The organism is Siccirubricoccus sp. G192 (assembly GCF_019084075.1).
Taxonomy (GTDB): Bacteria; Pseudomonadota; Alphaproteobacteria; order Acetobacterales; family Acetobacteraceae; genus G192.
On record NZ_JAHREN010000003.1, the window covers coordinates 115,343 to 173,013 of the forward strand.

Below are 57,671 nucleotides of genomic sequence, written 5' to 3' on the forward strand. Positions count from 1 at the left end.
CTGCCGCATCAGGTCGGCCAGCCCGGCGCCCGCCTCTCCCGCCGCGGTGGCCAGCCCGGCTCTGAGCGAATGCCCCGAGAAGCGCTCCGGCGCCGGCAGGCCGGCGTCCACAGCCGCCTGCTTGACCAGCCGCCACACCGCCTTGTCGGAGAGCCCCTGCCCTGTGGGCCGGCCGGCCTTGGTCACGGCGCAGAACAGCGGCCGCTCGGCGTCGGAGGCCCCGCCGGTGAGGTCCGCCGCCCGCCGCCGGAAGCCCAACCAGGCCTCCAGCGCGGCCATCGCACAAAACCCCGGCTCGGCCGGGTTGGCCCAGACCGCCACCTGCTGGCCGGCGGCGCGCGGATCGGTTTTGGAGCGCCGCACCAGCACGGTCACCCCCCGCCCCGACTCGCAGACCACCTCGCCGAGGCGGAGCGCGGCCAGTTCGGCCCGGCGCAGCGCCGCGCCAAAGCCCAGCAGCAGCATCGCCCGGTCGCGGGCGCCGAGTGCCGTGTCGGCCCCGGGCCGGGCCGCCAGCATCCGCCGCAGCGCGTCGGGCGTGGCGGCGGCCGCCCGCTTGCCCGGCCGGGTGCCCTTGGTCCGGGCGACGCCCTCCAGCACCATGGCCAGGCGGGGATCTTTCAGGTCGAGGGCGATGCCAGCGAGGCGGTGCGCCGCCTGGATGGCGGCCAGGTGCACCCGCAGGCTGGCCAGGCGGAGCCCGGCATCGGCGCGCTTGACCACGTACATCGCCAGGATGTCGGGATCGCCGGCCAGCGGCTCGCGGCCGAGGCTGTGGCACCAGGCCGCATAACCGCGCCAGGCCGAGCGATAGGCCCGCAGGGTGCCCTCCCCTCGGGCCTTGGTGGCATAGACCGCGGCGCGGGCTGCGAGGGCCCGCAGCTCCTCCGCCCGGGCGCCGCCGCCGGGGACCACCAGGTCACCAAACAGCCTGGTGTCGAGGACCAGCGCCGCGGCACCAGCGCGCCCCTCCCCTCCCCCGTCCCCGCTATCGGCGGTCATGCCGGCCGGAAAGGATTGCGCAGGGTCAGGCGGCCGTCGATTACCTGCCCGTCCTGCAGATCTTCCGAGAGCAGCGTGGCGCAGCCCGCCTCGAGGGCGGCGGCGAGGATCAGCGCGTCGTAGATCTGGTAGCCGGTGCGCGCGGCGATCTCGAGGGCAGCGTCATGCGTGCCGAGGCTGAGGGCGAGCGGCGGCGGGCAGAGGGTCCGGATGGCCACCAGCGCCTGGGTGATCTCCGGCCAGGGCCGGCGCAGCTTGCGGCGGGCGACGGCGACGAACTCGTTCAGCACCTGGACGCTGACGATGCCACCCTGCGCCAGCAGCGCCCGGGCGGCGTCCGAACGGGGGTCTGGCTGCAGCGCGGCGTAGAGCAGCACATTAGTGTCCAGGAAGGGGACACCGCTCATCCGCCGCGCTCATTGGCCTCGTCGCGGGAGAAGCGGAAGCCCGGCGGCAGGGTCCAGCCGAGGGTGCGCAGGGCCTCCAGGGCCTCGTCGCGGCGGCGGTCGCGGCCGATGCGGAAGGTGCGGGGGTCCGCCACCTCGATGGCGATCTCGTCGCCCTCCTGCAGGCCGAGCGCCTCGACCACCGCGGCGGGCAGGCGCACTGCCAAGCTATTGCCCCATTTGCCGACCTGCATGCCGCCCTCCATCTGGATAGACATCTGACAAAAGTCTATCCGACAGGGGGGCCGCCGGGCAAGCGATTCCGTCCGCAAAGTCCTGTTAGCGGACGGAATGCGGAAGCGCGGTGGCGGCGAGGAGTCGGGGGCCAAGGGGGCGGACCGCAAAGCCCCCCGAGCAACGCAACGGAATGCGTGTTTGTCTTTCACATTCCGCTACACTGCCCTGTGTTGGTGCGGAGATGCTGCGTGTCGGACAGCCTGTATCCCGAAGAGCCGGAGGATGCGGCCGATGAGGCTCCCTGGCGCCCGGTCTGGGAGGACGAGGAGGCCGGGCCGGAGATGGCGGTGCCGCCCTGGATCTCTCCCAGCCGGGCGCGGAGCCTGCGGCGTCGGGAGCCCGACTGGTCCGCCCTGCTGGTGCCGCTGGCTGCCGCCGAGGATGCCCTCTCCCGGCTCGATGCCGCGGCCGAAGCCGCCTGCCCTGCCCTGCGCGAGGGTCTGGTCGCCCGCCTTGCCTTCGCCGAGGCCGCCGGCTGGCTCGCCGCCGCCGCCGACCGCGCCTGGATCCATCCCCGTGACCTGGCCCTCGCCGAGGCCGGGCTGCTCGGCGACTTCTCGGCCGCGGCACTCGGCGGCCGCGGCGCCGCCGCGCTGCCGGCCACCAGCGGGGTCCTCGGCACCCCAGGCCGCGCCAGGGCGCTGCTCGCCGAGGCCACCGACCGGCTGCCGGATGGTACCACCCTGGCCCAGGGGCTGGCCCTCGCCCGAGCGCTGCGCCGGCTGGCCAGCACGGGCTGGGACCCCCTCGCCTCCCCTGAGGTCGCGGCTGCGGCCCTGGCGCCGCTCACCCCAGAGGGTGCTGACGTTACAGCCCTGCGCCTGTGGCCGGAGCGGTTTGCCGCCTGGCGCAGTGCCGCCCTGGCGGTGCCCCGCGCCGGTCAGCCGCCCGGGCCGCCGCCGCTGCTCGCTGCCGCTGAGGCGGCATCAGCCTGGCTGACCGCCGAGGTGCTGCAGGACAGCCGGCCCACCCCGGCGCAAGCACTGCTGCTCGCTGCCGCGGCGGCGCGGCGACGGGGCCGGCTGCGGGTCATCCCCCTGCCCTTCTGGAGCCTCGGCCCCACCGAGCGACCGACCATCCTGCCGCTCGGCGATCACGCCGCTTGGCCCGCAGTGTTCCTGAACCGGGTCGCCGCCGCTGCCCAGCGCGGCCTCGCCGAGCTCACCCGGTTGCGCGAGGCCGAGGCGGCCGCCGCACGCCTGGTGGCCGCCAGTCGGCAGAGCCTGCTGCCCGCTGCCGCCGAGGCGGCGCTGCGTGCCCCTGCCCTAACCGCCCGCGGCCTCGCCCGCCAGCTCGGCGTCACCCCGCAGGGCGCCCTGCTGCTGCTCCAGCGGCTGCAGGGCGCCGGCGTTCTCAGGGAGGGCACCGGGCGACGGAGCTTCCGGGCCTACGTGGTGCAATAGGCCACAGAGGCGTTAGGAGTGATCTCGGCACGTTCCACGTCCGGTCTTTGGTGTCACGCTCTGCACCGCCCTTTGCGCCACCTAGAAGCTACTAGTTAGCTTCCCGTTGACGCCCAGATAGCCTCCAGGCGACTATCAAACGGTGATCCGCTAGCAGGAGGGGAGCTAACGGTATGCCCACCATCGTCTTCGCGTCGCCAAAGGGTGGCGCGGGCAAGTCAACATCCGCCGTAGTCCTAGCAACGGAATTGGCCCTGCGGGGCGCGCAGGTCGTGGTCATTGATGCCGACCCGAACAGACCTGTCAGCCATTGGGCCAAGCGGCCGGGTAAGCCCGAGACGCTAGCCGTTCTGTCGGAGGTGACGGAGGCGACGATCATCGATGAGATCGAGGCCGCCGCGGCCCGCGTGCCATTCGTCATTGTCGACCTGGAGGGCACGGCTAGCATGACCGTTGCCTATGCGATCAGTCGGGCCGACCTAGTCATAGTGCCAACCCAGGGCAGCCAACTGGACGCCGCGGAGGCGGCCAAGGCAATCCGCCTAATCCGGCAGCAGGAGAAGGCGTTTGGGCGGAGGATTCCCTACGCTGTGCTCTTCACCCGAACTTCGGCGGCAATCCGGCCCCGCACTCTCCAGCACATCCGCGAGGAGATGGCACAAAACAATGTCCCAGCCTTCGAAACCCAGATGCATGAGCGCGAGGCGTTCCGCGCCATCTTCAGCTTCGGCGGCGCACTTCCAGGCCTGAACGCAGGCCAGGTCAGCGGCCTGGATGCTGCGGTAAAGAACGCGCGGGCCTTCGCAGCCGAAGTAGTGGGGCTCCTGAAGGCGACTGCGGCGCGGCCAAAGGCGGAGGTAGTAGCGTGAACGGCGACCGAGCATCCATGTTCGAGCAGGATGGTGATCTCGATCTAGGCGAGTTCAAGCCCAAACCACCGGCGCGGCCGGAGCAGGTGAGGGGGGTAGCCGAGCAGGTGGGCTTCCACAGCCGCGAGCCAAAGGCGGCACCGGCCGTACCAATACCAGTCGTGTCCGAGCGACGGGAGCCCCGGCGCTACCGGACTGGCCGAAACGTTCAGCTGAATCTCAAGGTCCGGCAGGAGGCAGTGGACGCCTTCTACAAGCTCGCCGACGAGCAGGGCTGGGTTTTGGGCGAGGCATTCGAACGGGCCGTGGCGGCTCTGGACAAAGAACTTCAGGAAGCGAGCCAATAGATTTCCGGTCGCTATCTGGCAGCTACCAGGGAGCTACCAGATAGGCGTTCACCCAAGTAAATCAAACTGTTGGGCAAGGAAGTTGAGAACTCCAAGGGCTATCCAACCACCGCCAGCGTCACGAAGCCGGTAAGAACGCGGCTCGGCACAACTCAATGCCCGATTCGCTCACAATTGGCCTAGGTTTATCCTGTGGGGTTTGGTGACGCGAATGCTGGAACCCACACCTCACCACGGTTTTCCCGTGGGGTGAACCGACGCAGGTGTGGGGTTAGGTGCCGCGAATCCGGCTTATCCCGTGGGATGAACCGACGACTCAACTAGTAAAGAACAACTATCTTTCTACTAGCTCCGTCGGTTAACCCCACACTTGACGACGCTGATTACAGACCGCCATTCTCGCTAAGAACGCTGGTGGTGAATGCTGTGGGGGACATACACCGTCTGGTCGTCCAGCACGGACGCGAGAGAGCTCGGGAGATGGTCCCGACGAAGCAACGCCATCTTGTTGATGTCGCGGCAGAGGTCTTGGCTGACGAGGCCCAGAACCTAGGCATTACCTACAGCGGCTTCTGCCTGACCGGTTTTCCACACAAACGCCTCCCTGATGGCGAGGTTTGGGAGAAACGGGGCCACAACGTCACCCTGCTCGTCGAGCCGGGACGCTTGAAGACTGGCCCAGGACCAACTGTCCTGTTCGGCGTTCCCTACGGCGCCCGGGCCCGCATGATCCTAATCTACCTCCAAACACAAGCGGTTCGGACAGGGAGCCGAGAGGTTCACCTTGGGCGGTCCATGCGCAACTGGATGGGCCGGATGGGGATGGCGGTCGGCGGCGAAACCGCCCGAGCATTGCGCGACCAAGCCCGACGGATCTCGGCCTGCAGCATTAAGTTTTTCTGGACTGTCACCGACGAGGCTGGCCGCGCAAGCGATGGCTTCGAGCGTGGAGCTATCGTCCGCAATGGACTCTTCTTCCGTGATGACGGTGAACAGGGGAACCTCTTTGAGGACATCGTCACCCTCGATGAGACCTTCTACAAGGCACTGAGTGATCACCCGGTACCACTGCTCGAGAGCGCGATTCGGCAACTGAAGGAGCGCTCAATGGCGCTCGACATTTACATTTGGCTTGCCTACCGACTCCACGCCCTCGCGCAGCCGGCGCCGATCAGCTGGACCTCACTGCATACGCAGTTCGGCACCGGCTTTAAACTTGTCCGCCAATTCAAGCCGCATTTCCTGGACGCCCTTGCAGCCGCGACAGCCGCCTACCCAGACGCAAGGGTAAATGTGACCGAGACAAGCGTGACGCTCCATCCATCGCGGCCCCCAGTGGCTCGTATCGGCTAGAGCGTCGGTAGACCCCACACCCTTTTCTCTCGGGGATCTACCAGCAATATCAAGCTCCTGCATTGCCGCCACGAATGGCTTCGTGGACAGATTTGTCCTCACGGCCAACCACACTGGAGACAGCGACAACATAGCGGCGGTCGCCGGAAATCTGCTTGCTACCGTGGCATCCACTGCCACGTCTGGATTAGAGCAGCTTGGTTCCCACCTGCCGGGACGAGCTGCTTGGCGCCTTGGGACGCGGTAGCGCCGGGCGCAGGGCAGGGGAGAACGATGTGTTCTGTGCCGGGCCTTCGTAGCCGTCATCGACAATGAGGCGTAACTGCACCGCACCACCCTGGGCTCCGGCCACCTCGGCCGGCAGCAGGGTCAGCGGCACCGGCCAGAAACACTCGACCCGGTCCTCGCCACGCAGCGCCAGGAACACTACCCGCTCCACCTGGCCACCCTCGCCGGTCTCGACCGCAAAGCGGAAGACCAGCCCCTCGGCCGCCTCGGTGCCCAGCGCCAGCGAGAGCTGCTGCGCCTCGCCCTCCTGCCGGCGCAGTGTGCGCTCGGTCGGCTCGTCGGCGGCGCCGCGGTAGAAGCGGACCGGCACGCCCTGGCCATTCGAGCCGATGACGAAGACGAAATGGGCGCTGTCGTCCAGCACCTCGAGCCAGGGATAGTCGCCGGACGCGGCGGCCCGCTTCAGGCGATGGCGGCCAAAGGCGAAGGCGCGGCAGCCGACCGACCAGGGATCGTCGCCGAGCTCGTAGCTGGCCATGGCCAGGGCATCACGGCGGGCATTGGCCAGCAGCCTGGCGCAGAGCCGCAGGCGATCCTCGCTCAGCGCTGGGTGGAAGTCCCAGGGGAGACAAGGTGGCGCAGGGGAGGGCGGCTCCATATCGGAACCATATCACGACAAGACTCGGTAAACGGAAATGGGGCGATGCAAGCCTCCCCTAAGTTCGCTCGGGATTGTGGATGCCACCTCTAGGGGAGCCCCCTCAATTCGTCTGCCAAGTTCGCAAAGTCAGGAAAGATCTCCCCCCTCGTGATGCTGCAAGCTTGAATCTCCAGCGCCATGCGCTGGACGCACTTGGCTGGGATACAAAATTTGAATAAGTACTTCTCATGACCAAGTCGAGTATTGAGAGGCTTACGGTCTGAGTGCACAGTAAATGCGCCCTGCTGTACCACCATCCGCGCATCATGCTCAACAGACATTACCGCGAGTACCTTGCCGTTCTCCTTTCTGGTTCGGAAGGCCGGCTCGATCATCTTCTCGCTGATGTAGCCATCTATAGGTGGTGTCACTCCTTCGAAGCCCTCTGATTCATTGAGCGTATGAGGTGCAAGCATCCAGATGACGGCATCTGCTGGGGCGTAGTTCTTGTCAGAATACTTTGAGACAGCGAAGTACGCGGCGATAAGTGGCGAACGTGACCAGTCAAGCAGCCGAGTAGGGAGGCCATAGTGCTGCATCAAGCTGAGCCACGCTGGGAAATCGTCGCGTTCAGGTACAGCTGAGCGTCGGAGTGCTGCGCGAGTGCGAAACCTATTCGTGAAGTTACGCTCATGATCACTATTGTAATCTCGCCAGATAAACGGCTGGATGTCCCAGTCCACTGACCTATGACCTCGGAACCAGCGAACCACGCCATCAGACTGCAACATTTTACAAACTTGGTCGATGAGTTCGCCAGTGCTGTGAATCAGCACTGTATTGTCCTTTGCAGAAGCTGCCATGGGTTTTCTACCCCCACTGCTATCCCTCAGGCCAGTTCCGCGGTCGGGTCCGGCCGAACCCCATAGGACCGCAGCTAAGCCGCGCTCGGCTAGACCTTTTTGGCGAGAGCAATCGGCTGCTGCGGCCGGACCATAGTGGGCCGTGTGAGATAAATGCTGTGCCCGTAGCGTGGCCGTGCGCAACGGCAAAATCTACTGCTGGGGAGGGGAAGATTTCCAGAGAGGCGTTTTCATAACTAACCTACGTTGAGTTAGAGTCTGTACGCGAAATAACCGGGCTTTTTGTGTTGACTTCGATACGGGAGGCGGCGTCGGCCCAGTCCTCCCATGTCGGGCCTATGTCTTGCGCGGGCATTTCCAGCGTCGCTGACCTGCCGCACATATTTTGGAACGCAATGATTAAGCGGCGACCGATCGCTAAATCCCTGACGCACAAAGAGGTTTATTTGCGTACAGCCTCTTAGCATGAACAGCAGATCTGCGCTGCAGGATCCTACACTGCGGTCGCAGGCGGGCCGTCTACATACTTATAATTGCAGTCTGGCTCGCTCGGGATGTGGAAACCGCTTCTTACGCAGTAGCTGGCGTCATACTGACGGGAAGAGGCGGAGGCCGCGACGCCGGGCGCTTGTTCCGGCCCTGCCTCACCCGCGGTAAGCGGGGGATCGCGGTGGAAGGCAAAAGGGCAGACCCGGACAAGCGTCCGAGTTTCGGTCGCCATTGGGTGACGAGCTGCTCACGCGCCAACTCGACATTGCCAACGTCTGCGTCCTTGGGATCCGCCTCCTCGCCGCGCTCCTGAGCGCCGCTACGGCCCGAGGGCGCGAGCGGATATGCACATCAACCCTTTGGTCGAACCGGCCTAGTCGATGGCTGAGCCAGATGGACCGCGTTGCCGATCTGCGAGCTAGGCCAGAAATCAATCTCCGAGAACCATGGCTAGGAGGTTGCGGATATGAGTTGATCGGTGCGTAACAGACCGGGCGGGGCTGATGCATGCCGCCGAGCGAGACATTCATTCTTGTTGTGCATGCGCGGAGCGCCCGACTTGACGGTGAGGCGCTCGTCAAGGCGATCCGTAGCCGGGCGCGCGATTTGCACCTGACGGTGCAAGCCCCGTACGATCCCGAAGCGATTCGTAAGGCGCTGACCGAGACAGGGGCCCCGCGCGCATTCCTGCTCATCGCGGGCCCGGCTGATATCGACGCGCAAATCCGCGCTCTGGCAGAAGCGCACCCCGGTGTGTGCCTTGTCGCGGTTGAACCGCGGGCGGACAGGATCCGCCTGGAAGTGCCGCAGCTCGGGCTCGATGGCCTTGTCTCCCTACTGCGCAGCATGCCGGCCACTTCTCTCGGCGGTAAAGGGATGGCCGAGCGGATCGCGCATGTCGCGATCGCCCTCGCCGAGGGAAACCAGGAGAATCAGGCCGACACGCGCGACGGCATCATTACCGACTGGCTTGATGCCACGCTCCGTCTGCACATTGCGCGTTCGCGCGTGGCGGATGACGAGAAGCTGCCGGGCCTGACACTATCTGCTGCCACGGCAGACCGCCTTCTGGCACAGCGGCGTGGGCGCAGCGCGGAGATTGCACCGGACTTGCTGCTCGACATGCATGCCCAGGCGGAAGCGAGACTCACCAAGAGCCTGGACGCGGAGGAGGAGGAGGTCACCCGCCTGACCCGACTTGCGCGCCGGATAAGGCTGGATTCGATCGAGGTGAAAGCGCTGCTGCTCTGCCTGGCTCCGGAACTTGATCCCACCTACCAGCGCGTCTATGGCCTGCTGAACGATGATCTCAGCCGGCGTAGTGCAACACTCGGTCTCGTCGCGTCCGTGCTCGGCGAGCCGGCCACCATGCGGCACAGGCTCGCGACGCTTGGCGGCCTCGCGCGCTGGCGGCTAGTCGAGCCGCACCACGATGCGGCGCTTGCGGCAGACCACACGCTGCGCGTGGATGCCGCCATTGCTGCCTGGCTGATCGAGGATCGTCCGCTCGCGGCCGCCGATCCGCGGTTCTCCGGCTGGCTGCATGCCGGAAGCTGGGGTGGTTCCGAATTGGTGGATGGCTGGCCGGAGACGGAGCGCTTGGCAGGACTGCTGGGCGACGCGGCGCCGGGCTTCATCGTGCTGGGCGGCAGCACCCCTGCAGCAGATGAATGGTGCGCCATTGCCGAAGCCGCGGCGCAGCGTCAAGACCGCGAGCTGCTGCGCGTCGTGCCGCCTTCATCGACGCCATCCGGTTCGGCGGACCCCAGCGAAGCGGCGGCGCGCATTGCACGCGCCGCGCGGCTGCTCGATCTCGTACCGGCGATCGTGCCGGACGGCCATGGAGCGGACCCCGGCACAGCGATCGCTCTGCTGGAGGGCCTAGCGAGGCAACCCGGCTTTGCCGAGAGCGGGCCCGTGCTGCTCCTGGCGGACCCCGGTCCCTTCGCCGCGGCCCTGGCGCCCGGACGCTACATCGTCCTGGCGCGCGCGCCGACCGCCATGCCGGCGCGCGTAGACATGCTGCGGAACGCCGCGTCACGGCACGGGGTAGGGCTCGCTAAGGCGGGGGCTGAGAGACTCGCTGCGGTGTTCCCGCTGGCTTCCGCTGCGATCAGCAATGCTGCGGAGCTGGCAACGGCGTTGGCTGCCGCCGAGGACGCCAATACGCGAGCAGAGGAGCCGCATCTCGCGCGCGCGCTGCGCAGTATCGCTATGCCGCGGCTGCCACAGTTCGCACGCCCTATCGAGCCCGCCTTCAGCCTCAAGCAGATCAAGCTGCCCGAGGAGCAGTCGGCGCAGCTGCGGGAGATCGTGGAGCAGTGCCGGCATGCTGGCACGGTGCTGGACCGCTGGGGCTTCGGTGCGCAGCTCCCCTACGGCCGCGGCGTCGCCGCGCTGTTCTCCGGTCCCAGCGGCACTGGCAAAACGATGGCGGCGCAGGCCATCGCGCGGGCGCTCGGGACCGAGCTGTTCCAAGTGGACCTCGCCCGGGTGGTCAGCAAGTATATCGGCGAAACCGAGAAGAACCTGGACGTAGTCTTCGACGAGGCAGAGCGTGCCGGCGTCGTGCTGCTCTGCGACGAGGCTGATGCGCTGTTTGGTAAGCGAGGTGAGGTCAGGGACGCGCACGACCGTTACGCGAATCTGGAGACAGCCTACCTTCTGCAGCGCCTCGAGGCCTTCGCGGGCCTTGCCGTGCTCACCTCCAACCTCCGACAGAATATCGATTCCGCCTTCCTCCGGCGGTTGCGCTTCGTCGTGGAGTTCCCGCGCCCGGACGCGGCGGCGCGCGAGTACATCTGGCACCAATGCCTGCACGGTGCGCCGCGGTCGGATGACGTCAACGAGCTTGCGATCCGGGTGCTGGCGCGCCGGCTCGAGCTCACAGGGGGGAACATCCGACAGATCACGCTGCGGGCAGCCTTCGCCGCCGCGGCCGAAGGCAAGGGCGACAAGGCTGCGATCACGCTGGACCATCTCGTCGAGGCGGCGCGAGCGGAACTCGTGAAACTCGGCATGCCGGGCGTTGAAACGGCGCTCGCCGCCTTGTCGCGTGCGGCGTGAGGCGACGATGAGTGATCGTGCCATCGAGCAGGTATTGGAAGCGCTCAGGGCCCGCCTGCAGGCCGCCCTCGGCCGCTCCCGGGCGACTGCCACGGTGCATGTCGGGCCACCGGACGACAGCGAAGCGCAGTCCAGCGATCTCAGCATCCTCCTCGTGCGCGCGGCCGCCACGCCCACGCTGCGCAATGACAAACGGCACCTTCCGCCCACGCAGGAGGGCCAGCCGCCGCGCGTGCTGCCGGGTGCGGTGCCGCTCGACCTCACGGTGCTGCTGACCACGGCGAGCAAGGAGACGGGCGGTGAGCGGGATGCACTCGGCCGGCTCGGGCGGGTGATCCAGACGCTCGCACTTACGCCGATGATCGGTCCGCCGGAGGTGCCGGACCAAGAGGCCCGCATCACCCTCGAGCCCGCAACGACGGAGGAACTTACCCGGATCTGGGCGATGTTCCCCCAATCCTCCTATCGCCCCTCCCTGATTTACCTCGTCACCCCGGTCTGGATCGATCCGCCCGACCAATCAGAGCCGCCGATGCCGGTGCTCAGCGACAGGCGGCTTGTCGGGCAGTTCGCGTCATGAGCGGCGCGTGGGAAGGGGCGCGGCGCACGGTCCACTTCGACGCGGCTGCGGAGCGGCGCGTGCTGTTCGCTGTGGAACTGCTGGATCCGCTCACCGGAGGCACTATCAGCGCCGGTGTGCGGGTTTCCGTGCGCGGGCTGGCGGACAAGCCGCTGCACAATCTCAGCGGGCGCTTCGTCTTCCTGGAGGAGCCGGGGGCGGTGCCGGGCAAGGTGCGGGTCGAGATCCTCGGTGCTCCTTTCGAGCCGCCCGAGGAGGTGGATGCACCCACCCCGCCGCTGGCCGATGATCCGCCGGACGTTGTCGCCAGGAAGCGGCTGCTGCGCATCCTGCTGCACCCCTCCCCTGCATACGTGTTCCCGCCCGACGCAACGGTGCTCCGCGGCTGGGTGACGGACGGTGAGGCGCGGCTGCCGCGGGTGCTGGTGAGGGCGAGCTTCACCGACCGTGTGGCCGGCCACCTCGCGGCTAGTCCGGCAATGACGAATGCGCAAGGCGACTTCGCCCTGCCGCTACGGCTCTCCCTGCGCGAGCGCAGCCGGGGCGATCGCGTGGAGTTGCAGCTCAGCTTCACGCGCGGCACCGGTACCGACGCAAGGAGCCGCATGTCTGGCGCGCTGACCGTCTCCGAGACCGGAGATGTCTCCACCGGCAATCCTCCAAAGCCCGTCGAAGGCTTCGACTGGCGCCAGCTAGATGCGGCCTGATCCGAAGGAGGGATTCCGCCCACATGTCAACGACCACATCGCCAAAAACTCACCCGGCGCCCGAGGCCTCCCCGCCCAAAACCTTGGAGGAGGCGGCCAGGCAGCTTGCTCTGTCCGCCGCCAAGGGCAAGTTCCTCGATACGGTCAAGGGCGAGAGCCAGCAGGCGATCGCCGGCTTCGCCGTGCAGCAGAAGAGCTATGAGCTCAAACATGAAACTCTGCGCACTAGGTGGGAGCAGAACGAGCGCGCCGTGAAGGATCTGCGCGGAAAGCTGATCCACCAGTTTGGTGATTGGAAGGAATTGCTTTGCAAAACAGTGTGCCAGACGAAGGACGAGATTGAGGCCGCCGAGATCGCGCTCGGTAAGAAGTCGGAAGCGGTGGAACTTCCTCTGCAACGTCAGATCCAAGAAGCCGACGGGGAGCGGCAGGCGGCAAAGGAAAGATTCACATCCTGGTCAAAGGCCGCCGACACGCTCGAAAAGGCCCTCACGGAGACGGCGGCTGAGATCCAGCAGGTCGTGCAGCTGCTTGGCAAGCCGGAGAAGGTCTTCGCGCTCTACCGCTTCTGGGTGCGGCTGCAGCCCGCGCACTACGCCGTCGCCGCCTCGAAAGAGTGGGCGCTGTTCCAGAACGGGGAAGTTTCCACGGGCAAGGCGCCTTGGGAGGCAATCTGCGCTAACTGCCGCGAGGAAGGAGGTTCCGGCACCGGGCAGGACCGCGGCAACATGCCGGCCGAAAAGGCGAATAGCGGTGCCGGCGTGTCCAGCCGCAACAAGGATACCGCAGCGACGCCCGCCTTCCACAACTTCGGCGACCTCCACGTCGAGGCGAAAGACCCATGCGCCGGGGGGCGGCGCATTTGGGTGAAGATTGAGGATAGCACGACGAAGGTTCCCGACCCGGCGAGTCCCGGGACCTCCATCCCGGTCGGCGTGCGGGTGAAGGTGGCTTACTGGAGCGAGGAGCCCCAGAACGGTGTGTTCGATCCCTTTGCCGAACCGTGCCGCGAACCACGCCCGACTCAGAAACCCGAGGATTTCGACAATGTAGTGATCGCGGATGAGACATCGCCCGATCACTTCGCGAAGCGTGTCAACGAGAACTCGGCCCTGGTCAAGCTTTCCATCCTGGACGGTGCGAACTCACCTCCTCAGGTGGTACGGGAGGAGAGATGGCTGGACCAGGGCGGCAACGCCAATGGCGGCGCGACGCCGGCACGCGCTGCGCACCTAATACCCAAGGACCAGCTCGACGCGACCCTCATGCAGGCGCTCGAGACCTACCGCGAGGCAGGTCTAAAGCATGCAGAGAAGCTCGCACAATCGAGATCGCCAAGGCCGATTTTGCTGTTGCAAAGAAGAAGCTAGATGACCTTCGAAAGGGTGAGGAGGAGGACGCAAAGACACGCCTGCAGAATTCGCCGCGGCCAGCCGACACCAAGACCGGTGCGGAGACGGACAGTCAGAACACGTCGGCGTCGAGCAAAGCCAGGCAGGTGACCGCGTGACGAGGAGCTGAGCGATGCCCGAGTATCTAACGCCCGGTGTCTACATAGAAGAAATCGAACGTGGGCCCCGCCCGATCGAGGGCGTCGCCACCAGCACGGCAGCCTTCATCGGTGAGACGGAACGGGGTCCGACCAGGCCGCGCCTCGTTACCGGCTTCAACGACTACCTCCGCTGGTTCGGGACCGTCTTCGATCCAGCGAAGTTCATGCCGCACACTGCCAGCGGCTTCTTCGAGAACGGTGGGAAGCGCCTCTATGTGTGCCGCATCGTGGGTGACGCGGCGACGACCGCCTCCCGCGACTTCGGCGACCTCCATGTCGAGGCGACCGGGCCCGGCGCCTGGGGCCGCCGCATCTGGGTAAAGATCGAGGACAGCACGACGAAGGTTCCCGACCCAGCGAGTCCCGGGACCTCCAAACCTGTCGGCGTGCGGGTGAAGGTGGCCTACTGGAGTGAGGAGCCCCCGGACGGCGTGTTCGACCCCTTTGACGAGCCGCGTCGCACGCCGCGCCCAGCCTTGCCGCCCGAGGATTTCGACGACGTGGTGATCGAGGACGAGGCATCGCCCGATCACTTCATGAAGCGCGTAAACGACAACTCGCCCCTGGTCAAACTCTCGATTCTGGACAGCGCAGCATCGCCTCCGCAGGTGTCTCGAGAGGAGGCGCGGTTGGACCAGGACGGTGTCGACGACCCGAATCCGATCGGCACCGATGACTACGAGGGCGCTAATGTCGAAGCCGACAAGCGGCGCGGCCTGGAGGCGCTGAAGCTAGATGAGTTCCGCGAGGTGTCGCTGGTCTACGCGCCCAACGCGCCCACGGATGTTGTGAAAAAGCTGATCTCCCACTGCGAGAACCAGAAGTTCCGCTTCGCCGTCGTGGACAGCGCACCGAATGTCGGCAACTCCGCGAGCCTTGACCCTCGCACGATGATCCAGGAGACGCAGTACGCAGCCTTCTACTATCCCTGGATCTATGTGCCGGATCCCAGGACGGGTGTGAAACGGAAGATCCCGCCAGGCGGCCATGTCCTCGGCGTTTACGCCCGCACGGACATCGACCGCGGTGTGTATAAAGCTCCGGCAAACGAGACGCTCGGTGGCGTGATCGAGTTGGAATACAACATCGATGACAGCACTCAAGGGCAGCTCAATCCACGTGGGGTGAACGCGTTGCGCCGTTTTCCAGGTCGAGGTCTGCGGATCTGGGGTGCGCGTACCCTCTCTGCCAATGCATTGTGGAAGTACGTTCCCGTCCGGCGGCTCTTCATTTTCATCGAGCGCTCGATTTACGAAGGCACGCAATGGGTCGTCTTTGAGCCGAACGACGAGCGGCTCTGGGCGCGGGTCACGGACACGATCCGTCTCTTCCTCCGTGGCCAGTGGCGCGGCGGCGCACTGATGGGCCGCACCGAGGAAGAGGCGTTCTTCATCACCTGCGACCGTACCACGATGACACAGGATGACATTCTAAACGGGCGTCTGGTCTGCGAGATCGGAATCCGTCCTGTTTACCCTGCGGAGTTCGTCATCTTCCGCATATTTCAGCACACCGCAGAGCCGCAGCGCTGAGACGGAGAGATCGAGATGGCACGCAAAGACCCCCTCCGCAATTTTTCGCTTCCGCCTCGAGATCGACGGCATCACTCAGGCGGGGTTCAGCGAGGTGGCAATCGGTGAGACGACGACCGACGCCGTTGACTACCGCGAAGGCAACGAGCCTGCGCATGTGCGCAAGCTCTCCGGGCTGACGAAATACGGCAACATTACACTCAAGGCCGGTTATACCGATTCGCTGGAGATCGCAAACTGGCACAAGCGGATTGTGGCCGGCGAAATCAGCAGCCAACGCAAGACTGTCACCATTGTCGTGCAGGATGAACTTGGCGCTGACAAGGCCCGCTTTGTGATCAGCGAGGCCTGGCCGTTGAAGTACGACCCGAGCGACCTCAATGCCAAGGGCAACGAGGTCCTGATCGAGACACTCGAATTGGCCAATGAGGGCCTCGAGCGCACGCGCTAGCGCGCGATCCGAAGGAGCAAGCCGATGAGTAACAGGGCCGCACCGGCTTTTAGGACCGAGGTGGAATTCATCTTGCCGAAGGGCTACCTCGACGAACACGGTGTGCTGCACCGCGAGGGCGTGATGCGGCTTGCCACAGCGGCGGACGAGATCCTGCCGCTCCGCGACCCGCGCGTGCAGGCCAACCCCGCCTATCTCGCCGTCATTGTCATGGCACGCGTAGTGGTACGGCTGGGCTCGCTTCCTGAGGTGGATACGCGCGTCGTGGAGGGGCTCTTTGCCTCCGACCTCGACTATCTCCAACGGCTATACGAGCGGCTGAACGGCGCGGAGGAGAGCGAGCCAGCGCCGGGGATCGCCCTGCAGGGCGGCGCCCCGAGCAATCTGCGCGCGGGGATGACAGTCCTGGGGGAAGCCTAACGGCCTATCCTCGACGTCTGCTCTACGAGGAGATGGCCTTTCTCGCCTTCCACTTCCACTGGAGCCGTGAGGAGCTGATGAGCCTAGAGCATGCGGAGCGGCGGCGCTGGTGCCGCGAAATCTCGGCAGTGAATCGCCGGTCGATCGGCGCACCGCCGAACCCCTTCGACCTGGCTTGAGGCGAGCGCCATGACGCGCCAGCAGGATCCCTACCGAGGCTTCCGCTTCCTCATCGAATTCGAGCGCCTGCAGCAGGGCGGCTTCAGCCGAGTAAAGGGCCTGGCGAGCGAGACGAAAGTGGAGTCTTACCGTGAGGGCGGCGTGAACGACTTCGAGCACCGTCACGTCACTCAGACCTCATTCCCGAATATCGTGCTGGAGCACGGCCTAACCAATGAGAGGCTCTGGGAATGGCACCGCCGGACGGTGGAGGGGCGCGTGGAACGCAAGACGCTATCTGTCATTCTGCGCGACGCAAATGGTGACGAGGTCTGGCGGCTGCACGCGCATGGGGCGTATCCCGTGAAGTGGTCGCTGGCCGACCTCGATGCATCGAGCAGCGCGGTGTTGGTCGAGAGCGTCGAGTTCGCGCATCACGGACTCCGCCGGGGATGAGCGCTCTGAGGGACATGGCGCACCGACCCGGCGTCGCGGCGCGGCAGGCCTGGCCGGTCCGGGCGGCGCGGCGTATGGGCGCGGGGCAGCCGGCTGCACGGCGTGGCTGGACGCCGCTGGCGCTGGCCTGGCGGCGGGCGCGCCTGGCTGCACCGCGGTTGGAACTGCGGCTGGCGCAGCGATTCGAGCTGCTGCTGCGGCGCGGAGAGTCCTGCGGGCTGCTGGTGCATGGCCCGCTTGCCTCAGGTACTGCGCCGCGCGGCGCGGCGGCGTCGCACCCGGACCGCCCGAACACGTCGCACTGCGCGGCCCTCGCTTGGCGGAATGGCCGGCCGGATAGGACGCCGCGCAGCGCGCTTGCGGCGGCGCGGTTGCGGCCGCTACTGCAGGATCCGCGTGCCGCCGCCGCGCAGGCGCCCGCCCGCCCGGGTATCCTGATGCTGCGGCCCCTACTTCGGTTGCCGCGCGCCAATGCGGAGGTCACTACCCTGTCCTCGCGGCGCTACCCGGACGACGCTATAATCGCCCCCGCATCCATTGCCGTGCAGTGGCCCGACCGGCGTGTGCCCGGCTTCATGGGACCCTTGCCGGCAGGACCTGCTGGCGTGTGGCCCGCATTGCGGCTGCGAGCGGCTGGGCCGGCGCTGGGGCACCTCGACGCGTCCGCCTCGGCCGGGCTGGTCCGGCAGATGGCACCGATCGAGGCGCAGAACCGCGCTCCGCTCGCCCTAGTGCTACATGGTGAACGCGGCCGGGCTCGCCCGGAGGTGGCTCGGCTGACGGAGGCCGCCAGGCGGTTGGACCTTGTTTGGCGCTTGTCCGAAGCTGCGGCAGCGGACGGTGTGGGCGCGGGTGGCAGCACGACGCATGCCGCGCCTTCACAGGCCGTGTCCATCCATACCGCGCTTGCTCAGGCCACGCTCCGCGAGGCTGCCGATGCACCGCTCACCGCCGCGGCGCCTGCCGCGATGCCCCGCACGGCGGTACCCGCGCGGGCCGAGTCGGCGCCGAGCGAGCGTTTCGTGGACGATGTCGTCCGACGCATCGAGCGGCGGTTGCGCATCGACCGTGAGAGGCGCGGGCTGTGAGCGGGTCGCAGCCCATGAACAAGCTTGAGAAAGCCGTGATTGAGATCATGGCCGGGGAGCGCCGGGGCACGCGCATCGGGGTGCTATTCAATCCCACCGAGTACACCATCGAGCGGTCGAACACCTATAAGGCGACCGCGCTGCTCGGCCTCGGCAGTCCGCTGCTGCAGTTCGTCAACGGCGATGCAGACCAGCTCTCTATGGAGCTGTTCCTGGAGGATTTCACTGACCCGCCGCGCGCCGGCCCAAGTGGACCGCCGCGGAGTGTGTCAGAGCGGATCACCGAATTGTCCCGCCTCCTGCTGATCGACAGCTCCCTGCATGCGCCGCCGCCGGTGAAGTTTGCCTGGGGGCGGCTGAGCTTCGATGCAGTCATCGAAAAGTTGAGCCAGAAGCACACGCTGTTCCGACCGGACGGCACGCCGGCACGTGCGACGCTCTCCGTCTCCTTTAAGGAGTATCGCTCGCTTGGCCGGCAGCTCCGGGAGCCGCGGCGCGAATCCGCCGATAAGACGAAGCGGCGGCAGCTCGACGCCTCCGACTCTATCTGGGCGTTGGCGGCGCGCGAATACGGCGACGCCGCTTTCTGGCGCCTCATCGCCGAGGCGAGCGACCTGGACAACCCACGGGAGCTCGCTGCCGGTACATGGCTCTTGCTACCGCCGTTGGAGGAGAATGGCGTTGCGCCTACAGGAACTCGCTGAGCGCCACGGCGACTTCTACGTCCCGGCCTTCGCGGTGCGGCTTGGTCGCGCCGACCTAGTGCGGCAGATGGCGGTTGCCGTCTCCCAGGCCGAGGCGGATCTCAGCCTATCGGGCATGGGCCGCTTCAGCTTTACGGTCGTCAACGCCTTCGACGTGGCGAAGCAGGACTTCCTGACAGGCGATGGGACGCCACTGCTGGAGAAGCTGACTTTCGGCGCCTCGGTCGAGGTTGCTATGGGCTACGGCGATGTGCGCGCGCTGCCCGTGCTGGTTTCCGGCGTGGTGACGGAGATCGGCACGAACTTCGCGGAGGGCGGGTCGCCGGAACTCACCGTCTCCGGCTACGACCACAGCTACCCGCTCTCGGTCGGCAAGAACAGCCAGAACTGGGCGAAGGCGAAGGATAGCGACGTAGTCGCAATGATCTCTCGTGCCCACAACCTCGACACGGATATCGTGCCCACGCGGGAAGAGCACGCCCAGATCGAGCAGAACCAGGAGAGCGACCTGGAGTTCGTCCGCAAAATTGCCGAGCGCAACCGCCGCTACAAGGTCTACATCTCGGGCGGGCGGACGCTGCGCTTCGGACCGGCGCGCGACGGCTCAGGCCCAGTCGCGACGCTCGCCTTCGGCGCGGGGCTGCTGAGTTTCAAGCCCGAGGCGAACCTGGCCGGCCAAGTCGGCGCGGTGGAGATCCATGGCTGGGATCCGAAGCGCGGGGGAGCCCATTGTCGGGCGTGCTCGGCGCGGTGACGAACCCGGCCGCGACGCCCGCCGCGAGAGTGCGGGCGACAAGCTCCAGCGCGTCGTCCGCGGTCAGTCGGTGCTGCGGCTGCGCCAGCCCGTGCTAAGCCAGGCGGAAGCGGAGGCTCGGGCGCGCGCCGCACTCGCGGAACGCGCCGAGCAGTTCCTGAGTGGGGAGGGCGAGAGCCTCGGCCTACCGGAGATCCGGCCGGACACGAACGTCGCGCTGGAGAGGATCGGGACACGATTTTCTAAGACGTACTACGTCGAGCAAGCGACGCATCGAGCGGACAGCAACGGCTATCGGACCCGCTTCAAGGTGAAGGAGACGACGCTGTGAACGCCATGCTGGAGCACGCGCCCCGCGAGACGGCACTTGAGGCCGGCGGCTATGCCAAGGGCGTGGCCGTCGCGCTGGTGACGCAGAACAGCGACCCGGAAGGCCTGGGCCGGGTCAAGGTGCGCTTTCCCTGGCACACCCGGCCGAGCGAGAGCCACTGGGCGCGAATCGCCGTCCCGATGGCAGGCAAGGAACGCGGCACCTTCTTCCTGCCGGAGCCCGGCGACGAGGTGCTCGTCGCCTTCGAGCGGGAGGACATCCGATTTCCCTACGTCGTCGGCGCGTTGTGGAATGGCAAGGACAAGCCACCCGCGACGAATGCGGACGGCAGGAACGACCTGCGCTTCGTGCGCTCCCGCAAGGGGCACGAGCTGACCTTCGATGATGGCGCGCGAGGGCGTGTCGAGCTGAAGCTGAACGATGGGAAGCGGCGGCTCTCTATAGAGGACGACACGGTCCGGTTGGAGGACGGCCAGGGCAATAGCCTCGAATTCTCCTCGACGGGCGGCAGTGTGACGCTGCGCGCCTCCCGCAAGCTGGCGCTCAGCGCGCCGGCCATCTCGATCGAGGCCAGCGGGACGCTAGAGCTAAAGGCCGGGCCGACACTGACCATCAAGGGCGGCCTCGTGCAGATCAACTGAGGGAAGCACATGCATGGGACAGCCCGCTGCACGTCTCGGCGACCCGACGAGCCACGGCACGCCACTGGGCCCCGGGCCTGGGCTGCCGAGCGTGCTGATCGGCGGACAGCCCGCCTGGCGCGCGGTCGGAGACACGCATCTCTGCCCCCTCTCGGACGGGCCGAAGCCGCATTTCGGCGGCACGGTGCTGCGCGGCAGCGCGACCGTGCTGATCGGCGGTTTCCCGGCCGCGCGGCAGGGTGACACCGTGCTGGAGGCCGCGCCGCCGAACGCCATCCTCGGTGGTTTCCCTTCCGTGCTGATCGGGGGCTGAGACGCCGTGGAGGATCGCAAGGAATTCCTTGGTCGCGGCTGGGCTTTCCCGGTAGCGGTGGATCCCGAGACCGGCCGGACCGCTATGGCGGAGCACGAGGCCGATATTCGCCAAGCCATTCGTATCATCCTCGGCACCAGCCCGGGCGAGCGGGTGATGCGCCCAGATTTCGGCTGCGGCGTGCACGACCTCGTCTTCGAATCGCTTGACACCGCCGCACTCGCCCGCGTCGAGGACAGCGTGCGCGATGCGCTGGTGCGGTTCGAGCCGCGGATCGAGTTGCTGCAGGTGGCGGCCGACGCGCTGCGTGCGCCCGAGGGTGAGCTCACCGTGAGCATAGACTACCGCGTACGGCGTACGAACCAGAGCGGCAATCTCGTCTATCCCTTCTACTTCCGCGAAGGTGCTGCGTCATGAACGCGCAGCCGCCCGTCTTTCCCCGCCTCGACCGACGGCGCCGGCGCGAGCTGCTGGAGGAGATGTGGCGGCTGGTGCCGACCTTCCTGCAGGATTGGCAGCCCGGGCGTGATGAGGAGGATGTTGGCCAAGCGCTGATCTCCATCGCGGCCGCCCTGCAGGCGGAGGTAACGAGCCGCCTAGATCGCGTGCCTGAGAAGGCGTTCCGGAACTTCCTCCTGTGGGCCGGGATCAGGCCGGAGCCCGCCCGCGCGGCACGGCTTCCGGTGGTGCTGCGTATGGCAGAGGCGGCGACCGCTACCGTGCTCGCACCGGCGCGGCTGCGGCTGCAGGCGCAGACCGAGCCCGAGCCCACAGTCTTCGAGACCGAGCAGGCACTGCGGGTCGTGCCGGGCCGGCTCACACATTTGGTTGCGGCGGATGGCAGCGGGGACAGCATCTTCCTGCCGCCTCCGGGTCTGCTGGCCCCCGAGGCGCCGGCGGGCGGGCTGACGGTGCGGCGGCATCCTACCAGCCCCGCAGGCGCCGGCGCGGTGCGCCTGCAGGTCACGCCGGCCCTTGGCCTGGAGGCTGGGCAGATCCTCTGCATCGGCACGCGGCAGCACGTCATCGAGGCCGCGGAGCAGGACATCGTGACCGTCGCCCCGCCGCTCACGCAGGGGGTGGACGAACGGACGCCGCTGGAGGTGGAGACGGGCTTCACCCCATTCCGCCGTTCCGCCGCGGCCAGCGGCATGCCCGGCTGCTTCTCCGAGGACCGGCAGGTGCATGCGCTCTACCTCGGCGATGCCGATCTGCTGAAGGTCGAGGGCGCAGCGACGATCGCCCTGCTCCGCGGCGCTGCGCTCGCGGACGCGCAGTGGTCCTACTGGGGCAGGGAGGACAAGGGCGAGGCCGGCTGGCGGGGCATGACGGTGAAGACCGATGGGGACCGCCTGCTCCTCGCCAAGCGTGACGGCGCCATCGAGCCGCGCGAGGTGGAGGGCCGCGCCGGGCGCTGGATCCGCGCCGAACGGGCCGCGCGCGAGAGGGCCCTGACCCTGCGCGAGCTCCGGATCGCGACCGCCTTCGACGCCGAGGAGGCCAGCAAGGCGGGGCGCCCGCCGCTGCGCTTCGAAGCCTTCGCTAACACGGTGCCGCTGGTGACGAACACCGAGTTCTATCCGCTGGGGCGGGAGCCGCGCCTGTTCGACACCTTCTATCTTAGCTGCCCGGAGGCCTTCTCGAAGCCCGGCGCGAAGGTCACTCTACAGTTCGTCCTCGCCGACGCGACGCTGGGGCCGTTGGTCGCCACCTCCGGTGCATCCTCCGCCTTCGCGGTTGCGCAGGACGGATCGCTTTACCGCCTGGACCTCGCGGGTGCCGGCGGGCAGCTGCGCATCGTGCCGCTCGATGCGCCGGCCGTGCGGCCGCCTGGCGCGGCGCTTCCCTCGCCAGACGATCGGCGTGTGGCGCTGACGCCACAGCAGCGCCCGGCCGTGGCGCGCGACGCTTTGCTTGCTGCGGCGCGTGCGGGCGCGGATGTCTGGCTCTGGGCGTTGATGGCAGAGCCCAATGCTTGGCCTGCGGGCTGGAGCGCTCTTGGTGCGCCGGCTGAAGCTGCCGAACCTGTCGCACTGGTCCTTTCCTCCACTCAGGGCGCGCCTACGGTGTTCGCGGCGGTGGGTGGGAGCATCTTGGCCCGCCGCCTCGCTCCGGGTCACGCAGGGCAGGGCTGGCAGCAAGCCGGCACCCTCGACAGGGACATCACCAGACTAGTGGGCGTGCAGGAACCGCTCGGGATCCCGCTTTCGAAACCGCCAGTGCTGCTGGCGGTGACGGACGGTGCGCTTCACTTGATCCAGCAGGGCAATGCGCCAAAGCGCGTGCCGGGTGTGAAGCTCAGCGGAGAGGTCGAACCGGTCGCGCTGCGCCGGCCGGATGGCCGCATTCTAGTGATGGCGGCCGATCAGGAACGCCATCCTGTCGGCCACCTGGTAAAGGCTAATGGCACCTCGGCGCAGAAGATCTGGACGGCGGGCACGGTCCTTCCGAAAGGTGGGGGCTTCGCGCTCATCCCCGTCGCCGGATCGCCCTTCCCCGTGGCAGTGTTCCGCTCGGACAAGGGGCAGGAGCTCAAGGCTTGGCTGGTTGGCGCGGATGAACCGCTGCCCGACCAGCAGGAGCTGCCGGCCGATGCCCTTCCCGGTGTGCAGCCGGCTTGGATTGCCGGGCACCTCCTTGTGGCGGGACCGGAGCGCGACGTTTTCGTGCGCCGCTGGGAGGGCGGCCCGACGGTGGTGCCACGCCTAGCGGCAGACCTGCTCTCCGGCGTGCGGCTGGAGACCGCCGTGGATGCCGAAGCCGTTGAGCGGATCGGGCCTGGTACCGGTTGGCAGGTCAGTCGTGTCCGCGAGGTGATCGAGGAGACAGGCGTCGCCGCGACCGCCATCTACGTGCCAGAGGCGCCGTTCAGCGAGAAGGGGAATACCGGAGAGCCCAAGTATCGGCTGCTCGGGGCCGACGCTGACCATAAATTCGAAGGCGGCGAGGCGAGCGGGGAGGGGAAGCTTACGCTCAACGAAAACGACAAGGAGGCAGCAGTCGGCCGCACGATCCGCGTGGAGGATGCTGGCGCCCGGACCTTCCACCGGATCACGGAACTGCCTCCGCCCTCCGGGACCTTGCCGCGCAAGGTCGCCGGTCTGCTCCCACCGCTCGCCGCCCAGCCTGGCGCCACGATCGCCTATGACTACCCGAAGGTCCTGGCGGAGGACCTGGAGGGAGCAGCGCGTCCGGTCTTGAACCTGCACGGCATTGCCGAGGAGGTCCGCAAGCGGATCGAGGAGGCCGGCCTCGTCCTAGATGCCGTTCCTACCTTCCAGCGGATCCGGGGCTTCGGGAAGACGAACACCGACCTGGCGGCGCTTGGCGCGGCGTGGACCACCCCGCCCAAGCCGAATGCCCAACTGGCGCTCGTCGTCCCCGCGCCGACCGGTGCTACCAGCTGGGATCACCAGCAGGACCCCACCGATCCCAATCCTGAACTCTCCTGGGAGTACTGGAATGGCTTCGGATGGTGGCGCATCGAGCGGCTGCTGGACAACACGCGCCACCTGCTCGACAGCCGCGACCTCACCTTCGACGTTCCGGCGGACATCGCCGAAACGGACATCGCCGGCCGCACTAGCCACTGGATCCGTTCCCGGCTCATCGGCGGCGAGTACGGGCGCGAGGTCTACAAGGTTGAGAGCACGGGGCCGGACGGCAACAAGACCACCGTCCAGACCGCCGTGCGCGACACCAGCCAGATCCGCCCGCCGCGCGTCCTGGGGCTTGCGATCTCCTACGAGGTGCCGGATGCAGAGGCCCGCCCACCCGAACACATGCTCAGCCTCGACAGTGGCGGCTGGCGCGATCAGGCCGAGGCGAACCGTGCCCGCGACGCCGTCGTCACCGCCTTCGAGCCGCTCGGGGAAGTTCTCGGCCGCCTCGGGCCCGACCGGGCTGCCGCATCCGGGCACGGCCTCTACATCGGCTGCGATGCGCCACTCCGGGGCGGCTCGATCCGCCTGCTCGCCCTCGTGGCCGAGCAGGCGGGGGAGACCCGGCTGATGGCCGAGGCACTCCGCGACGGACGCTTCGCGCCCGTGCCGCTGAAGGACGAGACGGGCGGGCTGCATCAGCCCGGGATGCTCACCCTCTCGCTCGACGCAGCCCCGAGCCTGGCCGCGCTGTTCGGGGTGGAGGCCTATTGGCTGCGCCTGCGTCCCACACAGGACGCGCCCTGGCAGCCCGAGCTGCACGGCCTGTTCCTGAACGCCGTCATGGCGGAGGCGGCGGAGACCCAGGAATTCGAGATCCTCGGCTCCTCCGACGGCGCGCCGCGCCAGCGCGTCTTCCTCGCCCGCCCGCCGGTACTGCCGGACAGCCTGGAACTCCGCGTGCGCGAGCCGCTGGGCGAGGAGGAGATCGCGGAGCTGCGGCGCGACGACCCGGGCCGCGTGCTGATCGATGTCGAAGGCCAGCCCGGCGCCTGGGTACGCTGGCGGGAGGTGGGCGATCCGGACGACGCCGCGCCGCGCGAGCGCGGCTATGCGCTCGACCATGCAAGCGGCGAGGTCCGCTTCGGCGATGGCCTCGCCGGGATGATCCCGCCGCCCGGCCTCGACGCGGTCGCCGCTTTCTCTTATCGCCGCGGCGGCGGTGCGGCGGCGAATGCGGTGCAGGCTTGGGATGCGCTGCAGCTCGTCACGCCGGTGGAGGGGGTAGAGGCGGTGGTTGCGCCCCGGCCTGCCGCGGGTGGCGCCGATCCGGCCGGAGCGGAACGCACCATCGCCTTCGCGCCCGGACGCATCCGCCATCGCGACCGCGCCGTGACGGCGGCCGACCTGGAGGCGCTGGCGCTGGCCGGCTCGCCCGAGATCGCGCAGGCGCGCTGCATCCCGCAGGCGCGCCCGCCGCGCCTCGTCGTTGTGCTGCGCGGCGCCGATCCGCGCCCGGGCAAGGAGTTCCGCGACGCGCTGCGGCGACGCCTGGTGGAGCATGCCGCACCGGGACTCGGCGCCGCGGGGGGCTGCGCGTGGATGCGCCGCTCTTACGCCGGCTGCGTCTCCGGCTCGGCTTCGTGGTCGAAGAGCTGGCCCTCTCCGGACCCCTGGAGGAAGCAGCGCGGATAGCGCTGCAGCGCTTGCTAGATCCCGCGGAGGGCGGCGTGGGTGGCGGTGGCTGGCCGCTTGGTGCCGTGCCGCGGGACGGCGAGGTGATGGCCGTGCTCGCAGGGTTGAAAGGGCTGCTGCGCGTGGAGTCCATCGCGCTCGAGGAGGTGCACGAGGCGACGGCAGGGTCCTTCCCCGAGCGGATCGCCGCGGGGGGAGCTCGTGATTCTCGCGCCCGATGGCATCGTCATCGGTTTCCGGCAGGAGATCCCGTGATGAGCGGCTCCGCTCTCGCACTGCGCGTGGACGACACGGATTTCGCGGCGCTGGTAGAGCGTGCGCGGGCGCAGATCCCCTCGCTCGCACCGCACTGGACCGACCACAACCTCCACGATCCCGGCATCACGCTCCTCGAGTTGCTGGCCTGGACGGCGGAAGCGCAGATCTACGGCCTCGGCCGGATGCGCCGGGACGAGCGGCAGGCCTATGCCGCTCTGCTCGGCGTCATACCGCACGGGCCGCGTCCGGCCGAGGGGATGATCTGGCCGGACAGGCCGCTCCCGCAGGCCGAGGGGGTCTGGCTGCCGCCCGGCACGGCCGTCCTGACGGAGCGGCAGGAGGCGCCGCCCTTTCGCGTCCGCCGCGGGCTGTGGCTCACCGGAGCACGGCTCGCCGGGCTCCGCACGGAACCGGCGGAGGGCGGCACGCCGGTGGACCACACGGCGGGGAACGAGCGCGAGCGTGCGAGCTTCGCGCCTTTCGGCGATGCCCCGCGCTCTGGCACGCGCCTCGTCCTGGCGCTCGCCGGTCCGCCGCCGCTGGCCGGCTACGACGCGGCACGGGGACACCGGCCGCTGGTAGCGATCGGCGTCGAGGTGGAGCCCTTCGCGTCGGGCGAGGCCGCGCCTTCCGCCGGCGCATGGCGGCGCGGCGGGGCGCGGCTGCGTGCCTGGGTCACTGTCGGCGGCGCCAGGTTGCCTGCCGTGATCGTTACGGATGGCAGCGCAGCCCTGTCACGCAGCGGCGTGCTACTGCTCCGACTGCCCGATGCGCTAGCCGGGGCCGTGGGACCGGCAGAACTCACGATCGAGCTGGCGGGCGGCGCCTTCGCCCTGACCCCGCGGCTGCTGCGCCTGGCGCTCAACGTGCTGCCCGTGCAGCAGATCGAGCGCGCGACCTGGGACCATTCGGGCAACGGGCTGCCGGACCAGGAGGTGGTGCTGCCGCGTCCCCGGCGCGCTACTAGGCCAGATGCGCCGGCCGGGCGTCCCTGGCTGCGCCATGGACCGGGCGCGACCGCGCCGCGGGTGCGGCTCTTGCCGGACGAGCCCTGGCTGCGGGTCGCGGACCTCGCCCTCGCCGGTCCGGATGACCACGTCTTTATGCTCGACCCAGAAGCGGCGATCCTTCGCTTCGGCAATGGCGTGAACGGATGCGTGCCACCCTCCGGCGCCACGCTGCAGATCACCTATGAGGTCTGCGACGGACGGGATGGCTCGGTGCCTGCGGGGCTCGGCTGGCGCGTGCCGGGCCTCCCCGGCGTGTTCGGCCGCAATGCGGCGGCGATGGAGGGCGGCGCCGACGCCGACGGCCTGCCCGAGCTGCGGCGGGAGGCGCGCCGCCGGCTTCGCGAAGCGCGGCCGCTTGTCACCCATGCCGACCTGCGTGACGCTGCCCTCGCCGCGGGGCTGCATGTCGCCCGGGCGGAGGTGGTGCCGGACTTCGACGCCGGCACCCCAGCGCGCGAGACGGTGCCAGGCGGGGTCCGTACCCTGGTCGCGCTGCGCCGCCGCCGCCGGAGCGAAGCGGCGAACGAGGCGGAAGCGCCGGCCTGGCTCGCAGCGCTCGAGCGACGGTTGCGTCCCATGCTGCTGGTCGGCGAGCAGCTGCGTGTGGCGGGACCGCGCTATGTTCCGCTGCGCCTGCGCGCGCGCCTCATCGCCCAACCAGGAGGTGATCCGCGCGCGATCGAGCGGGAGGCCCGTCGCCTGCTGCGCAGCCGCCTCGCGCCGCTACCCGGGGGCGGCGAGCCGGCCTGGCCGCTTGGCCGTGACCTCTCTCAGCGCGAGTTGCTGGGCTGGCTTCGGCGGCTGGACGGCGTGGCTGCGGTGGCGGAGCTTAAGATTGAGGACGCAAAGAAGGGTGTCCTGGCACTGCCACGGCACGGGCTACCAAGGTTGGACCTCGCGCCCGGCGACATCCGCGTCGAGGCGCCGCGGGACGCCTCGCCATGAGCGGCGCGGGCGGACGAAAGGTCTATCGGTTCGCCAGCGGGCCGCAGTGGCATGCCGGACTGCTGCAGGGTGCGACGCCGTGCGCAGCGGGCGGGCCGGAGCCTTTCCTGCCCTTCGGCGCCGCGCAGCGTGTCCAGGGCGGCAGGCCAGGCCGCGCGCTCGCGGTCGCCGCCGACGGCATGGTCCTGTGGCAGGACGGATCGGGAGGCGTCGTGTGGCTGCCCGCCGGGGCCGGAGAGGGGGCAGCACCCTGCGTACTACCCTCCGGTGCCGGCGCGATTGGCCGCGGGACGCGGCTCGTCGCCGGGCGCCGCCGCCTGTGGTCGGCGCGGCGCGGACGCCGTCTCATCTCCTGCTACGCGCTGCCGACGTTGCAGGTGCTGCGCGACGTCCCTCTCGACGGCCGCGTGCTCGACATCGCGGCAGATGCCAGCGATGGCGTGCTCGCGCTGGTGGCGCGGCGCGGCGGCCATGCGCTGGCACGGTTTGGTGCCGAGGGTCGCCTGCGCGGCACGCAGGAGCTGCCGTGCAAAGCGTGCCCGATCCTCGTTGCCGCGGTAGCCGATACGGTGGTGCTGCTGGAGGCCGACCGCAAGCGGCTCCGCTGGTTCACAGAGCGGCAGCCCGGACCGATGCTCGACCTTGCCGAGCTCTTGCCGGGCTTCCATGCGCGGGCGCTCACCGCAGACCGGGCCGGGCGCTTCCTGCTGGCCGGCAGGGCGCGCGACGGGAGCGGCAGGCGAGCGCGGTGGCTGCTCGTGCTCGGGGCCGATGGCAGGCTGCTGGAGCAGCACCCCTTGAGCACTTCGGTTGGCACTCTGCGTGGAATTTCGGGCGATCGCGGCACGGCGTGGATCGCCGCAGCGAACGGCCTGTGGCGGCTTGCCGCCGGCGGCCCGGGTGCGACTCGCGGAGCGGAGGGCGTGTTCCTCACGCCAGCCCTGCACTCGCCGCTCGGCCAGGAGTCCGGCTGGTTGCGCGCCGACGTCACGGCGGATTTGCCGCCCGGTGCAACCGTTACCGCCCGCCTGGCAAGCACGGATGACGAGGCTCGCGCAGCCGAGCTGCGGGCCCAGCACGCCGATCCGGCGCTGCCCCCCGCCATGCGGCTCATGAAGGTCAGCGGCATGCTCGACTGGAGCGAGCCCGTGGTGCTCGGCGCCGGCCGCGACGTGCCGCCGGACGCGGAGGAGTCGGAGGAGGAGCTGCCGCCCGCGCGGCTCGCCCTGCCGCTGCATGGGGTCCGCAATCCATGGCTCTGGATCGAGCTGCGCTTCACCGGCAGCCCCGGCCTCCCTCCACCGCGCCTGCACAAGCTGTCCATCCTCTACCCCGAACGGTCGCTGATGCAGCACCTGCCGGCGATTTACCGTGCAAGCGACCGGCGGCTTGGCCAGCTGCGCGGACTTGTCGCGCTGCTCGAGACCGGCACGCAGGCACTAGATGCGCGCATCAACGCGCTTGGCCGCCTAATAGACCCGGCGACCGTGCCGCCCGACTGGCTGGACTTCCTCGGCTCGTGGCTCGGCTTGCCCTGGGAAGCCGCGCTGCCGGAGGAGGCGAAGCGGGCGATGCTGCGCTCTGCCGGTGCGCTGCTCGCCGCGCGTGGCACCCGTGCCGGCATCACGCGGCTGGTGCGCTGCCTTTTGCCGCGCCGCCCAGTCCGCCTGCTGGATCCGGCAACGGATCTCGCGCCGGCGCTGCTCGGCACCGCCTGCCTGCCGGCCGTGGTGCTCGGCGCGGCGCGCGACCGGCCGCGCCTCGGCAGCAATGCCGTGATCGGGCGTGCCTGCCTGCCCGAATCCGTCGCGCCGGGCGCCCGCGATCTGCTCGAGCCGCTCTCCGGCTGGGTCCGTGTCGAGCTGTCCGCGACCGAGGCGGAGCGAGCGGCGCTGGAGCCGGTGATGGAACACCTGCTTGTCGGCTTCGTGCCGGCGGGCATCCGCATCGTGCTGCGCTGGCGGCCATGGCCGTCCAGCGGCATCGGGCGCCGGATCGGGGAGGATCTGCGGCTGCTCGCTACCGCACCAGCTGTGCTGGGCCGCGGCGCAGGCCTGGGCTCGGTCACAGTCGCCGCGGAGGAGCCGTCGCGCCTCCCGGCGGGAGGACTCGCGACGGGGTTCCGGCTCACCTAGGAGGGCGCGCATGCAGATCACACGGAAGCACGACCAGTCGGCGCCCTGCGGGGATGTCGCGGAGGCATGCGCGCCGGGCGCGTCGCGCAATCGGTACTTCGGCGGAAAGCTGATGAATGCCCGCGACTTCACCGCTGAGCAGGGCTACCTCGTCGCGCGCCGCAGGCTGGTAAACCGTGCCATGTTCGGCGCAGGCGTGGTGCATGGCCTCGCCGTGCGTGGACCGGATGGTAAGCGCGAAAGCCGGACGGAAAGGCTGGAGATCGGGCCGGGCCTCGCCTTCGACCGACACGGGCGCGAAATCGCGCTCGCCATGCCGCTGCCGGTGAAATTGGACGAACTGATTGTCAGGATCGACGACAAGAATTGGTGCAGAGAGAGGCCGACGGAAGGGCATTGGCTGCTCATGGCACATTACGCCGAGCGTCTGTCCGAGGCAGTGCGTGTACCCGACCCCTGCGGCTGCGGGGAGGCGGAGTGGAGCCGCATCTGCGAGACCATCGTGCTTTCGCTCCGTAGGATCGGCCAGGAGGGCTGCAAGGCCCCGCCGGAGCCCTGTCCGCGCTGCGCCTGTCCGCCTGGCTCGGAGGCGCGCCGGCCGACGGAGCATGCGGCCGAGCAGATGCAGTCCGACTCCGGGTATTTCGGCGATGCGGATGCGCCAGGGCCCGTACGCAGGGCATGCCTCTGCGGATGGGCCGAGCAGGTCGAGGTTGCGGGCGAGCCGGGTGCCCTCTGTGAGTTCCGCCCGGGGCTTTCCTTCGATCCGGCGAGTGGTGTTGCCCTGGCCTGCGTCAAAGTCGAGATGAACGATGGGTGCCCCGTCTTCGTGTTGCCGGCCGATGAGTGCACACCGCGCCCCATCGTGAAGCGCAATGACCTACTGTATGACCTCATCCGCGGCTGCGACCTGACCAGGCTGGCCTGGATCAGCTGGGCGGAGTGGCATCGTGGTGACCCCGTGCCCTGGGACAAGTTCGCAGGGTCCTTCGAGCCGGCACCGCCCAACTGCCCGCCTGACGAGCTGGCGGAGTGCGTCACCCACTTCACCTTTGGCTTCGACGGACCCGTGATCATCGACACCGTCACGCCCGATGCCGTGGCTATCACCGCCCTGATCCAAGACGGGGTTTCCGAATGGGGTGGTAGGGGCACACGCTGGGGCGACACTTGGCGGGTGCCCGTTATACGGCTGGAGCCGCATCCCGAGCCCGACGACCCGGCGGGAACAGCCCGCTCCTTCACCATCGTGGTCAACGGCCGCTGGGCCGAATCGCAGATCTTCAACACCGACCTCTGCCGCTTCCTCGGAGGTCCGTCCACCATCGAGATCGAGATCCGCGGCGACATGATCCTCGACTGCCGCGGCCAAGCGGTGGACGCCAACACGTTCGGAGCCCACCGCCCCGACGCGCAGCTTGGTGGCGGCCGCGGGCGGTCAGGTAATGGCACACCCGGCGGCAGCTTCCTTTCTCCCATCCATCTTGAGCGGCGCTAGGCCGATGGAGACAAGACATGAGCGCTACGACAACCTCCACCGGCAGGCAGGACGCGAAGGAGCGCGTGTGCGGCACGGGGATGATCTCGCGCCCGCGCTTCAGCCCCGGCCTTCTCCTGCTTGATGACGATCTGACGGCCGGCGTCGAGTATACCCGGCAGCTCAGCCGGCTGCTGTTCCGCCACCTCTTCGGCTGCGGCGTCGTCTGCGGCCTGAAGGTGACGGCACGCCACGAGCGGCACGGCGACTGTCTGCATGTCGATGTCGATGCCGGCCTCGCGCTCGACTGCGAGGGCGACCCCGTGCATGTGCCGCACCCGCAGAGGCTCACCGTGCGCCGCGAATGCGGTGAGCCGCTGCCGCGCGAGCTCTGGGTCCTGCTGCGCCGGACCCAGCAGGATTGCGTGCCGCGCGGCTTGGCATGCCCGCCCGAGGATGGCGGCAGCGACAGCGTGGCGACGCGCCTACGCGACGGCTACGAGATTGCGCTCCTGAACGAGCGCCCGAAGGAGTCCTGTGGCTGCCCGGAATTGGCGGAGCCCGTTGGGGGGGTAGCACCGCGTCACCGCGACTCGACGAGGGAGCCTCCACGGTTGGCGGGGCAGGCGTGGAGGAGCACGTGGCGCCGAGGGACTCCGCCCCGGGGCCGAAGTTGATGACCGAGACGGACCGCAAGGCCTGCTACGAGGACCATGTGGCGGGTACGTGCGCCGGCTGCTGCGCGCAGCGTGGCTGGCTGATCCTGGCGAAGGTTTTCTTCCACACGGACGACAAACTATACGTGCGCCATGGCGTGCGACGCTTCGTGCGTCCGGCCCTGCTCGCGGATCCGCTCTTCGCCGACATCCCGCCGCCCTGAAGCGAGGGATGTAGCCGCCGAGGGGTATCCATGGCGCCCAAGCCCGCCGCGGCCCGTCAGCCCGGAGCGCCGGAACGGCGCCCGGCCGCAGCGCCGCGTGCCGCGGCGCCGGCACCGGCCGCGCGCGGCCCGGGCCCGAGCCCCGCGCAGGAGCTGCGCAACCGGCTCGGCAATGCGGGCACGCAGGCGCTGCTCGGCCAATTCGTACAGCCCGCGCTCGCCGACGCGGCACCGGGCGCGGCACGTCGCCCGGGGGACGAAGGGCGCGCCTCGGCACCGCCTGCGCGTGCCGCACCCCCACAGCCTGCCGAGGCGCCTCCAGGACCGGAGAGCAGGGGGAGGGGGGGCCGGCGAAGAGGCCACGGCGGAGCTGCGCCCGGCGGGACATAATCAGGGCTTGGCGCGCCTGCGCAGCCAGATCGAGACACAGGCGCGCCGCCAGGCAGCCCATCCCCCCGCCGGGCCTGCCGTGGCGGTGGCACAGGCGGCGGCCGTAGCGCCCGGGCCGGCCGCACGCGGCGCAGCGGCCCGGGCCGCGGTGCAGGAATTGGCGGAGGCGCCGAGCTCGGGCTTCGAGGCGGCGGAGTTCAAGAACGCGCTGCGCCGCAAGCTTAATGAGGTGATGCCGGCGCCGAACTCGGCCGAGGATGCGCAGAAGTCGCTGCAATCGGGCACGGCGCATGCGGCGGGTAGCGCGATGCGCGGCGAGCTCGACACGCGCAAGGACCGGGCGACGGGGGGGCATGGAGGCCGCCGCCGGTGCCGCCCCCGACCCGGCGCGCTTCCCGCAGGCCCCGCCGCCTGGCCTTCCGCCACCGCCCCCCCGCACCTGCGCCCGCGTCGCTTGACCCGAAGGGCGCCGTCCCGCCGCCTCTTCCGCCGGCTGCGCTCGACACGCGTGCCAATCGCTCCGAGGCGGATCGGCAGATGATGGAGGCGCGGCTGACGCCCGAGAAGCTCGCCCGCGCTAACGAGCCGAGCTTCGCCGCCGCCGGGGTGGCGCGTCAGCAGGCGGAGGGGCACAGCCGGACCGGACCTGCCGAAATGCGCCAGGCAGAGGCGCAGCTGCGCGGGCAAGCGCAGGCGGAAGCGGTGCCCGCGCTCGCGCAGGGGATGGGTGAGCTGGTACGCGCGCGGGGCGGTGCCTTCGGCCGGGTGGCCAGCCAGCAGGGAGCGACGAAGAGCCAAGACGAGGCGGCGCGCGAGCGTGTCTCGGCGCAGCTCGACGCGATCCAGACGCGGACCCGCGCCGATGTCCAGAAGACCCTCGACGAGATGGACGCCGAGGCAACGCGGCTATTCGAGGCTGGTCTCGCCCGCGCACTACAGGCCTTTGAGCGGGAGCGCGAGCGGCTAGAGGAGGAAGCGCGGCGCGAGCAGGCCTCGGAGTGGTTCAACACCGCCGGGCTGCTCGGCGCCGTCGTCGGCTACTTCTGGAGCCTCGGCAAGGAGCGGGTCGAGCGTGCCATCGCCGGCGCGCGTGCGGCCTACGACAATGTGGTTCGGGAGACCATCGACCAGGTGGCGGCGGTGGTCGGCGGGAAGCTCACCGCGGCGAAGGACCGCGTCCGCCAGGGCCGCGCCGAGGCCGACGCGCTGGTGGCCGGCCTGCCTGCGGAGCTGCGGACCTTCGGCCAGGAGGCACGCGCGAAGCTCGACGGCGAGTTCGAGCGCATGGGCGGCGAGATCGAGGAGCGAAAGGGCGGCTTGATCGACCGGCTCGGCGAGAAATATGCCGAATCCCGCCGCCAGGTGGATGAGCGGGCGCAGGCCTTCCGCGACGCCAACAAGTCGCTCTGGGACCGCGCGAAGGAGGCGGTGGCCGGCGTCATCCAGACGATCATGGAGTTCCGCGCGCTGCTGCTCGGCATCCTCGCCAAGGCGGCCGGCGTGGTGGATTCTATCCTCGACGACCCGATCCGCTTCCTGCGCAACCTGGTCAGCGGCGTGAAGGCCGGGCTGGACGCCTTCATTGCGAACATCGTGAACCACCTGAAGGCCGGGTTCATGCAGTGGCTGTTCGGGACGCTTGCCGCAGCCGGCATCCAGATCCCCGAACGCTTCGACCTGAAGGGCATCTTCGGCCTGATCCTGAGCGTGCTCGGCCTAACCTATGCGAACATCCGCGCACGGGCCGTGCGGTTGCTCGGCGAGCCGCTGGTCGCGAGGCTGGAGTCGGTGGCGGAGGTCTTCAAAATCCTGATCACCGAGGGGCCGGCGGGGATCTGGCGCATGCTGCTCGAGCGGCTGGAGGCGCTAAAGGAGCAGGTGCTCGGCCAGGTCCGCGAGATGCTCATCGTGCAGGTGCTGAAGGCTGGCGTGGTGTGGCTGATCGGCCTGCTGAACCCAGCCTCCGCCTTCGTGAAGGCGTGCAAGGCGATCTACGACATTGTCATGTTCTTCGTCGAACGTGGGCGGCAGATCGCCGAGTTCGTCAACTCGATCCTCGACAGCCTGGCTGCGATCGTCGCCGGCAATCTCGGCGCTATGGCGCGCGCGGTGGAGGGCGCTCTGGCGCGGGCGGTCCCGGTGGTGATCGGCTTCCTGGCGAACCTGCTCGGGCTGGGCGGCCTGTCGGAGAAGATCAAGAAGATCATCGAGAAGATCCAGGAGCCCGTGAACAAGGCAATCGACTGGGTGATCGGGAAGGCGGTGGAGCTGGCGAAGAAGGTGGGCCAGCTCTTCGGGGGGAAGAAGGAGAAGGGCGCGAAGGAAGAGGCGGATCCGGAGAAGAAGGCGAAGATCGAGGCTGGGCTGGCGGCGCTCGAAGAGGCCGAGGCAGCGCGTGAAGTAGAGGGGAAGATCGATCGGAAGGAAGCCGAGGCTGTCGCTATCCAAGTCAAACGGCAGCACCCGGTGTTCAAGTCGATCGTCGTGGTCGATGGGGGCGCCAGCTGGGATTACGAGTACGTCGCGAGCCCCGGAATTCGCTACAAGGGTGGCTTCAAAGGTGCAAGCAAGGCCGTCAGGGAGGGCATCGCGCGGCTGCGAGCACTCGCGCAGAACGAGAACATACCCTATCCATACAGGATAGGCATCAACGCGCAGCTACGAAGGGCAGAGGAACTGCACAGAAGCGGCCGGCTAGTTGGCGTAGAGGTGACGCAGCCCCAAGGGAAGGGGCGCATTGACTTCGAGCTGACTGATCCAGATCAGGTCGTTGAGTACAAATACTGGACATCAGAATACACTCAAAACAATATGGCTAAGCTCATTGCGCAGCTCCGAAAGTATCAATCAGCCGGTAAGCAGGTCGTGCTGGAGTTAGGCACTACTAAGACAAAGCCCATCACCATCGGGTTTGTGGAGGGTGTTCTCAGATCCGAGCTGGAAAAAATTCAATCTGACGTTCGAGGCGATCAGCATCCGCGAACACGAGGCGATCATCTCGGTTGAGATCATGACAATACCTCCCCAGGGAGCGACGAAGTGAATGACCTGCCGGTGGAGCTCCGGATGCTCCAATGCAAGCAACTCAGCCCTAGCAGCGCTGTATCACTCGCAGCAGTCATGTTGGACTGCGGCTTCAAGCTGATGGTACGAGCAGACGGCGGGATGCGATTAATCCAATCGAAAGCGGAGCTTCAAGAATTGCTCCAGTGGCAGTACACCGGGTCGCAGTATGCTGATAACGGCCGAGTGGAGGACGCTGAGTGGTCATTCATGTTCCCGGCGCGGCTAGATAGCCTTCCGGGGTTCGACAATGGAATCGTTGAAATCCGACAAATGGCTGCACATACCAATAAGATTAGCGTCTATTGCCTTGCTGATTTCGAGTTCAAGGATCAGCGCACCTTTGTCGAGCCACTTGCGCAGGCTCTGCGAACACTAGCGGAGGCGCTTTATTCCGTTTCAAAACCCGAATTTACTGCAGTTGACAACGGGAATCGCCTGAGCGTCACACCTCGCGACGTGTCCCAAACAAGACTGACCACCATCAATTGGCTCAACATCTGGGGGCCGGGCTATGTAGCTCGTTATGGCCGGGATCTCTTGCTGCGCGTGCCTGGTCATGAGGCGCGCACTATCGAGGACGGCGCCATACTTTATCAGCTGACTCCAACCTTTGTGGCCAACGATGCCAACAAGGCGAAGGAGATGCGGAGCACGGTAGTGAAGCATTTTGCCGATGCCGGCCTGAAGGTGCGCTGTCACGCTCCCTATGCGCTCCCGCCGACTTGAGAGTACTCGGCAATGTACACGCGTTCCACGGACGACGGTTTCCAAGTCTACCTCAGCGAGATGCTCGCAACGACATTCGTGCTTACGGAGGGTGTGCGACTGAAGCCGGTCTTTATTGAGTGGAGCGGCTTGACGAAACGTCAGCAAACACTGGCGCTTGCCCGTGTTCGGCAAGTGTGCACAGACGAGGTGCGCGCACTGCCGTCCGGATCGCGCTTGCACGTCGAGTTCAATGAGATGACAGACGATCTCCACCAGTTACTCATTGAGGTCGCAGGCGAGAACAACCCAGACTTTACGTGGTCCATCAATTCGCCCGGATGACAATGCGTCGAGCAGCATCCCTTCTTGGATGCCTCAGGGCGTGAACACGTGGTGATGGTCGCAGGTCCCTTGCATGTTCGGACCCGTGGCGCCGCCCAGCAGATGGATGCCGTCCTCCAGCGCGATCGCGCCAAGGCCATGCCGCGTTTCCGGCATGACATCGTGATGGGTCCAGTCCTTCGTCGCGGGATCATACTTCCAGACATCTGCGAAGGCTCGTTCCGGCGGAGCCAGTCGCTCACCGCCGAAGACGTAGATGCATCCTCCCCACACTGTTGCGGCGGCGCCGGCCAGTGCCTCGGGCAGGTCCTTGAGCTCCTCCCACCTGTCCTGGGCCAGGTCGTAGGCCTCATGGGTGGATACGTTCACGGACCGGCCGGCCCTCACATCCTTCACCTGCCGGCCGCCGATAACGTGCAATCTGCTGCCGAGCACCGCTGCTGCCGCGCTGTTCCGGGGCGTCAGCATGTCACGCCTCCGGGCCCAGGAGGACGCCCCCGGCGCGAGCACGAGGGTGCTCGGCGTGTCCGCATGGTCCTCGTAGCGGCTGTTGAGGAGGGTCGAATGCCGGTATCGGCCGCCGGCGATGATCACGTGTTCGTCGATGACGCCCGCCGAGAACTCGGCGCGCGGCATTGGCAGAGTCGGGCCTGGTGTCCAGGCGGTCATGTGCGGTAGCGGAAGCTCGAAGACGGTGTCCCTCATTCTCCAGGCGTCGGACACCTCTCCCACTTGGGGAAGTAGCAGTGAGCCGGCACCGAATCCGCCGATCGCGAGAACAGCGTCTGATCGTGCGAGAAGGCAGGGATGATGAAGCGGCTCCGGAAGCGGCTGCACATAATGCCAGTTGTCATGGGCGAGATCGTAATGCACCACCTCATCGGTCGCAGCACGCGAGGCGGACCGGAAGGCAGCAATGCCACCCGCAAGCAGCACGCCGTCACCAACCGCGGTGGGATAGATCTCCTGCACCGGCGTGAGCAGCGCTCGGCGTTGCTGGAACATGAGCCCGATCTCCTGTCCCGGTGATGGCGTTCGTTAAGCGTGCCGATCACCCCTTACTGAGCCCTGCCATGGCGAGACGACGAGGAGAACATGTAGCCTGCACAGGCCGGGCATGGCCTGCGATGTGCTTCACCCCGATGTCGCGACCCAAGGCGCCTCGCGCACCCGACGCATTGCCTGGGCCCGCCCGACGACGCCGAGCTTGCCTAGCACGCTGTGGACGTGATGCTTGACAGTCGCCACGCTGAGCTGGAGTTCGCGCGCGATTTCCTTGTTGCTGAGGCCGCGCGCGACCAGGCGCAGCACCTCGCCCTCGCGGTTGGTCAACTGGGCATCACCCGGTGTCGCCCTCGTTTGAACCATGGCCTCAGCTGGCCGAAAAAGCGCCCGGATGAGGCCGTTCGCGATTTCGGCAGGACATCGAAGTCTCCCCGCAACGGCATCGGCCATTACTTGGCGGAGATCGGCCAACGACGCATCGCATGGGATATAGCCTGCAAAGCCGGCTCGGCCATACCGCACCACCTCCTCGCGCCGCTCGGCCAACCCGAGCGCTAGGAGCAGCAGTTCGGGCAGCCCCGTGGCCGCCAGCCGAACCTCCTCAAGATCGAGGGGCTGCGTTACATCGATCAGCGCGACATCTGGAGCGCCACGGCTGATTATGGCTAGGAACGCGCCGAAATCCGACGCGGTCTCCGCCGCCACGATCCCATCTTCGGTCAGGAGGCTGGTGGCCAAGCCTTCACGGAACAGCCGCACGGGTGAGACGACAACCACTCGCATTTTCCCGCCTCCTGGTTGTGATGAGGCAAACAGGAAAGTAGGGTCAATTCGCATGGAAAATCTTGCAATCCTTACGGCTGTAAGCAAGCAAAAAAGACAACCGGCAGTCGGCCAAAAAATGAGACAGGCGCTTGGCGAAGCGGTCCTCGATCCAGCGGCAGAGCGCCGGTAGCGTCCAGTCGGTTCGGCTACCACAGATGGCGGTTCAGGCCGAACGGCTGGGTGCCTATCGGGTTATCGCGCCATGATTGTCGGTGTCCATGTCGACGAAGGATATGGATATGATGTTTTCACAAATTTGGTTTCCAAACAGGGCCGAACCAGAGCAGGATCGGGCTGAGACAAGCAGCCCTGCGGGTGCCCGACCATGACCGCTCTCAGCCGCCATCCAGCCCCACAGCCAAGTGGTGACCTCGTTGGTCCAGCGCAGTTCGCCCTCTTCAAGGCCTCCGATGTCGGCCCGTCTGCCAAGCTGACCTTGGCTGACGTGCTCGCGGCGCTGCCCAATGCGTCCAACGTCACGTCGCGTCAGCGGGAGGAGATGGCCTCAGCCATCCGCACCGTGGCACGCTTGCTTGGCGAGGACCCGGCCCAGATCCCCGCCAATCGTCGCGCCTTGAGCCAGCGTTTCAGAACTGTCGCTCCCATCGCCCACGGCATCAGCAAGGCCTCCTGGAGCAATGTCCATTATCGGCTGAACAAGGCATTGGACCTGGTGCTGCCCCCGCATCTCCGGCGACAGCGCGACCTGCCGCTCGCGCCCGAGTGGCAAGAACTGAAAGCGCGGATCGCCGACCAGTGGACGCGCAAGAGTCTGTCTCGTCTCTTCCACTTCTGCAGCGAGGCCGGCATCAGCCCCGAGCAGGTAGGAGAGGGGACGCTGGAGCAGTTCCCTGGCTACCTCGACATAGTCCGGCTGAAGGGCTCCGCTGGGCTGCTGCGTGATACCCGTCGCGCCTGGAACCGGGCGTGCAGCGAGGTGCCGGACTGGCCCGGCAGGCTACTGGAAACGAAGCCGCGGAAGGGCCTCCGCGTGCTGCCTTGGGAGACCTTCCCTGCCAGCCTGCGCGCCGACCTCCAGGGCTGGCTTGACTACCGTGCGGGTATCGGTCTGCCACCCGAGGCGGAGGGTGAGAGGGAGGACGACGGGCCGTCCAAGCCGGCCCGTCCTACCACCCTGAAGCACCGCGAACATCAGGTCCAGCAGTTCGCCTCGACGCTCGTGAAGCAGGGTGTGGATCCGAGCTCGCTGCGACGGCTGGCCGATCTGGTTGAACCCGCCACTCTGAGGCTCGGCGCCGAGGTCTATCGCCGTGACGGCAAGTATATGCCGTCCTTGCCCGGCCTCGTCGCCGGACTGCAGTCCATTGCCCGTCATTGGGTGAGGCCGAAACCCAGCGCCGACGATATGCAAAAGATTCGGGTCCTCTTGAAGAAGATCTGCAAGCAGGTCCCGCGCCGCGGCATGACGACGAAGAACCGAGCCCGGCTCTACCCCATCCTCGACGATCCGGAGGCGGCACTCGCGCTGCTGCGACTGCCTGGAAAGCTGCTTGGGCTCGCCGAAAACGTGCAGCACCCGCACCGCGCTGCTCTGCTGGCGCAAGTCGCGCTCACCATCGAGATCCTGCTGATGGTGCCCTTGCGCATCGGCAACCTCGCGGCGCTCGACACCGAACGGCACCTTGTCCTCCCAAGGCGTCCCGGCGGCAAAGCGCGCATCGTTATCGACGCGGACGAGGTCAAGAACGAGTATCACCTCGATTACCCGCTGCCGGAGCCCACCGTCGTTCTGCTGCGGCGCTACCTTAGGGAATTCCGCCCCACCCTCGCTGAGCCGGGCAGCACGGCCCTGTTTCCAGGCCAGCTCGGCCGGGCGAAGAACCCGCAGGCCTTGGGCCGGCAGATTAGTCGCGCGGTGTTCGAGCACACGGAGCTTAGGATGAACCCGCACCTCTTCCGACACGCCATGGCTTCACTCTACCTCAAGGCTCGGCCCGGCGACTTCGAGACGGTGCGTCTCGTGCTGGGCCACAAGTCGCTTGCGACCACAGCCGGCACCTACGTCTTTACCGAAGAGCAGGCCGCCATGCAGCGGTTCCGGGACGTGATTCTGGCCATGCGCGACGGGACGGCGCTGTGACCAATGATCGTCGCCGTGCCCCCCCCGCCTATGCCTCCCCCGCACGAACTGGCCGGCCGAGCACCGGCAGCTCTGGGAGGAGGCCCTGCGGCCTGAAACCCTGCGCGACGACGGCGGCAAGCGTGCCCGCTTTAAGCCGATCAGCAATCGCAAGGTCGAGAAGGGCTACGGGCGTTGGCTGTCTTGGCTGGCGCACACTGGCCGGCTTGATACAGCCCTGACGCCCGGTGATCTCGTCACGCGCAAGGCGGTCGACGCCTACATTCACGACCTCGGCCGGGTGAACACTACCTCCACCCTGAAGAATCGCCTGCAGGAACTCTACGAGGCCATGCTGGCGCTGGCGCCGGACAAGGACTGGCGCTGGATCCTGCGCGTCGTGACAAAGGGCCGCAGCCACCATGCGTCTCGGAAAAAACGCGCTGAGATTCCTGAGGCGGTGGAACTGCTCGAGCTTGGCCTAGCGCTCATGGCAAGTGCGGATCTGGAGACGACGCCACGCAAGGCGGCCATGCGGTACCGCGATGGGCTCATTATCGCTTTTCTTACTCTCTTCCCGTTGCGCCGAGCTGACCTCGCTGCATTGCAGCTCGGGCAGAACGTGAGCCAGGAAACCGGGAAGTGGCGCGTTAGAGGCACGCACTCCAAGACGGACCAGCTCTTCGATCTGCTTTGGCCGGAGATCCTGGTGCCCATGCTGGAGACTTACCTCTCGGTGCATCGCCCGGTCCTGAAGCAGCAGCGAAAGCGCTGGGCCCAACCCATCGGTAACGCGCTCTGGGTATCGAGCGATGGCTCCTCTCTGGGCCCTGAGCGGCTGTACGTCTGCGTCGCAAACTATACGGCTGCCGTTTTTGGGGACCGCATTGGGCCGCATCGATTCCGCCATAGCGCGGCAACCTCAGTCGCGGTGAATGCCCCCGAGCATGTCGCCATTATCAGAGTAATACTTGGCCATGCTGGGCACGCCATAGGAGGGCGCTACTACAACCTCGCCAAGACGTCCCAGGCCGCGCGCCGCTTCCAGCAGATTATGGCCCGGTTGCGGGATGGTACGCTGGCCTTCCCTGATGACTCGAACAAGGGACTGTCAGGGAGTTCCACCGCCAGCATCTCCCAGCGACACCACGGCGATACACGTGCGGAGGGCATCTCCTGTCACTGCAAAATTACGTCGGATGGGTGATCTGACCGGGCAGACCTTCGGCCGCCTTGCTGTTCTAGAGCGCACGGGCCGGACGGCTAAGGGCCATCCGAAGTGGCGGGTGAGATGCACCAGCTGCGATGAAGAGAAGGAAATGCAGCGCGGCGCGCTGCTGGCCAGTGCCTCTCCCACGGCAGGCTGTGACCTCTGCGAGCACCTTGACCAGCTCAAGCGGGGTTTCTCACCGGCCAGACTGTCGGGGGAGGATGCGTTGTAGATTACGTTGGTCGGGATCGGCATGGCTTTCACTCCTGGCGCTGCCGCTGTCAGTGCGGCGCCGGATCCATGCGGGAAACGGGCAATCTTCGCCGGGCCATCAAGACCGGAAGCATTGCTTGCCGACGTTGTGCGCACCTCGGCGATTTGGAAATGGCAGGGGTTCAACAGAAGCCCATTCGATCACACAGTTACCAGCCTACTCGGCCGGGACGGCGTCGCGTGGATCTCGTCGGCGAGGTAAATGGACGGCTCAAGGTCGTAGGGTATGCCGAACCGCATCCGATAACAGGTCAGACCATGCTGCTGGTCGAGTGCCAAGTCTGCGGCGAGCAGAAGATGATGCAGGTCGGGGAATTTCCGCGGTGCCAAGCACTGCACGGCCTGCCAAGGCATGCGCAAGGACCTCACCGGCTACAAGAACGGCAGATTGGAGGTTCTCGGCTTTGCGCATTCTGCCGATTGGAAGGCTTACTGGCAGTGCCAATGCGCGTGTGGTGCTGTGGTGCTGCTGTCGACCAGCGCCTTGACACACGAGCATCAGCAAAGCTGTGGGCGCTGCGTGCGGGATCACCAGCAACGGGTCGCTTAAGCGACCACGTGCCAATCGGCAGCACTTCTACAACAAGCTGATTTGGGCACGGGATTCTTACCGAAGCGGAGGTGGGCGGAGTTCCGAGGAGAGGAAGCCCGACGCGATGGAGCAGCACGAAGGGCCTGGGGTGCGGCCCTTGGTCGCCTTGCCCCCCGCTGCCGGGCGTGCCCCGCCTGGAAGGCGATGCGCGTTGAGGAACCGATCCAGATGGCTCCTGCCACGTGCACCAGGCAGCCGAAGCGGTGTTCGGTGGGATCGCCCGCGGCGATCCAGCGATGCCGCCGCAGGTTCCACGCCACCTGCCAAACTAATGATATGATCTATCCACTACTTGCTACCTGATACCTGCTATAAGGTAGCGATCTCTGCGGCGTGCCGGCTTTTCCCTAAACCCGCCGGCGGCGGGGGTACCTATGGTGCCGCAGGGGGTCCCTGCGTGCGACCCGTCCGGCCGCGTGTCGGGCGGGCGCGGTGGCCACCCGGAGGCCGAAAGCCCCGGTTGCCGGCCACCCTCCCTGCCCTCTTCCGGGAGCCGCCCTCGCCGGGCGGCTCTCACCGTTTCAGGGGAGCTGGATCCCGAACCGCTTTCGAACCCGGTGGCGTTGAGCTCGGCGCTCACGATCCACTTGCACGAGTAGGCCACCATGTCCGCCAGCTGGAGCAGCCGCGAGGCAGCCGAGTCCAGGCGCGCAACCCGGTTCACCCCGCGGAACCGTCCGTCCTCGCGCCGCGCCCGCTCGATCTCCGCCTCGAAGGCGGGGTGGTCGTTGTGGTGGTTCACGTCCGTGATGACGCCGACGTTGCCGATCGTCTCGCGCCCCAGCACGTCGCGCTTGAACTGGGCGAGCCCGGCCTTCGCCGTCTCGACGACGGCCGCCGCGTAGAGCACCGGGGCGGGCCCGCCGCGCGCCGCGACCTTCTGGTTGACAAGCACGACCCGGTCGCGCGGCGCCGCCGACCAGAAGCACTGCATGAGGCCCTGGAGGTAGCCATCGTCGAGCCAGGGAGCGTGGATCTCGCCCGCGCCGGGCTCAAGCAGGTCGCTCAGGCACTTGTCCACGTGGCCGGCGTCGCGCGCCAGGACCACCACGGCGCCGAGGTAGAGGTCCCCGGCGCTCCCGTACTCGTCGATGAAGAGGAGGACCTTCTTGTTGAGCCGCCCGGCCAACCCCACCGCACCTACCTGCTAGCTTCTACCGCCTACGCGGTAGTTGCTTCGACGTAGCGCTCGCCGCCGGGGCGCGGGCGCGCTCGGGCACCGGGGCAGGGGAGGGCATGAGGGTGATGGCCTCGTCGTCCACGCGCACCTGCGCCTCCGGGTAGGCGGAGAGGGCGAGGGCCAACGCCTCGCGGGCGTGTGCCTTGGATTGGCGCTGGAGCGCGAAGCCGGCGCCGAACTGCCGATAAAGCGCCGGCCACGGGACCCTGGTCTGCTTCGCAAGGTGGTGGAGGCGGTAGGCGAGCCAGATATAGAGGTCGATCGCCATGCTGCGTCCAGACAGCGCGCGGATGGCAGCCTCGCGAACGGGGAGGGGGTGCCGGATGAGACTTTCGTAAAAAACTTCGTCGAGCACGACCGTCTCGCGCCAGAGGGAGAGCTGCGCGCCGTCGATGTCCCGGCCTGGCAGGATCGCCTCCCGCACGAAGCCGCCGTTCATCACGGCTTCGCCGCCCTCGCCGATGCGGTAGAAGGTCAGCCGGCAGAGGCTGAGGCGCCGGCTCTGCTCACGGACCGCCTCGTAGCCCTTGCCGCCGCTGTTCAGGCCCATCGCCTTGAGCCAGCTGTGCATGGACCGGCCCAGCTCGACCTCGCGGGAGCGGGTCTTGATGGCCTCCGTCTGTAGGTAGAGGAGGATCAGCCGGGCCACGTAGCCGAATGGCACACCGACCGCCGTCCCGTCGTGCGTCTTGCCGCTATCGATCCTCAGGCGGATGTCCGCGCCGTCGCGGACCCACTCGTTCGCCTCGATCCGCTTGTGGGGGAGGGCAGTCATGGCGAAGCCGGCGTGCACGAAGTTGGGCGTGCCGTCTTCGTCGGTGAGGACCATGTGGATGGCCTCGACGCAGCGGCGGTCGATGGCCGTTGGGGCGAGGTTCAGGGCCTGCTGGATGCCGAGCGTCTCCAGCCGGCCGCGCAGGCGCCCTTCAAGAGCCTCTTCGGCACCCACGGATAGGGCCCAGGCGGTGGTGTCGGTGGAGTCGCGCATGCAGAAGCACGCTGCACATCCCAGGCTGTCGGCGCAATTCGTACCCTGCCGACGCGCCTTCGATGGCGAGCTTTTCCCCTTGCGCGGCTTGTACCCTGCCGACGGCCCTAGGGAAGCTAGGTGGATCCCTATTTGGATGCGTCACCAGGGTACGGGGAACGACTCGGGTTTCGTCGGTCGGGTACGAAGCGGCGTCACCAGGGTACAGATCGACTGTGGATAAGCGGCGCCGGATCGGCCCGCGCCAGGGCGTCACCAGGGTACGAAATCGGGGCGGCCTGAGTGCCCGCACGCGGAGAAGGCGGGGAAGCGGGGCAGGGAAGGGGGTCGATTCGGTCGTACTCTACCGACGCCCTCATCGTAGTTGCTAGCTGCTGCCACGACGCCGTGGGGCGGGGGTCGCCCGGAGGTCCTCCGGGTGCACGTCGAAGCCCGCGGCCGCGAGCGCCCGACACACCAGCACCTTCTGCGTCGTGCCCTCCGCACGTGCCCTGTCGGCGAGCTGGTCGCCTAGGGCGCGGCGGACGCGGATGTTCACCTGCACGAGCTCCTCCTCGGGCGGTACCGGGGGAGGGGCAGCCGGGGCAGGGGGAGGGGGGCCGCGGCGAGAGGGAAGCTGGCGGCAGCCCTGGCCTGCTGCGCGACGGCGTCGGCGGCGGCAAGCGACTCCCGCGCGGAGGGGCGGGCGATGGCGGGCTTCAGGCCCTTGCTGGACATGCGGGGACCTCGTGCGTGCTCATATCTGCTAGCATATACTCGCTATGCGCGGGCGCGGGCCGCCTTGGGCTTCGGCGGCAGCCAGCCAAGCTTTCGCAGCTCCGCGACCAGCTCCGCGACCTCCTGGCCGGCGTCGCCGCCGGAGGGTACGCGCCCGGAGAAGGTCATCTCGGCGAAGGCGACGCGGTCGCCGATCCCTGCGGCGGTGCGGGGGAGGGCGGCCGCGTCGAGCTCGGCCACGGCGTGCCGCGACACCGCGGTCGCCTGCTTCGGGCGCGATGGCACCACGCGCGCGGGGATGGCGCGCCGCGCCGCCCGGGCCGCGCTATCCACCAGCTCCAGCGTCTTCGCGGCCTGCTCGACGTCGGCGCGGCTCGGCGTGCAGGGCACGAGCACGGCGTCGGCCGCGGTCATGGCGAGGAGGGCTGCGCGGTTGCCGAAGCCGGCCGTGTCCACGAGCACCAGGTCGGCCTGGGGTGAGAGCTCGTCGATCGCCGCCGCGAGCCGTGCCTCGTCGGCCTCGGCGCGGCCCGGCGACGGCGGGGCCCTCGTAGGCCTGCTCGGCCCAGGAGGGCGTAGGCACGGTTCGGGTCTGCGTCCACGACAGCGACGCGTAGCCCCTCGGCCGCCAGCGTGCCGGCGAGCGCCATCACGATCGTCGTCTTGCCGGCGCCGCCCTTTGTGGACGCCACCGTCAGAACCGTCGCTGCCACTTGGTCCCCCTATTTCGTGGAGAACTCCCACCAGCTATGAGATAGCAGCAACATGCTACCAAAGACAAGGTATGTGCTGGCTTCTACGTGCCGCCGCCGAGGTAATGACCAAGGCGTGCCAAAGCGATCCAACCCGGTGGCTTCGGCAGAGGCCAGACATGCTCCGCCGGTCAGAGGGCCTGCACCGCCTCGTTGCGAGAGGGGCGGGTCGGCAACAAAGTGCGGCTCGTTGGCGACTTTCCTTGGCTCGCATGCCGCGTTATCTTTCGTGTTATTCTTCGCACGGTATGATTGTGGCATTCAAGAACTCCCCTCCGCCTTCCATCGTGTCCGATAGCCCGGAGAAGGTCCTGCTGGACTTGCCGCGCCGCAAGATCGACGGCGTTCTCCTGCATCAGGGCGAGGTCATGAGGACCTACGCTGCCAAGGCCGTGGACGCGCCCGACGTGGCCCTCCAGCTCCCCACAGGCAGCGGCAAGACCCTGGTTGGGCTCATGATCGCGGAGTGGCGGCGGCGCAAGTTCGGCGAACGGGTCGTGTATCTCTGCCCGACCCGCCAGCTCGTCAACCAGGCCACCGGGCAGGCTGATGAGCAGTACGGGCTCGCGGTGAACGGCTTCACCGGCTCGGCGGCCGGCTACGCCGCGGGCGCCAAGGCGGAATACCAGAACGCCGACAGAGTCGCGGTCACTACCTACAGCAGCCTCTTCAACACCAACCCCTTCTTTTCCAACCCGGACGTCGTCATCGTCGACGATGCGCACGCCGCGGAGAACTACATCGCCGCGCTCTGGACCTTGAGGGTCGAGCGCCATAGGGACGAGCACGCCGCGCTCCATGCCGCGCTCGCCGGCGTGCTCAAGCCGCTCCTCGATCCCTCCAACTTCGTGCGCCTCACCGGGCAGTGGGAGAGCACCGCGGACCGCGTCTGGGTGGACAAGATCGCCTCGCCCGACCTGGCCCGGGTCAGGGGCGAGGTGCGGGCGGTAGTGGACGAGCACGTCGCCGGCACGGAGCTGAGGTACCCCTGGTCGATGCTGCGGGACCACCTACACGCCTGCCAGCTCTACGTCTCCACGCAGGAGGTGCTGCTCCGGCCGCTGGTCCCGCCCACCTGGACCCACGCGCCCTTCGCCGGTGCGCGCCAGCGCATCTTCATGTCAGCGACCCTCGGCGCGGGCGGGGACCTGGAGCGCCTGACGGGCCGGCGCTCCATCCTGAGGCTCCCCGTCCCCGAGGGGTGGGACCGGCAGGGCATTGGGCGGCGGTACTTCGTCTTCCCCGAGATGTCGCTGCCCGAGGCCGAGGTGCCGGGGCTGCGCCGCGCCATGATGCGCCGCGCCGGACGAAGCTTGGTGCTGGTGCCCAGCGACAGGCTGCACGACGGGGTGGTCGCCGACGTCGCCGAGCACCTGGGGTTCAAGACCTTCGACGCGGACGACATCGAGGCATCGAAGAAGCCGTTCACGGCCGAGGAGCAGGCGGTCGCGGTGGTGGCCAACCGCTACGACGGCATCGACTTCCCGGGCGACGACTGCCGGCTCCTCTTCGTCGAGGGCCTGCCCAAGACGACGAACCTGCAGGAGCGCTTCCTAATGGCGCGCATGGGCGCCGCCGTCCTGCTCAACGAGCGGGTCCAGACCCGGGTACTGCAGGCGATTGGCCGCTGCACCCGCTCCCTCAAGGACTTCTCCGCCGTGGTGGTGACCGGCGAGGAGGTCCCGGACTACCTGGCCGACCGGCGGCGTCGCGTCTTCCTGCACCCCGAGCTGCAGGCCGAGCTGGAATTCGGCGTCGATCAATCGAAGGACCAGACCGCGGCGGGCCTGCTCGAGAACCTAGACATCTTCCTCCAGAACGGGAAGGACTGGGAAGAGGCCAACAAGGAGATCCTTGCCAAGCGCGAGGGTGCGGTGCAGCAGCGCTTTCCGGCGATGGACGATCTGAGGGGGGGTCGTTCCGCACGAGATCGACTTCCAGACGCGCCTCTGGCAGGGCGACTTTGAGGCGGCACTCGGTTGCGCGGAGCGGGTCCTTGGTGGCCTCGCCGCGCCCGAGCTGCGGGGCTACCGGGCGCTGTGGCACTACCTCGCCGGCAGCGCAGCCTGGTCGGGCGCGGAGGGGGGGCATTACCGGCCTGTCGGCCAAGGCGCGCGCCCACTTCGGGCAGGCAAAGGAGGCGGCGCGGGGGGATCCCCTGGCTGGTCGCACTCGCCCGCTTCATCCCTGACCAGGCCGCGGCAGCCGCGGACAACACGGCTGTGCTGCGCCAAGTGGAGCGGATGGAGGGCGTGCTCGCTGGACTCGGCACGCTCCACGACAGGAGCTTTGCGCGGCGGGAAAAGGAGATCCTGGCGGGGTTGTCCACGGCCAGCAGCTTCGAGCAGGCACAGCTCAGGCTCGGCGAGCTGCTCGGGTTCGACGTAGGAAAAATCGAGGCAGACGCATCGCCCGACCCGTGGTGGATCGCAGACGACGTCTGCCTCGTCTTCGAGGACCACGCCGGCGCCGAGGCCGACTCCGTCCTGGACGCGACGAAGGCGCGCCAAGCCGCCTCCCACCCAGCCTGGATGCAGGCCAACGTGCCCGCTTGCCAGGGCGCGCAGATCCTCCCCGTTCTCGTGACGCCCGTGACGAAGGCGAAGGAGGGCGCGGCGCCGCACCTGAACAGCGTAGCCCTCTGGCCTCTGCAGGAGTTCCGAGAATGGGCGAAGGGGTCGCTTGCGACTATTCGCGAGCTGCGCCGCACCTTCTCGGAGCCGGGCGACCTCGTGTGGCGCGCCCGGGCAGCCGAGATGCTGGAGGCCGAGGGCCTGGACGCGCCCGGCTTGCATGCCCGGCTCCGAACGAGGCCGGCCGCGGAGGGGCTCAAGACCGTAAAGTAATGCGCAAACGCGAGCCGGAAGTGGTTGGTGGGTTAATTCCGCCAGATGCAAGCTTCATGTCCTGCACGCCCGCTTTTTCCTTCTTCATCCCTTTAGGGGCTGTTGACGGTCATCTTGAAGCGATGACGGCGGCGAGGTGGATGGAGGCGGCGTAGGAGGCGGCGTAGCTGGTATCTGTCTTGTCGTAGCGAGTGGCGACGGCTCTGAACTCCTTCAGCTTGGCGAAGGTGTTCTCGATGAGGTGGCGCCAGCAACACATGTCGCGGTCAAGGTTGATCTGGACCTTGCGGTTGGCCTTGGGCGGGATCTATCCCGGCATAGTGCTCCATGGTCGTCCCTCGATGATGCTTGTGGCAGGCCGCCACGGCCCGACCCCGTCCACGACACCATCAGTCTGAGGGACGACCACCCTCGCCACCTACGCCGGCGGCCGGCCCGTTGCGCCATCTAGCGGGGGTCAGACGAAAAATCTGGCGACCTCGGCCATCTGGATGAAGAAACAGCGTCCGTCGGCCGAAAGGGATGGGAATTTGTGCGCTGCGTGGAATGAGGCGTCCGTTTGATTCTTGGCGCCCACCACGAAGGCGTAGGTGGCGATCTAGCTTCGAACAGTCCGGCCCTTGCCGCGGTGCAGTCATTTGTCGGCAATCCGGCAACTCCACGGCCTTTCGCCTCCAGACCGCAGCGCAGAGGTCCTTCCGAAGCCAGAACTTCGCGTGTTAAGCTATCGTGATAGGAACTTAGCGCGTAGGGGCAGGCATTGGTCGAGCGACAAGAGCGGGGGGGAACCGCCGAAAGGCGGCAATTCCTTGTCCACATCGACGCGGACCTGATCCGACGGATCAAGATTCTGGCCATCGACCGAGGCGTCTCCGCGTCCAGCCTGGTGCAGCAGGCCCTCACCGAATTCCTGAAACACGAAACACACCCGGCGTCCCGAACGGGCGCCCCGGAGTCCGAGTGATGCAGACTGCCCGTGACCTGTGTGAACCCCACCCGAACGTCCGGCGGTCCGATCCCGAGCCGGACATTGAGGATATCGCCGAGGTCATCGAGGCTGCGGAGCAGGACGCGGCCGGCTTCTTCGCGCGCAACCACATCACGGGCGGCATGCGCCAACTGTTCGAGCTCGGCATCGCCCGCCTCGACAAGCGAAGTGACCAGGCGGTCTACACGCTCACCCAGGCTATGGGCGGCGGCAAAACGCACCTGATGGTCGCGTTCGGCCTTATCGCGAAGTCGGCCGCCCTGCGCACCAGGGTTCTCGATGAGGCTGGCATCAACGCGCCCAACGGCTTCGGCGACGCCAAGGTAGTCGCCATCTCCGGCCGGAACCCGACGGACAACTTCATCTGGGGCGAGATAGCCCGCCAGCTCGGGCGCGAGGACACCTTCCGGAGGTTCTGGGAGAACGGCGCTCGCGCGCCCGGCGAGAAGGACTGGGTCGAGCTAATCGGCGACAGGCCGACGCTCATCATGCTGGACGAGCTGGCGCCCTACCTGGACTACGCTCAGACGCGCGAACTTGGCTCTGGCACCCTAGCCAACGTCGTCACCTACGCCCTGGCGAACCTGTTCTCGGCCGCCATCAAGCTGCCGCGGTGCATGGTCGTTGTCTCCAATCTCTCAGCCGCCTATCAGGGCGCTAGCAAGTCCCTCGCGCAGACGGTCGCGAACCTCAGCCAGGAGGTCCGCCGCAGCGCGAAGGAGATCACTCCCGTCGCCCTTAACTCCGGCGAGGTGTTCGACATCCTCCGGCGTCGCCTGTTCACCAAGCTTCCAGACCGCGAGGCCATCGACAAGGTGGCCGTGGCCTACGCGAAGAGCATGGACGAGGCCGTCCGCTCCCGCGTGGTGGCCAAGACGCCCGAGCAGTTCGCGGACGAAATCCACCGCTGCTACCCGTTCCATCCGAGCCTGCGCGACCTGGTCGCCATGTTCAGGAACAATGAAGGCTTCCGGCAGACCCGCGGCCTGATGCGGATGGTCAGCCGCGTCGTACGCGACGTGTTCCGCGAGGGCAGGCCGAACAACGTCTACCTTATCGGCGTCCAGCACATGGACCTCAACGATTCCGACATGCGGAACGAGGTCCTGCCCTTGGCGAACCTGCACAACGCGGTCGCCAAGGACATCGCCGACGGCGGCCAAGCCCACGCCGAGACCGTCGACAAGGAGCTGAGCTCCGACGCGGGTACGCAGGTGGCCAACGTCCTGCTCTCCGCGTCGCTGATGCAGGGCTTCGACTCGAAAGCGGGCCTAACCAAAGAGCAGGTCATCGAGTGCCTGATCTCGCCTGGGCGCACCATCGAAGAGTTCCAGAACGCATTCGATGCGCTGCTGAAAGATGCCTGGTATCTGCACCGCGGCTCGGGCGATGTCGTCTACTTCGCCCAGCAAGAAAACATCACGAAGCGCCTGCAATCCGAGGCCGAGAAAGCACCCCAGCCCCGGATCGACCAGAACATTCAGGAGCGCTTGGCGCTCGTTTTCAAGGCGGTCTCCGGCAAGGCGTACCAGGAGGTCCTGGCGTTGCCCGAGATCGGCGCCATCGACCTCTCCGGCCCGCGCAAACTCATCGTGGTCAGCCCCGACAGCAAGCTGCCGCCCGAGACGGCCGAGAAGCTCTTCGCGGGCCTGACCCAGAAGAACAACTTCCTCGTCGTCACGGGCAGCCCGACCCACTTCGCCAGCCTGGACGGCGTCATGCGCCGCCTCTACGCGGCCGAGAAGGTTCTTCGCGACCTCCGCGCCGATGACCCGCTCCGGTCGGAGGTCGAGGATCGGCGCAACGGCGCCGAGTTCGAGTTCCTGACCACGGTCGAGCATGCCTTCAACCGCATCTGGTATCCCGGCAGGAAGCCCGATCGGTCCATGGGGCTGCTGGAGCAGAAGTTGGAACTTCGGACGGCGAAGGGCGCCGACGGCCGCTCCTCGCTGTCGGGCGAGGCCGCCATCGAGACCGCCCTCATCAAGGCGGGCAAGTTCGAGCCGAATCCGGAAGCCAAAGCCGATGGCTTGATCACGCGCATCTCCGGCAACCCGGAGACGAACCAGGGTGGTCAGCTTTGGCCCGACGGCTCCGCCTTCAACACCATTCCCTGGTCGGACATCACGGCCCGGGCCAAGGAGAACCCCCAGTTCGTCTGGCTCCCGCCAGGCGGGCTGGAAGCCATCAAGCGCGAGGCCACCAAGACCGGGAAATGGCGTGACCGGGAGAACGGCAAGATCCAGCGGGGACCGTTCCCACCCGACATGACGCGCGTCTCCATCACCGAGGAGGGCCGCAACCATGACACCGGCGCGGTGACCCTGTCCGTGCAGGCCGTGGATGCCGGGCAGACGCCCCGCATCCACATGGCGGAGGGCACCTTTGTCAACGGAAGCAGCCCCGAGCTCAAGGAGCTCCGCTTCACGACCACGGCGCTCCGCCTCGCCTTCCTGGTGATCGACCCCAAGGGTGACCATCCGACGGGCGACGCCTATGTCTGGCGCAACAGGATCACGCTCCAGCACACCACATCGCCGAGCGCGGATGGCCGCAAGGTGGAGCTGTTCGCCAGGCCGTCGGCGGCGGCCATCCGCTACACGACGGACGGGTCCAACCCGCGCGAAGGGACCGTCTACGAAGGTCCATTCACCGTCACGCCCTTCATGGCGCGCGGCGGCAGCGAGGTGATGGTCCGCGCTATCGCCATCGATGGCGATCTCGAAGGGACGGAGGACTTCCGGATCTCCGTCCAGAAGGCAAAGCCGAAGGAGCCCGGTGACCCGGACTCTGTGGATACCGTCCCCACGCTTCGCGAATACGTGGACGAGACCCGTGCCGCGAACTTGACGCTCGACATCAGGCAGACCAGCACGGAGAGCTTCTTCGCGCTGGCCGGGGCGCTGAAGGATGCGAAGGCACAGGCCGTGATCGCGCAGATGCAGGTCGGCTTGGGCCAGGAAGCCTTCTCTATGCGCCTCGGCAGCGACCTGCGGCTCTCCGGTGAGGGGCTGTCGAACGTCGTCGAGTCCATCCGCGTCGCCGTCGGGCAGCCGAACGCCGATGTCACCGCCCACGTGAAGGCCGTCAGCTTCCCCACTGGGCGCGATCTCATCGCCTTCGTGGAGACCCTGAAGGTGGACGTCGGCGATCCGCGCGACTGCGTGACGCAGCCGCAGACGAGGTCCACATGATGGCCGCCGCCGTCAGGAAGGATCCGGCGCCCGGGCGGGAGCGCGCGCCCAAGGGCGACCCGACGGTCGTCGACTCCCGCAAGGCCGTCGAGGCGGCGCGCAAGAACGCGCGGAAGGCCGCCGTCGTCGGCTTCGGATGCCCAGCCGTGGACTGGCCGCACCACATCCGCGTGGTGATCCCCACCGGACGTGGCGAAGACATCCGGCTGGTCGAGGACTTCGGCATCCTGGGTCATTCGGGGGGGCGCCCCGACGAGCTGGACCGGTGCATCATTTCCCGGCCGCGCTGGAACGCGATGGCCGAGACAGCGAAGCAGGACCTGAACGCCAAGCTACGCGAGAAGGGCCTGCCGACCAGCCGCTGGCAGACAGGCGACAACAAGGTCGAGCGCATTCTCGGCACGGAACTCCTGACTCTGGCCTGGGCTGTCGCCGCGGCCGACGAGGGCGACATGGCGGCCGTGATCGCGACCTGGGTGTCCCTCCAGTCCGCCGAGCGGCTGTGGCTGGCCGGGCGCGTGCTGGCAAACCCGAACGACCGGGTCCGGCGCGGGCTGGCCCTGCTCATGTCCGCGGGTCCGACCGCTGTCACCGAACCTTTCGCCAAGTCAGGCCCGTCCCAAAAGGGAACCGGCGGCCTGCCCCTGTTCGAGGCGCCCTGATCATGGATACCGCTGCCACCAAGGGCGGCTTGGCGCCTTTCAGCCTCAAGGACGCGCCCGCCCTCATCGAGCGGGTCTTCCCGGCCCAGAAGGTCGGCGCCGAAGCGCAGAAGGAGCGCAAGGCCGTTCAGTCGCAGACCCTCACAGCGCTGGGCTCCTACTGGAAGGGTCGGAAGCCGCTTTCTCTGGTGAGGGCTTGCGTCCTGGCATCATTGCTGCCCGCGACGGACGACCCGGAGGCTGACCTCCAGACCTTCGAGGCACTAATGCGAATGGACAGCGCTGGAGTCCTTCGCCGTTCACCCGTGCTTTCCGCCCAGGATGTTTGGGATAGCGCCGCGGTTTCGGCCGACGAAAAGCTGAGGCACATCGAGCATCCCACGACAACGGGAGGTCGCAATGATGCTTCCTCCGACGACGCCGACGCGGGCGGAGCAGCGCGCTGGATTCGACTGTCCGGCCTACCAACGCGAGAGAAGAAGCTCATCGAGAAGGAACGGCAGGAGATGAGCGCGAGAGCTCTCCTTGCGATGCCCTTCGCGGAGCAGGTAGCCCGCTGCAAGAGAGTAGAGAACGTCGAAGACCTAGGGGACCCGAACGACCCCCCTCTACGCTGGGGTTTGGATCATCATTGGCGCCAGGCTCGGCACCGCGTCGCGGAACCTACCGGACTTGGTCCGCGAGCTCGGGATCGCGCGGTACGGACATAACCCGACAGTGGGCGACCCATTCTGCGGTGGCGGGTCGATCCCGTTCGAAGCTGCTCGCATCGGCTGCAGCGCCTTCGCGAGCGACCTGAGTCCCGTTGCAGCGATGCTCACGTGGGGGGCGTTCAACATCGTCGGTGCCAGCGCAGAACGGCGCGAGGCTATCGCCCAGGCGCAACAGCTCGCCGCACGTGCGGTTGCGAGTGAACTCGAGCAGCTGAAGGTAGAGACCAACGAGCGAGGAGACTTCCCTAAGGCGTACCTATACTGCCTTGAAGTGGTCGATCCGCAGTCAGGCTGGCGGGTCCCCCTCCTCCCCTCTCGGCTGATCAGTTCGCGTCGTCGCTGCGTGGCTCGACTCGTGCCAGACCATGCCCGGAAGCGGTTCGACATCCTCATCGAGGAAGGAGTGTCATCGCGCGAACTCGCGGCTGCCGCCACCGGAACTCTAAAGGACGGTCACCTCGTCTACCAGGTTTCCCCCATACCAGGTGAACCCGAGCGAGAGTGGCGCATCCCGATCACGCGGCTGCGTGGCGATGGTGAAGGTGGTGACGGAGCGCAACTTGCCCGTGGAAACCGCCTACGCGCCTGGGAGATCAGCGATATTGCTCCAAGGGAGCCAGAATGGGTTGCCGACGCACCGCCCGTGGTGCCCGGTGCACCACGTGGGGCATGGCGCGGTGGCGACATCTGGCTCGAAAGACTCTACGCAATCCAGTGGATGGACGGACGGGAGGTCCGGCAGGGCAAATCAAGGCCGAACACATTCTTTGCCGTCCCGGATGCGAATGACCTATCCCGAGAGCACCGCGTAACGCGCTTCGTCTCGGACAACCTGGCCAATTGGCAGGCGCAAGGCTTTGTTCCCGATATGCGGATCGAGCCCGGGGAGAAAACCGACGAGCCGATACGAACGCGGGGCTGGACGTACTGGCACCACCTGTTCGCCTCTCGCCAGCTTCTGTTCCTCGCGTTGGTACAGAAACAAGTCAAACAGCTGGACGAGCCAGCGCTTGCTCTTGGCCTGGCGCGCATGGCGGATTGGTCAACAAGGCTGTGTCGCTACGGAACTGGTGCCTCGCGAGAGTCCATAGCTCAGACCTTCTACAATCAAGCCTTGAATACCCTCTACGCATATGGGGTCCGACCATTCCACTTTGCCCAGGAGTACCTCCTCGAGCCGTTCAGCGCGTGTCCGATGGCTGGCGACGGCCGTGTAGAAATGGGGTCTGCAGCAGAAACCCCATACCGATGTGACCTTTGGATCTACGATCCACCCTACGCGGATGCGGTGGTATATCACGAAATCTCGGAGTTCTTTATCGCCTGGCTGCGACGAAACGCTCCTGCGCCCTTTGACCGTTGGACCTGGGACAGCCGACGTCCTCTGGCCATCCAGGGCAAGGGAGACAAGTTCCGCGCCGACATGGTCGCCGCCTTCCGAGCGATGGCGACTAGCATGCCAGATAACGGCCTGCAGGTCTGCATGTTCACCCACAAGGATGCGGGGGTCTGGGCGGACCTGGCGCAGATCGTGTGGGGCGCCGGGTTGCAGGTGACGGCGGCTTGGTATGTCTCGACCGAGACGACCAGCGAACTGAAGCAGGGCGGCTACGTCCAGGGCACCGTCCTCATGGTGCTGCGGAAGCGCGTCGGCGACGAGCATGGGTTCCGCAGCGACATCGTGCCGGAGGTCCGGGACCGCGTGGCGAAGCAGGTCGCCACGCTGACGGGCCTCAACCAGAAGGCCCACGGTCGCGGGCGGGACGAGAACGTCTTCAGCGATGCCGACATCCAGATGGCAGGATACGCCGCCGCGCTGGAGGTGCTGACCGCCTATACGCATATCGACGGCACGGACATGACGCGCGAAGCCCTCCGGCCTCGCGAAGGGAAGCGCACCACCGAGGTTGGCATCGTCGAGGAGATGATCACCCTCGCCGTGCAGACCGCCAACGAGCTCATGGTCCCGGACGGCATTGCCGAGGGCATGTGGGAGCGCTTCAGCCCAGAGGAACGCTTCTACCTGAAGATGACTGCCACCGAGGCCACTTGGCCTGCCGGGCAGCTCGGCGGGAAGCTGGACGACTACCAGAACTTCGCCCGGGTCTACCGGGCGACGGATTGGGAAGACCTCATGGCGGAGCGGTCGCCGAACAAGGCCCGCCTGAAGGGTGCCGCCGAGTTCAAGCGTGCCCTCATGACCGGCCATCCCTTTGCCGCCGGGACCATCCGCCCGACGCTCTACGCCATCGCCGAGCAGTGGCGCGCCACCGCGCAGGACGAGGACCCCAGGACCTCCGGCGATCGCATCCTACATGGCCTCCGCGACCACTTCGGCCTGGAGAACTGGAGGCAGGCGAGGGACAACGTGCGGGCACTCGCCGCTTGGTTCGGCACCGTCTGGGAACGCCAGCGCGCCGAGGAGGCCGCCGCTGCCCGGGTCGTCGCGGGCCTGATCGCGTCCGAGAGGCTCGCAGGATGAAGGCGAAGGAGTCCCGGCTGCTCGACTTCCTCGGCAGCTCAAAGCAGTTCGTTATCCCGATCTACCAGCGGCCCTACCGCTGGGAGGAACCGCAGTGCCGGAAGCTGTGGCAGGACGTGCTGCGCGCGGGCCGAAACCCGAACGCGGCGGCCCACTTCGTCGGGTCGGTCGTCTACATCCAGGACGGCCTCTATAACGTCACCGATCAGCCATCCCTTCTGGTCATCGATGGGCAGCAGCGCCTGAC

At 67.5% G+C, this 57,671-nt stretch carries 50 protein-coding genes and 2 pseudogenes (2 of these 52 running past the window's edge); 40 read left to right on the top strand and 12 right to left on the bottom strand.

The genetic code is table 11. The features are described from left to right. The 3 genes in view from KSF81_RS28425 to KSF81_RS28435 are tightly spaced (each overlapping or abutting the next) and all read right to left on the bottom strand, a layout consistent with a single transcriptional unit that may run on beyond the window. Positions 1–1,002: the 5' portion of a tyrosine-type recombinase/integrase gene (locus KSF81_RS28425; protein WP_217382211.1), read on the bottom strand. 111 nt of this gene lie to the left of the window's left edge; 1,002 of the gene's 1,113 nt are visible here — the first part of the coding sequence; the start codon lies at positions 1,000–1,002; its stop codon lies beyond the left edge, outside the window. Continuing rightward, positions 999–1,409, bottom strand: coding sequence for a PIN domain-containing protein (locus KSF81_RS28430; protein WP_217382160.1), 411 nt, complete (start codon positions 1,407–1,409; stop codon positions 999–1,001). Before KSF81_RS28430 ends, KSF81_RS28425 begins: the two co-directional genes overlap by 4 nt. Beyond that, positions 1,406–1,666 carry an AbrB/MazE/SpoVT family DNA-binding domain-containing protein gene (locus tag KSF81_RS28435; protein ID WP_254454367.1) on the bottom strand — a complete coding sequence of 87 codons (261 nt, stop codon included), beginning with the start codon at positions 1,664–1,666 and terminating at the stop codon, positions 1,406–1,408. The genes KSF81_RS28430 and KSF81_RS28435 overlap by 4 nt, the downstream gene beginning before the upstream one ends. A 207-nt stretch (positions 1,667–1,873) precedes the next feature. Here KSF81_RS28435 and KSF81_RS28440 point away from each other — a divergent pair, with 207 nt between their 5' ends. From KSF81_RS28440 to KSF81_RS28455, 4 genes are all read left to right on the top strand, one after another. Next, positions 1,874–3,088 carry a helix-turn-helix domain-containing protein gene (locus KSF81_RS28440; protein ID WP_217382161.1) on the top strand — a complete coding sequence of 405 codons (1,215 nt, stop codon included), beginning with the start codon at positions 1,874–1,876 and terminating at the stop codon, positions 3,086–3,088. Positions 3,089–3,261: 173 nt separating this feature from the next. Continuing rightward, positions 3,262–3,957 carry a ParA family protein gene (locus KSF81_RS28445; RefSeq protein WP_217382162.1) on the top strand — a complete coding sequence of 232 codons (696 nt, stop codon included), beginning with the start codon at positions 3,262–3,264 and terminating at the stop codon, positions 3,955–3,957. Further along, on the top strand, positions 3,954–4,304 hold the full coding sequence (locus KSF81_RS28450; RefSeq protein WP_217382163.1) for a hypothetical protein: 351 nt from the start codon (positions 3,954–3,956) through the stop codon (positions 4,302–4,304). The genes KSF81_RS28445 and KSF81_RS28450 overlap by 4 nt, the downstream gene beginning before the upstream one ends. A gap of 480 nt (positions 4,305–4,784) precedes the next feature. After that, positions 4,785–5,657, top strand: coding sequence for a replication protein RepA (locus KSF81_RS28455; protein ID WP_254454368.1), 873 nt, complete (start codon positions 4,785–4,787; stop codon positions 5,655–5,657). Positions 5,658–5,844: 187 nt separating this feature from the next. Here KSF81_RS28455 and KSF81_RS28460 read toward each other — a convergent pair whose 3' ends face one another. After that, positions 5,845–6,543, bottom strand: coding sequence for a hypothetical protein (locus KSF81_RS28460; protein ID WP_217382164.1), 699 nt, complete (start codon positions 6,541–6,543; stop codon positions 5,845–5,847). 89 nt (positions 6,544–6,632) lie between these two features. Continuing rightward, the gene (locus KSF81_RS28465) at positions 6,633–7,388 is read right to left on the bottom strand and encodes an FRG domain-containing protein (RefSeq protein WP_217382165.1); all 756 of its coding nucleotides are present in this window, start codon (positions 7,386–7,388) and stop codon (positions 6,633–6,635) included. 996 nt (positions 7,389–8,384) lie between these two features. Here KSF81_RS28465 and KSF81_RS28470 point away from each other — a divergent pair. The 26 genes from KSF81_RS28470 (at position 8,385) to KSF81_RS28595 (ending at position 36,917) form a co-directional block, all read left to right on the top strand. Next, the gene (locus KSF81_RS28470; RefSeq protein ID WP_217382212.1) at positions 8,385–10,943 is read left to right on the top strand and encodes an ATP-binding protein; all 2,559 of its coding nucleotides are present in this window, start codon (positions 8,385–8,387) and stop codon (positions 10,941–10,943) included. A gap of 7 nt (positions 10,944–10,950) precedes the next feature. Further along, entirely contained in the window at positions 10,951–11,523 is a 573-nt protein-coding gene (locus KSF81_RS28475) for a Pvc16 family protein (RefSeq protein ID WP_217382167.1), read from the top strand. Beyond that, complete coding sequence (locus tag KSF81_RS28480; protein ID WP_217382168.1) at positions 11,520–12,230, top strand: hypothetical protein; 711 nt, start codon at positions 11,520–11,522, stop codon at positions 12,228–12,230. The genes KSF81_RS28475 and KSF81_RS28480 overlap by 4 nt, the downstream gene beginning before the upstream one ends. A gap of 23 nt (positions 12,231–12,253) precedes the next feature. Then, entirely contained in the window at positions 12,254–13,600 is a 1,347-nt protein-coding gene (locus tag KSF81_RS28485) for a hypothetical protein (RefSeq protein WP_217382213.1), read from the top strand. Positions 13,601–13,754: 154 nt separating this feature from the next. Continuing rightward, positions 13,755–15,314, top strand: coding sequence for a phage tail sheath family protein (locus KSF81_RS28490; RefSeq protein ID WP_217382170.1), 1,560 nt, complete (start codon positions 13,755–13,757; stop codon positions 15,312–15,314). 40 nt (positions 15,315–15,354) lie between these two features. Then, a complete protein-coding gene (locus tag KSF81_RS28495) occupies positions 15,355–15,765 on the top strand; it encodes a phage tail protein (protein WP_309139785.1) in 411 nt (136 codons plus the stop codon). Positions 15,766–15,789: 24 nt separating this feature from the next. Next, entirely contained in the window at positions 15,790–16,185 is a 396-nt protein-coding gene (locus tag KSF81_RS28500; protein WP_217382171.1) for a hypothetical protein, read from the top strand. A gap of 17 nt (positions 16,186–16,202) precedes the next feature. Then, positions 16,203–16,364 (top strand): DUF6760 family protein, encoded by a 162-nt coding sequence (locus KSF81_RS28505; RefSeq protein ID WP_309139786.1) that lies wholly within the window; start codon positions 16,203–16,205, stop codon positions 16,362–16,364. 10 nt (positions 16,365–16,374) lie between these two features. Then, positions 16,375–16,800, top strand: a complete 426-nt coding sequence (locus KSF81_RS28510; protein WP_217382173.1) for a phage tail protein — start codon at positions 16,375–16,377, stop codon at positions 16,798–16,800. Positions 16,801–16,814: 14 nt separating this feature from the next. Beyond that, on the top strand, positions 16,815–17,888 hold the full coding sequence (locus KSF81_RS28515) for a hypothetical protein (protein ID WP_217382174.1): 1,074 nt from the start codon (positions 16,815–16,817) through the stop codon (positions 17,886–17,888). A 14-nt stretch (positions 17,889–17,902) separates the two neighbouring features. After that, positions 17,903–18,592: a hypothetical protein gene (locus tag KSF81_RS28520; protein ID WP_217382175.1), complete on the top strand. Its 690-nt coding sequence runs from the start codon at positions 17,903–17,905 to the stop codon at positions 18,590–18,592. Further along, on the top strand, positions 18,564–19,346 hold the full coding sequence (locus tag KSF81_RS28525; RefSeq protein ID WP_217382214.1) for a phage late control D family protein: 783 nt from the start codon (positions 18,564–18,566) through the stop codon (positions 19,344–19,346). Before KSF81_RS28520 ends, KSF81_RS28525 begins: the two co-directional genes overlap by 29 nt. Continuing rightward, positions 19,291–19,677: a hypothetical protein gene (locus tag KSF81_RS28530; RefSeq protein ID WP_217382215.1), complete on the top strand. Its 387-nt coding sequence runs from the start codon at positions 19,291–19,293 to the stop codon at positions 19,675–19,677. The genes KSF81_RS28525 and KSF81_RS28530 overlap by 56 nt, the downstream gene beginning before the upstream one ends. Positions 19,678–19,682: 5 nt before the next feature. Continuing rightward, entirely contained in the window at positions 19,683–20,318 is a 636-nt protein-coding gene (locus tag KSF81_RS28535) for a phage baseplate assembly protein V (RefSeq protein ID WP_254454376.1), read from the top strand. Between the two features lie 13 nt (positions 20,319–20,331). Next, complete coding sequence (locus KSF81_RS28540) at positions 20,332–20,631, top strand: PAAR domain-containing protein (RefSeq protein WP_217382178.1); 300 nt, start codon at positions 20,332–20,334, stop codon at positions 20,629–20,631. A gap of 6 nt (positions 20,632–20,637) precedes the next feature. After that, a complete protein-coding gene (locus KSF81_RS28545; RefSeq protein ID WP_217382179.1) occupies positions 20,638–21,048 on the top strand; it encodes a GPW/gp25 family protein in 411 nt (136 codons plus the stop codon). A gap of 632 nt (positions 21,049–21,680) precedes the next feature. Continuing rightward, positions 21,681–25,706 (top strand): hypothetical protein, encoded by a 4,026-nt coding sequence (locus tag KSF81_RS28550; protein WP_217382180.1) that lies wholly within the window; start codon positions 21,681–21,683, stop codon positions 25,704–25,706. A gap of 254 nt (positions 25,707–25,960) precedes the next feature. Next, a complete protein-coding gene (locus KSF81_RS28555; RefSeq protein ID WP_217382181.1) occupies positions 25,961–27,919 on the top strand; it encodes a putative baseplate assembly protein in 1,959 nt (652 codons plus the stop codon). After that, a complete protein-coding gene (locus KSF81_RS28560; protein WP_217382216.1) occupies positions 27,916–30,054 on the top strand; it encodes a phage tail protein in 2,139 nt (712 codons plus the stop codon). The genes KSF81_RS28555 and KSF81_RS28560 overlap by 4 nt, the downstream gene beginning before the upstream one ends. Positions 30,055–30,064: 10 nt before the next feature. Next, positions 30,065–31,552, top strand: a complete 1,488-nt coding sequence (locus KSF81_RS28565; RefSeq protein WP_217382184.1) for a hypothetical protein — start codon at positions 30,065–30,067, stop codon at positions 31,550–31,552. 17 nt (positions 31,553–31,569) lie between these two features. Continuing rightward, a complete protein-coding gene (locus tag KSF81_RS28570) occupies positions 31,570–32,208 on the top strand; it encodes a hypothetical protein (protein ID WP_217382217.1) in 639 nt (212 codons plus the stop codon). Further along, positions 32,208–32,411, top strand: a complete 204-nt coding sequence (locus KSF81_RS28575) for a hypothetical protein (protein ID WP_217382218.1) — start codon at positions 32,208–32,210, stop codon at positions 32,409–32,411. The genes KSF81_RS28570 and KSF81_RS28575 overlap by 1 nt, the downstream gene beginning before the upstream one ends. Positions 32,412–32,808: 397 nt before the next feature. After that, entirely contained in the window at positions 32,809–33,342 is a 534-nt protein-coding gene (locus KSF81_RS28580) for a hypothetical protein (RefSeq protein ID WP_217382186.1), read from the top strand. Further along, positions 33,339–35,807 (top strand): hypothetical protein, encoded by a 2,469-nt coding sequence (locus KSF81_RS28585; RefSeq protein ID WP_217382219.1) that lies wholly within the window; start codon positions 33,339–33,341, stop codon positions 35,805–35,807. Before KSF81_RS28580 ends, KSF81_RS28585 begins: the two co-directional genes overlap by 4 nt. A 33-nt stretch (positions 35,808–35,840) precedes the next feature. Then, complete coding sequence (locus KSF81_RS28590) at positions 35,841–36,593, top strand: hypothetical protein (protein ID WP_217382188.1); 753 nt, start codon at positions 35,841–35,843, stop codon at positions 36,591–36,593. A gap of 12 nt (positions 36,594–36,605) precedes the next feature. Continuing rightward, positions 36,606–36,917, top strand: coding sequence for a hypothetical protein (locus KSF81_RS28595; RefSeq protein ID WP_217382189.1), 312 nt, complete (start codon positions 36,606–36,608; stop codon positions 36,915–36,917). Between the two features lie 33 nt (positions 36,918–36,950). On the opposite strand, the gene KSF81_RS28600 is transcribed toward KSF81_RS28595, so the two are convergent. Next, positions 36,951–37,922 (bottom strand): kelch repeat-containing protein, encoded by a 972-nt coding sequence (locus tag KSF81_RS28600; protein WP_217382220.1) that lies wholly within the window; start codon positions 37,920–37,922, stop codon positions 36,951–36,953. Between the two features lie 129 nt (positions 37,923–38,051). Beyond that, positions 38,052–38,705: a response regulator transcription factor gene (locus KSF81_RS28605; RefSeq protein ID WP_217382192.1), complete on the bottom strand. Its 654-nt coding sequence runs from the start codon at positions 38,703–38,705 to the stop codon at positions 38,052–38,054. A gap of 367 nt (positions 38,706–39,072) precedes the next feature. On the opposite strand from KSF81_RS28605, the gene KSF81_RS28610 reads away from it, so the two are divergent. Together KSF81_RS28610 and KSF81_RS28615 are read left to right on the top strand one after the other, a co-directional pair. After that, complete coding sequence (locus KSF81_RS28610) at positions 39,073–40,848, top strand: tyrosine-type recombinase/integrase (RefSeq protein WP_217382193.1); 1,776 nt, start codon at positions 39,073–39,075, stop codon at positions 40,846–40,848. A gap of 280 nt (positions 40,849–41,128) precedes the next feature. Further along, positions 41,129–42,034: a site-specific integrase gene (locus KSF81_RS28615; protein ID WP_217382221.1), complete on the top strand. Its 906-nt coding sequence runs from the start codon at positions 41,129–41,131 to the stop codon at positions 42,032–42,034. A 1,163-nt stretch (positions 42,035–43,197) separates the two neighbouring features. Here the strand turns inward: KSF81_RS28615 and KSF81_RS28620 are convergent. The 4 genes and pseudogenes from KSF81_RS28620 to KSF81_RS28635 form a co-directional block, all read right to left on the bottom strand. Then, on the bottom strand, positions 43,198–44,031 hold the full coding sequence (locus KSF81_RS28620) for a DUF3800 domain-containing protein (RefSeq protein WP_217382222.1): 834 nt from the start codon (positions 44,029–44,031) through the stop codon (positions 43,198–43,200). Positions 44,032–44,056: 25 nt separating this feature from the next. Then, a complete protein-coding gene (locus KSF81_RS28625) occupies positions 44,057–45,070 on the bottom strand; it encodes a replication protein RepA (RefSeq protein WP_217382223.1) in 1,014 nt (337 codons plus the stop codon). Between the two features lie 759 nt (positions 45,071–45,829). Continuing rightward, positions 45,830–46,300: pseudogene (locus KSF81_RS28630) on the bottom strand (partitioning protein); the annotation flags it as partial. Further along, positions 46,198–46,500 carry a ParA family protein gene (locus tag KSF81_RS28635; RefSeq protein ID WP_309139787.1) on the bottom strand — a complete coding sequence of 101 codons (303 nt, stop codon included), beginning with the start codon at positions 46,498–46,500 and terminating at the stop codon, positions 46,198–46,200. The gene KSF81_RS28635 and the pseudogene KSF81_RS28630, both read right to left, overlap by 103 nt. Before the next feature lie 293 nt (positions 46,501–46,793). Between KSF81_RS28635 and KSF81_RS28640 the strand changes: the two genes are divergently transcribed. Beyond that, the gene (locus tag KSF81_RS28640) at positions 46,794–48,506 is read left to right on the top strand and encodes a DEAD/DEAH box helicase (protein ID WP_217382199.1); all 1,713 of its coding nucleotides are present in this window, start codon (positions 46,794–46,796) and stop codon (positions 48,504–48,506) included. A 255-nt stretch (positions 48,507–48,761) separates the two neighbouring features. Continuing rightward, complete coding sequence (locus tag KSF81_RS28645) at positions 48,762–49,385, top strand: hypothetical protein (RefSeq protein WP_217382224.1); 624 nt, start codon at positions 48,762–48,764, stop codon at positions 49,383–49,385. Between the two features lie 109 nt (positions 49,386–49,494). Here the strand turns inward: KSF81_RS28645 and KSF81_RS28650 are convergent. Then, positions 49,495–49,692 (bottom strand): annotated as a pseudogene (locus tag KSF81_RS28650) (IS5/IS1182 family transposase); the annotation flags it as partial. Positions 49,693–50,145: 453 nt separating this feature from the next. On the opposite strand from KSF81_RS28650, the gene KSF81_RS32620 reads away from it, so the two are divergent. The 6 genes in view from KSF81_RS32620 to KSF81_RS28680 are tightly spaced (at most 2 nt apart) and all read left to right on the top strand, a layout consistent with a single transcriptional unit that may run on beyond the window. Beyond that, positions 50,146–50,349, top strand: a complete 204-nt coding sequence (locus KSF81_RS32620) for a CopG family transcriptional regulator (protein WP_217382225.1) — start codon at positions 50,146–50,148, stop codon at positions 50,347–50,349. Then, positions 50,349–53,567: an anti-phage-associated DUF499 domain-containing protein gene (locus KSF81_RS28660; protein ID WP_217382201.1), complete on the top strand. Its 3,219-nt coding sequence runs from the start codon at positions 50,349–50,351 to the stop codon at positions 53,565–53,567. Before KSF81_RS32620 ends, KSF81_RS28660 begins: the two co-directional genes overlap by 1 nt. Further along, on the top strand, positions 53,564–54,229 hold the full coding sequence (locus tag KSF81_RS28665) for a DUF3780 domain-containing protein (protein ID WP_217382141.1): 666 nt from the start codon (positions 53,564–53,566) through the stop codon (positions 54,227–54,229). Before KSF81_RS28660 ends, KSF81_RS28665 begins: the two co-directional genes overlap by 4 nt. 2 nt (positions 54,230–54,231) lie before the next feature. Continuing rightward, complete coding sequence (locus tag KSF81_RS28670) at positions 54,232–54,939, top strand: DUF1156 domain-containing protein (protein ID WP_217382226.1); 708 nt, start codon at positions 54,232–54,234, stop codon at positions 54,937–54,939. Then, complete coding sequence (locus tag KSF81_RS28675) at positions 54,860–57,424, top strand: anti-phage-associated DUF1156 domain-containing protein (protein ID WP_375293390.1); 2,565 nt, start codon at positions 54,860–54,862, stop codon at positions 57,422–57,424. The genes KSF81_RS28670 and KSF81_RS28675 overlap by 80 nt, the downstream gene beginning before the upstream one ends. Beyond that, a protein-coding gene (locus KSF81_RS28680; RefSeq protein ID WP_217382204.1) for a DUF262 and DUF1524 domain-containing protein crosses the window boundary here: on the top strand, positions 57,421–57,671 show its 5' portion. Its footprint extends 1,846 nt past the window's final position; only the first 251 of its 2,097 coding nucleotides appear in the window; its start codon is at positions 57,421–57,423; its stop codon lies off the right edge, out of view. The genes KSF81_RS28675 and KSF81_RS28680 overlap by 4 nt, the downstream gene beginning before the upstream one ends.

Coding starts and splice junctions, on each gene's coding strand:
- KSF81_RS28490 (WP_217382170.1), top strand. CDS start 13,755: ATGCCCGAGTATCTAACGCCCGGTGTCTACATAGAAGAAATCGAACGT.
- KSF81_RS28585 (WP_217382219.1), top strand. CDS start 33,339: ATGATGGAGGCGCGGCTGACGCCCGAGAAGCTCGCCCGCGCTAACGAG.
- KSF81_RS28625 (WP_217382223.1), bottom strand. CDS start 45,070: ATGCGCGACTCCACCGACACCACCGCCTGGGCCCTATCCGTGGGTGCC.
- KSF81_RS28670 (WP_217382226.1), top strand. CDS start 54,232: ATGGATACCGCTGCCACCAAGGGCGGCTTGGCGCCTTTCAGCCTCAAG.
- KSF81_RS28600 (WP_217382220.1), bottom strand. CDS start 37,922: ATGTTCCAGCAACGCCGAGCGCTGCTCACGCCGGTGCAGGAGATCTAT.
- KSF81_RS28570 (WP_217382217.1), top strand. CDS start 31,570: ATGAGCGCTACGACAACCTCCACCGGCAGGCAGGACGCGAAGGAGCGC.
- KSF81_RS28510 (WP_217382173.1), top strand. CDS start 16,375: ATGACGCGCCAGCAGGATCCCTACCGAGGCTTCCGCTTCCTCATCGAA.
- KSF81_RS28575 (WP_217382218.1), top strand. CDS start 32,208: ATGACCGAGACGGACCGCAAGGCCTGCTACGAGGACCATGTGGCGGGT.
- KSF81_RS28525 (WP_217382214.1), top strand. CDS start 18,564: ATGGCGTTGCGCCTACAGGAACTCGCTGAGCGCCACGGCGACTTCTAC.
- KSF81_RS28560 (WP_217382216.1), top strand. CDS start 27,916: ATGAGCGGCGCGGGCGGACGAAAGGTCTATCGGTTCGCCAGCGGGCCG.
- KSF81_RS28480 (WP_217382168.1), top strand. CDS start 11,520: ATGAGCGGCGCGTGGGAAGGGGCGCGGCGCACGGTCCACTTCGACGCG.
- KSF81_RS28665 (WP_217382141.1), top strand. CDS start 53,564: ATGATGGCCGCCGCCGTCAGGAAGGATCCGGCGCCCGGGCGGGAGCGC.
- KSF81_RS28460 (WP_217382164.1), bottom strand. CDS start 6,543: ATGGAGCCGCCCTCCCCTGCGCCACCTTGTCTCCCCTGGGACTTCCAC.
- KSF81_RS28540 (WP_217382178.1), top strand. CDS start 20,332: ATGGGACAGCCCGCTGCACGTCTCGGCGACCCGACGAGCCACGGCACG.
- KSF81_RS28470 (WP_217382212.1), top strand. CDS start 8,385: ATGCCGCCGAGCGAGACATTCATTCTTGTTGTGCATGCGCGGAGCGCC.
- KSF81_RS28445 (WP_217382162.1), top strand. CDS start 3,262: ATGCCCACCATCGTCTTCGCGTCGCCAAAGGGTGGCGCGGGCAAGTCA.
- KSF81_RS28500 (WP_217382171.1), top strand. CDS start 15,790: ATGAGTAACAGGGCCGCACCGGCTTTTAGGACCGAGGTGGAATTCATC.
- KSF81_RS28605 (WP_217382192.1), bottom strand. CDS start 38,705: ATGCGAGTGGTTGTCGTCTCACCCGTGCGGCTGTTCCGTGAAGGCTTG.
- KSF81_RS28485 (WP_217382213.1), top strand. CDS start 12,254: ATGTCAACGACCACATCGCCAAAAACTCACCCGGCGCCCGAGGCCTCC.
- KSF81_RS28530 (WP_217382215.1), top strand. CDS start 19,291: ATGGCTGGGATCCGAAGCGCGGGGGAGCCCATTGTCGGGCGTGCTCGG.
- KSF81_RS28520 (WP_217382175.1), top strand. CDS start 17,903: ATGAACAAGCTTGAGAAAGCCGTGATTGAGATCATGGCCGGGGAGCGC.
- KSF81_RS28435 (WP_254454367.1), bottom strand. CDS start 1,666: ATGTCTATCCAGATGGAGGGCGGCATGCAGGTCGGCAAATGGGGCAAT.
- KSF81_RS28555 (WP_217382181.1), top strand. CDS start 25,961: ATGAGCGGCTCCGCTCTCGCACTGCGCGTGGACGACACGGATTTCGCG.
- KSF81_RS28455 (WP_254454368.1), top strand. CDS start 4,785: ATGGTCCCGACGAAGCAACGCCATCTTGTTGATGTCGCGGCAGAGGTC.
- KSF81_RS28515 (WP_217382174.1), top strand. CDS start 16,815: ATGGCGCACCGACCCGGCGTCGCGGCGCGGCAGGCCTGGCCGGTCCGG.
- KSF81_RS28475 (WP_217382167.1), top strand. CDS start 10,951: ATGAGTGATCGTGCCATCGAGCAGGTATTGGAAGCGCTCAGGGCCCGC.
- KSF81_RS28430 (WP_217382160.1), bottom strand. CDS start 1,409: ATGAGCGGTGTCCCCTTCCTGGACACTAATGTGCTGCTCTACGCCGCG.
- KSF81_RS28565 (WP_217382184.1), top strand. CDS start 30,065: ATGCAGATCACACGGAAGCACGACCAGTCGGCGCCCTGCGGGGATGTC.
- KSF81_RS28465 (WP_217382165.1), bottom strand. CDS start 7,388: ATGGCAGCTTCTGCAAAGGACAATACAGTGCTGATTCACAGCACTGGC.
- KSF81_RS28610 (WP_217382193.1), top strand. CDS start 39,073: ATGACCGCTCTCAGCCGCCATCCAGCCCCACAGCCAAGTGGTGACCTC.
- KSF81_RS28660 (WP_217382201.1), top strand. CDS start 50,349: ATGCAGACTGCCCGTGACCTGTGTGAACCCCACCCGAACGTCCGGCGG.
- KSF81_RS28535 (WP_254454376.1), top strand. CDS start 19,683: ATGCTGGAGCACGCGCCCCGCGAGACGGCACTTGAGGCCGGCGGCTAT.
- KSF81_RS28595 (WP_217382189.1), top strand. CDS start 36,606: ATGTACACGCGTTCCACGGACGACGGTTTCCAAGTCTACCTCAGCGAG.